Raw genomic sequence first — 40647 nt, forward strand, 5'->3', positions numbered from 1 at the left:
GGCACCCGGCACCGGTTCCGCAACGTCGGCGTCCAGACCGCGCGGCTCCTGTTCATGTTCACGCCCGCCTACCTGGAGAAGTTCTTCATGGAGATCGGCCAGGAGGCACGCGCCGGTGAGGCGCCGCTGCCCCTGACCCCCGAGCAGCAGCGGCAGATCGTGGATCTCGCACCGCGGCACGATCTCCAGTTGTCGCTGTGAGGGAGGCGAACGGCATGGCCGGCCAGGACACCATGCAGGCGGCCGTCATCGACGGCTTCGGCGCACCCGGCGTACTGCACGCCGCAGCTCACCCCGTGCCGGTACCGGGCGAGGGAGAGGTCCTCGTCCGCGTCCATGCAGCGGGCGTCAACGCGATCGACTGGGCGACGCGGGCGGGCCAGGGGGTGGGTGTGTCCGCCTTCCCGGCCGTGCTCGGCTGGGACATCTCCGGGACCGTCGCCGCCGTCGGGCCCGGCACCTCGCGGCTGCGGGTGGGCGACGCCGTGTTCGGCATGCCGCGCTTTCCCGGTCTAGCGGGCGGATACGCGCAGTTCGCGGTCGCCGACGAGAACGAACTGGCGCTCAAGCCCGCCGGGGTCGACGACGTCGTGGCCGCGTCGGCGCCGATGGTGGTGCTCACCGCCTGGCAGACGCTGTACGAGCACGGCGGCCTGGAAAGCGGGCAGCGCGTCCTGGTGCAGGGTGCGTCGGGCGGCGTCGGACACATCGCCGTCCAGCTGGCCGCGGCGGCCGGCGCCGAGGTCATCGGCACCGCGTCCGTCGCGAACCACGGCTTCGTACGTTCCCTCGGCGCGCACGACGTGGTCGAGCACGACGCCGTCGGCCGCTCCGCCAAGGACGTCGACATCGCGGTGGACCCGCGGGGCGGCGCCGACTTCCGGCAGCTCCTCGACGTGCTGCGCCCCGGCGGGATCGTCGTCACCCTCAAGGGAGAGGCGGACGGTCACCGGGCCGCCGCACGGGAACGCGGGGTGCGCGCCGGTTTCACGTACGTACGCCCGAACCGCGCGGTCCTGGAGCAGGCGGCCCCCATGCTCGCCGACGGGCGGCTGCAACCGTACGTGCAGGAGGTGCTGCCCCTGGAGGGGGCGGCCCGCGCGCACGAGATCGGCGAGCAGGGCCATGTACGCGGGCGCCTGGTCCTCGACCTGCGCTGACCCGGTCCCAGGGCCCCAAGGCCGCAAGGACCCCGACCCCCGACCAAAGAAACGAGGAAGCCCGATGATCCTGGTCACCGGCGCCACCGGGCACGTGGGCGGCGAGGTGCTCGCCCACCTGCTGCCCGCGGCGGACGCCCCGCCGCGGGCCCTGGTGCGCGACCCCGCCACGGCCGCGCTGCCACCGACGGTCGAGGCCGTCACCGGCGACCTGAACCGGCCCCAGTCGCTGCGCCCCGCGCTCGACGGCGTGGACGGCGTCTTCCTGCTGCCGGGCTACCCGGACATGCCCGGTCTGCTCACCGAGATCCGGCGGGCCGGGGTCGGTCACGTGGTGCTGCTCTCCAGCATCGCCGCGCCGGACGGCGACCTCGACAACGCGATCTCGGCCATGATGATCCGCTCCGAGGAGGCCGTACGCGCCTCCGGCGTGCCGTGGACGATCCTGCGGCCCAGCGGTTTCATGTCGAACACCTTCCAGTGGACGGAGCAGCTGGCCGCGGGGGACACCGTGCGCGCGGCGTTCCCCGGCGTGGCCGTCGCCATGATCGACCCGGCGGACATCGGCGCGGTCGCCGCCCGGGTCCTGCTCGACGAGGCCCACCACGGTCTGGCCCACGCCCTCAGCGGCCCCGAGCCCCTGCTGCCGGCGGACCGGGTGCGCGTCCTGGGCGAGGTGCTCGGCCGCAAGCTCCGCTTCGAGGGCCAGTCCAACGAAGAGGCCCGCAGCGAAATGGTCGAGCAGGGCGTTCCCGCCCCGTACATCGAGGCCTTCTTCCGCTACTACGCGGACGGCACCCTCGACGACTCCCAAGTGCGCCCGACCGTAAGGGAGTTGCTCGGCCGGGGGCCCCGCACCTTCGAGCAGTGGGCGCGGCAGCACGCGAGCACCTTCCGCTGACCCCGGCCCCGCATACACATCAACCGACCCCTGAAGGAGTGTCCGCCGTGACCACCACAGTGGAGACCGTACGTTTCAAGCTGACCCCCGGTTTCGACGCCGCCGCGTTCGCCGAGCTCGACCGGTCGGTCGAGAACGACTACATGGCCAAGCAGCCGGGCTTCGTCTCGCGGGAGGTGACCCGCAACGACGACGGCGAGTATCTGGTGATCGTGCACTGGGCCACCGTCCAGGACGCCGACGCCACCATGCAGGGCTTCTTCGGGGCCTCGCAGACCCGGGACTTCCTGGCCGCCATCGACAAGACGACGGTGGTGTCGGGCCGGTATGCGCAGCTGAGCAGCAGCAACTGAACAGCAACCGGACGCGGGGCGGAGCCCGTTGCCGTGACGCACGCGTCGCGGCAACGGGCTTCGTCGTTCAGATACCGCTCACCTTGGCCACCGAGAACGGCAGGTCGAGGGTGGCGGAGCCGAACTGGGAGCGGATCACGTGCAGGGATCCGTTCTTGCGGATGAGCGTCGTCGGGTGCTGGAGGGCCGGGTCGGTGGCGTGGGCCACGACGGATGCCGATGTGACGTCGGAGGAGACGGTGAGCCGGTTGATGCTGTCCGAGCCGAACTGGACGACCCACAGCTGGTTCTTCTCCCAGAGCAGCCCGTCGGCCGAGAGCAGGGTCCCGCCGGTCACCTTCAGCTTGTGCACACCGCCGGTGGCGGGTTCGAGCCGGAACAGGTCGCCGGAGGCCATGTCGACGGTGAGCAGGTACTTGCCGGTCGCGTCGGACTCGATGCCGTTGAGGGTGATGGCACCGTCGGGGTGGGGGGCCACGACGCCGTTCAGGTCGAAGCCGGCGGCCAGCGTGTCGGTGCCGCGGGCGGTGACGGTCTTCTCGATGGTGGCGGCGGGCAGCCGGTAGACGACCTGGCGCAGCGAGTCGGTGATGTACGCGCTTCCGTCGGGCGTCAGGTCGAGGTCGTTGAGCACGGACTTGCCGGGCGTGGGGCTGACGAAGCGGGCCAGGCGCTTGCCGTCCGCCGTGCTGTACACGGTCACGCCGTCCGCGTCGTTGACCCACAGCCGGCCGTTCTTGTCGACCTCGGTGCCCATGGCCTGGGTGCGGCCGTCGGTGCCCGCGGGCAGGAATTCGGTGGCCTGGGTCTGGCCGGAGGGCGCGCGGTAGACCGCTCCGGTGGCGAACGAGGTGACGTACAGGTCGCCGGTTCTGGGGTCGGTGGCCATGCCCTCGGGGTAGGCCTGGTTGCCGGGCAGGGCGATGGCGCGGCTTACGGTGACGGCTTCTGCGGCGTCGGGGGCCTCAGGGGCCGAAGTGTCCGCGCGGGCGTCGGTGGCCGGTGCGCTGAGTCCCGCGGCGAGTGCGCAGGACAGGGCGAGAGCGCAGGCGGTGAGCCGTCGGCGGGCGTGCGACAGGTGCATGGGGTCCTCGTTTCGGGAGTGCGGAAACGCCGGGTGTGCCCCGGCCGGCGTTGAGGACCATATGGCTGGATCTGGACGGGAGTTGGGGTGACCGGGAGGGGCTGGATTTCGCGGCCGTAACACGAACACGCAGGTCAACTGCGCCGCAGAGCACGGCACTTGGGGCTGAAATCAACTGCGCGAAGGCAGCGACTTTCGTAGGTGATCGACGAGATTCCGTATGGTGGCGAAGCTTCCGTTTCGCCCCGTGCCGAGAGCCGGGCCCCGACGATCACCTCACTCGGGTGCCGCGGCCGTCCGCTCCGGCACCGGTTCCGTGGCCCGCCCCGCAAGGGTTCCCGCGCCGGGGTACTCCTTGCCGCGCCACAGGATGACGCGCTGCGCGATCGGCTCGGTGAAGCGGGCGGCGAGCGGGCCCATGACGACCAGGAGCAGCACGTACGCGGTGGCCAGCGGGCCGAGTGAAGGCGCGACCGTGCCCGACGAGACCGCGAGCCCCGCGATGACGATGGAGAACTCGCCCCGCGCGACCAGGGCGCCGCCCGCCCGCCACCGGCCGCGCTCGGCGATCCCGGCGCGTTTCGCGGCCCAGTACCCGGTGGCGATCTTCGTCAGGATGGAGAGCGCGGCGAGGGCGAGGGCGGGCAGCAGCATCGAGGGGATGGTGGTGGGGTCGGTGCTCAGGCCGAAGAACACGAAGAACACCGCGGCGAACAGGTCCCGCAGCGGCATCAGCAGATGATGGGTGTTCTCGGCCACCTCGCCGGACAGGGCGATGCCCACGAGGAACGCCCCGACGGCCGCCGACACCTGGAGCTGCTGGGCGACACCGGCCACCAGGAGTGTCATGCCGAGGACGACGAGCAGCAGCTTCTCCGGGTCGTCGCTGGAGATGAAGCGCGAGATGACGCGCCCGTAGCGCACGGCGACCAGCAGCACGGTGCCGACCGCGGTGAGCGCGATGCCCAGCGTCAGGCCGCCCGCGAGCAGGCCCGTTCCGGCGAGCAGCGCGGTCAGGATGGGCAGATAGAGCGCCATCGCGAGGTCTTCGAGCACGAGGATACTGAGGATGACCGGGCTCTCCCGGTTGCCGAGCCGGCCCAGGTCGCCGAGCACCTTGGCGATGACGCCGGAGGACGAGACCCAGGTGACGCCGGCGAGGACCACGGCGGCCACCGGGCCCCAGCCGAGCAGCAGGGCCGCTGCGGCGCCGGGCAGGGCGTTGAGCAGGAAGTCGACGCCGCCCGCTGGGGCGTGGGTCTTGAGGTGGCCCACGAGGTCGCCCGCGGTGTACTCCAGGCCGAGCATCAGGAGCAGCAGGACGACGCCGATCTCGGCGCCGACCTCGATGAACTCCTCGCTGCCGCCGAGCGGGACGACGCCGCCCGCGCCGAACAGGAGGCCCGCGAGGAGGTAGAGCGGGATCGGCGAGAACTTCAGGCGTACGGCGAAGCGGCCGAGCAGCCCGAGGGCCAGGACGACCGCGCCGAACTCGATCAGGAAGACTGCGGAGTGCACGCGATCAGCCCCGCTCAAGGATCTCGTGGGCGCCGTCCACGCCTTCCCGGGTGCCGATGACGATGATGACGTCGCCCCCGTGCAGCCGGAAGTCGGGGCCGGGCGAGGGGATCGCGTGGGACCGGCGCATGACGGCCACGATCGAGGCCCCGGTCTCGGTGCGCATCCGCGTCTCGCCCAGGGTGCGCCCGTTCCAGTACGAGGTGCCGGTGATGGTGACCTGTTCGGCGATGAGGCCGAAGTCGCTGGTGTGCAGCAGGTTCGGGTTGTTGTGGCTGGGCAGCAGGGCGTCGGCGAGGGAGAGGGCCTCGGCGCCGGTGAGGACCAGGGAGAGGCCCGCGGAGTCGGGGTCGTCGTCGTGGTGCACGTTCAGGGTGCGGTTGCGGTCGCGGTGCGCGATGACCGACAGGGTGTCGTGCCGCCGGGTGGTCAGTTCGTACTGCACCCCGATGCCGGGCAACGGGGTGGTCCTCAGGCGGGGTGCAGGCATGATGTCTCTCCTTCGGTCTGCCCTTCGGTGTGTCCCTCGGTCTGCGTCACTGCTTGCGGAACCACACGGCGCCGAGCGGCGGCAGGACCACCGTCGCGCGGGCCGGAAACCCTTGCAGGGGCTCGGGAGCGGCGTGGACGCGGCCGGGGTTGGTGACTCCGGAGCCGCCGTACTGTGCGGCGTCCGTGTTGAGCACCTCGGTCCAGTGGCCCGCCTCGGGCAGCGCCAGGCGGAATCCGTGCCGGACGGTGGGCTGGAAGTGGAAGACGCACACCAGTGCCTCGCCGCCCTCGCCGTACCGCACGAAGGAGTAGACGTTGTCCTCGGCGGCGTCCGCGTCGATCCAGCGAAAGCCCTCGGGGCGGGTGTCCTGGCTCCACAGCGCGGGGTCGCCTAGGTAGCCGCGGTTGAGGTCGCGCACCAGGTCGCGCACGCCCGCGTGCGGGGCGTGCCGGAGCATGGACCAGTCGGGGCCTGCCTCGTGGGACCACTCGGTGTCCTGGGCGAACTCCTGGCCCATGAACAGGAGTTGCTTGCCGGGGAAGGCCCACATGAAGGCGAGGTAGGCGCGCAGGTTGGCCAGCTGCTGCCAGCGGTCGCCCGGCATCTTGGTGAGGAGCGAGCCCTTGCCGTGCACCACTTCGTCGTGGCTGATCGGCAGCGCGTAGTTCTCCGCGTAGGCGTACACCATCGGGAAGGTCATGGCGTGGTGGTGGTGCTGCCGGTGCACGGGGTCCTGCGACATGTACGACAGCGAGTCGTGCATCCAGCCCATGTTCCACTTCAGGGCGAAGCCGAGGCCCGCGTGGTCGGTGCGCCGGGTTACGCCGTCCCAGGCGGTGGACTCCTCGGCGATGGTGAGGACGCCGGGGCACCGGCGGGGCACGGTGGCGTTCATCTCCTGGAGGAACTCCACCGCTTCCAGGTTCTCCCGGCCGCCGTACACGTTCGGCAGCCACGCGCCGTCGGCGCGCGAGTAGTCGAGGTAGAGCATGGAGGCGACGGCGTCCACGCGCAGGCCGTCGACGTGGAACTCCTCGCACCAGTACACGGCGTTGGCGACCAGGAAGTTGCGTACTTCGTTGCGCCCGTAGTCGAAGACGAGGGTGCCCCAGTCGGGGTGTTCGCCGCGGCGCGGGTCGGGGTGTTCGTACAGCGCGGTCCCGTCGAAGCGGGCCAGGGCCCAGTCGTCCTTGGGGAAGTGCGCCGGGACCCAGTCCACGATGACGCCGATGCCCGCCCGGTGCAGCGCGTCGATCAGGGCGCGGAAGTCGTCGGGGCCGCCGAGACCGGCCGCCGGGGCGTAGTACGAGGAGACCTGGTAGCCCCAGGAGCCGCCGAAGGGGTGCTCGGCCACCGGCATGAACTCGACGTGCGTGAAGCCCAGCGCCTTGACGTAGGCGGGCAGTTCGACCGCCAGCTCCCGGTAGCCGAGTCCGGGGCGCCATGAGCCGAGGTGGACTTCGTAGACGCTCATCGCGCTGCGGTCCACGGTGCGTTCGCCGCGCCGTGCCATCCAGGCGTCGTCGCTCCAGCGGTGCCGGGAGCGGAAGACGATCGAGGCGGTGCCGGGGGCCGCTTCCGCGGAGGCGGCGAGGGGGTCCGCCTTCTTGGTCCAGCGGCCGTCGGGGGTGAGGATCTCGTACTTGTAGCGGCAGCCTTCGCCGGCCCCCGGCACGAACAGCTCCCACACCCCGCTGACGCCGAGCGAGCGCATCGCGTGCGCCCGGCCGTCCCAGTGGTTGAAGTCGCCGACCACGCGTACGGCGCGGGCGCCGGGCGCCCACACGGCGAACGCGGTGCCCGCGACCGCGCCCCAGCCGGACTGGTGCTCGCACACCCGGGCCCCGAGCACCCGCCACAGCTGCTCGTGCCTGCCCTCGCGGATCAGGTGCAGGTCGAGCTCGCCGAGGGTGGGCAGGAAGCGGTAGGGGTCGTCGTAGTCGAAGACGTCCGTGCCGTAGCGGACGCGCACCCGGTAGTCGGGCACGACCGTGCCTGGCAGGCGGCCCGCGAACACTCCCTCGCCCAGGTGGTCGAGTTCGAGCAGCGGTTCGCCCGCCGGGGTGGTCAGTGTCACCGCGTCGGCGAGCGGGCGCAGCACCCGTACGGTGACACCCTCCGCGCCCGGATGCGGTCCGAGCAGCGCGTGCGGGTCGCTGACGTCCCCGGTGGTGAGCCGCTTGAGGTGGGTGGCGGCCAGGGCGGGTGGGTGCTGTGCGGTGGTCACGACTGCGGGGTCCCGTCCGTGAGTATGTGGGCCACTTGGTGCCGCGGGTCGAGGCGCACGTAGTTGTCGCGGCCCCAGCGGTAGCTCGCGCCCGACAGGGCGTCGTGGACCTGGAAGGTCTCGGAGCGCTCCAGGCCGAGCGCCGGCAGGTCGAGGGTGATCGTCGCCTCGCGCGCGTCGTGCGGGTCGAGGTTGAGCACGACGATGACCCAGTCGCCGTCGGCGGCCCGCTTGGAGTAGCAGAGCACCGCGTCGCTGTCGGTGCGGTGGAAGCGCAGGTTGCGCAGCTGGTGCAGGGCGGGGTGGGCGCGCCGGATGCCGTTGAGGGAGCGGATCAGGGGGGCCAGGGAGTCGCCCGCCGCCTCCGCGCCCGCCCAGTCGCGGGGGCGCAGCTGGTACTTCTCGGAGTCCAGGTACTCCTCGCTGCCGGGTCCCGTGGGCACGTTCTCGTACAGCTCGTATCCGGCGTAGACGCCCCACGTCGGTCCGGCGGTCGCGGCGAGGACCGCGCGGGCCGCGAAGGCCGCCCTGCCGCCGTACTGGAGATAGGCGTTGAGGATGTCGGGGGTGTTCACGAAGAGATTGGGGCGCAGGTAGGCCGAGCTCTCCTCGCCGTCGAGTCCGGCAAGTTCGGAGAGGTAGGACTCGACCTCCTCCTTGGAGTTGCGCCAGGTGAAGTACGTGTACGACTGGTGGAAGCCGGCCCGTGCCAGGGCGTGCAGCATGGCCGGGCGGGTGAACGCCTCGGCGAGGAAGAGCACGTCGGGGTCGCTCTGGTGGACGGCGTCGATGAGGCGGTCCCAGAACGCGAGGGGCTTGGTGTGCGGGTTGTCGACGCGGAAGATCCGCACCCCGTGGTCCATCCAGTGCCGCAGCACCCGCAGGCATTCGGTGTGCAGGCCCTCGGGGTCGGTGTCGAAGTCGACCGGGTAGATGTCCTGGTACTTCTTCGGCGGGTTCTCGGCGTACGCGATCGAGCCGTCGGCGCGGTGCCTGAACCACTCGGGGTGCTCGGTGACCCAGGGGTGGTCCGGGGAGCACTGGAGGGCGAAGTCGAGTGCCACTTCGAGGCCCAGTTCACCGGCGCGCGCCACGAAGTGGTCGAAGTCGTCGAGGGTGCCGAGCTCCGGGTGGATCGCGTCGTGCCCGCCGTCGGCGGAGCCGATCGCCCAGGGCGAGCCGGGGTCGTGCGGGCCCGCTTCCAGGGTGTTGCCCGCGCCCTTGCGGTGGGTGGTGCCGATGGGGTGGACCGGCGGCAGGTAGACCACGTCGAAGCCCATGTCCGCGACGGCTTCCAGGCGCTTGGCGGCGGTACGCAGGGTGCCCGGTCGTACGGGTTCGGGCACGCCGTCGCGCGCGTCGGGGACGACGGCGCCCTCGGAGCGGGGGAAGAACTCGTACCAGGCTCCGTAGAGGGCGCGTTCGCGGTCCACCCTCAGTGGCAGCTCGGACGAGCGGGTGAGCAACCGCCGCAGCGGGTGGGCGGTGAGGAGTGCGCTGACGCCGGGGTCGTCCACGGCGGCGAGCCGTTCCTCGGGGTCCGGGCGCCGGTCCCGGAGCCGTCCGGCCGCGGCGGTCAGCTGCTCTGCCGCGTCACTGGTGACTGTGCCCGCGACCTCTTCCAGGAGCAACGCCCCTTCTTCCAGGACGAGTTCGGTGTCGATTCCGGCGGGCACCTTGATGTCGGCGTTGTGCCGCCAGGTGGCGTACGGGTCGGTCCAGGCCTCCACGCGGTAGGTCCAGTCGCCCTCCCGCGGGGCGCTGATCCACGCGGTGTAGCGGTCGGTGCCGGGGGCCACCAGGCGCATGGGGGACAGGGGCCGCCGGTCGCCGTCGGGGGCGGTGAGGACGACGCCGGCGCCGACCGCGTCGTGTCCCTCCCTGAAGACCGTGGCAGAGACCTCGAAGTCCTCGCCGGGTACGGCACGGGCGGGGGTCAGGCCGCCGTCCACGCAGGGCAGCACGTTCACGATGGGGATGCGCCCCGCGCGGGGCCCTGGCCCCCTTCGGCCCGTCGGCCCGCAGGGCGGCGGTGCGCCTTGGGCGGTCGGGCGCGTCGTGTCGCGCTGCATGGGCTTGCCCTCCATAGTGCTCGTGCCTCCTCGCACCGGGGTGCGGTCGCTGGACAGGGGTGTTCGGCGGTGCGAGCGGGTCGCGTCGACCGGCGGACGCGGTCAGCGTCGGATCGCCGTGGTGCCGTTGCTGACCTCCGAGATGATCCGGCGGTATCCCGACACCAGGGGGTGGTGCGGGTACGCCGTGGAGAACAGCTGTTCTCCGGCGAGCGAGGCCATCTCGGGCGCGTAGGGCAGCACGGTGGTGATGCGGGTGTCGTAGGCCGTCTCGACCTCGCCGCGCAGCCGGTCGGCCATGGTGCCCTCGGGGGCCATGTTCACGGCGATACTCATGGTGCCCAGGCCGAGCCGTCCGGCGAGCGCCGTCGTCTCCTTGGCGCCGGCGAGGTCGAGCCGGTCGGCGCGGGTCACCACGACCAGGCCGTCCGAGCTGGCCATGGCGGTCACGGTCTCGTTGTTGAACCCGGCGTGTGTGTCGAGCAGCAGCACGTCGAGCGCGAGCGTGTCGATGAGCCGGTCGAAGCCCTCCCTGAGCAGGCCCACGTCGTAGCCGCGGCCCATGATCTCGTTGACGCCGGTGGCCTGGCTCCTGGCCGGGACCAGGAAGAGCCCCTCGTGTCCGGCGTCCCGGTCGACGGCGTAGGCCGCCTCCTCGATCTCGCAGCGGCCGATGAGGTAGTCGGTGAGCGAGCGCCGGGCCGGGGCCGTCGCATCGCCGAACATCACGTCCAGAGCGGGCGTCTGGATGTCGGTGTCCACCAACGCGACCCGCAGACCCGATGCGGCGAGCAGCAACCCGAGATTGGCGGCCGTGCTGGACTTGCCGGTGCCCCCTCGATAGGAGTGCACCGTGATGATCTGCGACATGTTCTCCACCTGACAGTTCTTGCTCGTTCGCGCGTCGGCCGGCGGGCGGCTCCGGTCAGTCGGCGGTCTTGGCCGGCGCCCGCCAGTGCACGGCCATCATCGTGATGTCGTCGGACTGTTCGGCCTGGCCGACGAACTCGCTGAGCGCGCCGTCCATGTGGTCGAGGAGCTCCTCCCCTCGTCCGGCGGCGTCCGTCAGCTGTTCGAGGAGCAGGTCCTCGCCGAAGAACCGGCCCGTCTCCGAGCGGGCCTCGGTGACCCCGTCGGTGTAGATGAAGAGGGTGTCGCCGGGGCTGATCTGCGCGTATCCCAGGGAGAAGGTGCAGTCGGGCATGACGCCCACGGCCGGGCCCGTCGGCTGGAGCAGTACGGGCGGCGCCCCGCTGCCGCTGACCAGGACGGGCGGGTTGTGCCCGCCGTTGATGTAGACGAGGTTGCCGGTGACGGGGTCCAGGACGCCGAAGAACATGGTGGCGAAGTAGCCCTGCTTGATGTGGTTGCGGGTCAGGTAGCTGTTGGTGCCCACGACCGCGTTGAGCAGGGGTGTCGCGCCCACGACGGGGATGGCCCTGGTGTGTTCGGCCCAGCCGGGTTCCTCGCCCATGAGGTCCGCGGCGATGAGGTTTTGCAGGCCGCTCTGTTCGGCCGTGTGCCGCAGGAGCGAGCGGATGAGCGCCATGAACAGGGCCGCGCCGACTCCCTTGTCGCATACGTCGGCGACGACGAGGGCAAGGCGCCTGCGGTTGACCAGTTCGAAGACGTCGTAGAAGTCCCCGGCGACGGTGCGCGCGGGCCTGAAGCGCACCCGTATGTGCCAGTCGTCGGGGCTGGGCAGCGCGTCCGGCAGGAACCCGAGCTGTATCTCCCTGCCTATCTCCAACTCGCGCTCGTAGCTGAGCAGTTCGGCGTGTGCGGCGACTTCCTCCATGTTCCGGTTGAGTTCCGCGTGCTGGTGGCAGTCGCGCAGCCGCGCCTCGACGAGGACGGGGTGGAACGGCGGGATCAAGTAGTCGGAGCCCGCGCGCACATGACCGTCCAGGAGGTGCAGATCGCGGTCCGCGTAGGCCACCACCGTCGGCTGCTGGCCCTCGTCCGCCAGCCGCCGTGCCACGGATCTGACCGTGTGGGGCGACAGTGTGGCGTGTGCGAGCAGCGCGGTCACCGCCGGCATCCGCCCCGGCGACGCCGCAAGGACGTCGCCGGGGGTGCAGGTGTGCGTCTCGGCTCCCACGGCGTCCAGCGCCTTGGCCAGACCCGGGGGCACGTCGCGCCGCTCATCCAGTATCAGCACCTTCGTCTGCGCCATCTCCGCCTCGTCTAGTCCGCTGTCGGCCGGCGCATCACGAGGGTGCTCACATTGCGCCCCGCGACGAGCTCGTACTCAAAGGTGTCCACCGCTGTGAAGGCCAGGAAGACGCCGAGTCCGCCGATGGGCCGCTCCTCCAGGGGCACGTCGAGTTGCGGTGCCCGCATGCCCTGGCGCGGGTCGAACGCCGGGGCGTCGTCCTGGAAGCGGACCCAGACCTCGTCCGGGTCGATCCCGCCGTCCACCGTGATCTCGCCCGGCTCACCGCGGTAGCCGTGCATGACGATGTTGGTCGCCAGCTCGTCGGCGGCCAGGCGCAGCCGGTAGAGCGAGCTCTCCGTAAGGCCGGCCCGGTCGCCGAGACCGAGCACGAAGGCGGACACCGGCTCGAGCGATTCGACCGATGCGGGGATCCGGAGTGCGTTCGTCCTGCCGCACCCGGGCGCCTTTGCGACGCCCGCCGCCTCGGCGGCCCCGGCGGGCCGCGAGGCCTCCGCGGTCCGCAGAGCCTCCGCGGTCGTGAAGTCGAACGTCATCTCGGTCCGTCCCTTCAGGCGTCGACCAGGTCAATGCTGTGGTCGAAGCCGGCGAGGCGGATGGTCCTCGCCACCGGCTCGGACGCTCCGACGACAGCGATACGCACCCCGTCGCCCATCTTCTGGCGGGCGAAGACCAGGGAGCGCAGGCCCGCGCTGGAGAGGTAGCCGAGCTGCTCGGCGCGGATGACCAGTTCGACGGCGCCGGCGCCCGCGGCCTTGCCGACGGTCTCGTGGAACTCGCCCGCCGTCGAGGCGTCGAGTTCGCCCTTCAGCTCGATGGTGGCGACCTTGTCGTTGATCCTGAGCCGCACGTCAAAAGCCACGGTGGTTCTCCTTCTGCGTCTGGTGGTCGTCCCGGTCGGCCGTGCGGCCCACCAGGACGACCGCGGAGTGGGCGCCCAGGTGGTAGCGCCAGGGGTGCTGGAGTCCGGGCTCGGCGCCGACGGGGTGGACGGTGGTGCCGGTGTCGGCGAAGAGGTGCCAGCGCTGGCCCTCGGGCAGTGCGGGCAGCTCCAGGTCATGCGCTTCCCAGTGCGCGTTCACGGCGACGTACACGTGGTCGTCGGCGACGCTGCCGGACTTGGCGTGCCGGCCGCACCGCATCATGGCGAGCACCCGGCAGTGGTCGGCCCAGTCCGGCGCCCAGGCGCGCACGCCGTGCCAGCTCACGTCGGGGTAGCCGCTGCCGACCCGGTCGGTGCCCGTGGGGTGGTCGCTGGTGCGCAGCACGGGGTGGGCGTGCCGGAAGGCGATCATCGAGCGTACGAAGCCGAGGAGTTCGGCGTTGGCGTCGACGAGGCCCCAGTCGAACCAGGACAGTTCGTTGTCCTGGCAGTAGGTGTTGTTGTTGCCGAGCTGGGTGCGGCCGACCTCGTCCCCGGCCAGGATCATCGGAATGCCCTGGCTGGTGAGCAGGATGGTCAGCAGGTTCTTCATCTGCCGCAGCCGCAGTTCCCTGACGTGCGAGGAGGCGCTCGGCCCCTCTTCGCCGCAGTTCCAGCTGTTGTTGTCGTCGGCGCCGTCGTTGTTGTTCTCGCCGTTGGCTTCGTTGTGCTTGTCGTTGTACGAGACCAGGTCGGCCAGGGTGAAGCCGTCGTGGGCCGTGATGAAGTTGACCGAGGCGGACGAGGTGCGGCCCTGGTAGAGGTCGGGCGAGCCCGCCATCCGGGTCGCGAGCTCGCCGACCAGGCCCGGTTCTCCCTTGACGAAGCGGCGTACGGTGTCGCGGTATTTGCCGTTCCACTCCGACCAGCGGCCGTAGTTGGGGAAGTTGCCCACCTGGTAGAGGCCGGCCGCGTCCCACGCCTCGGCGATCAGTTTCGTGTGGCGCAGGATCGGGTCGTGGGCCAGCTGTTCGAGCAGCGGCGGGTTGGGCAGCGGGGTGCCGTCCGGGGCCCGGTCGAGGATGGCGGCGAGGTCGAAGCGGAATCCGTCGATGTGGTACTCCGCGACCCAGTGGCGCAGGCAGGACAGGACGAAGTCCCGTACGACCGGGTGGTTGCAGTTGACGGTGTTGCCGGTGCCGCTGAAGTTGTAGTACTCGCCGCGCGGCGTGAGCATGTAGTACGTGGCGTTGTCCAGGCCGCGGAAGGAGATGGTGGGGCCCTGCTCGTTGCCTTCGGCGGTGTGGTTGAAGACGACGTCGAGCACGACCTCGATGCCGGCCTTGTGCAGCTCCTTGACCAGCGTCTTGAACTCGTCGGCCTGCATGCCGAACGGGCCGGTCGCCGCGTAGCCGGCCTTGGGGGCGAAGAACGAGACGGTGTTGTAGCCCCAGTAGTTGTACAGGCGCTCGCCGCTGACCGGGTCGGTGCGCGGGTTGTCCAGCTCGTCGAACTCGAAGACGGGCAGGAGCTCGACGCAGTTGACGCCGAGGTCCCGCAGGTAGGGGATCTTCTCGCGCAGTCCGGCGTAGGTGCCCGGCGCCGACACGCGTGAGGACGGGTGCCGGGTGAAGCCGCGCACATGGGTCTCGTAGATCACGAGGTCCTCGGCGGGGATGCGCAGCGGCTGGTCGCCGCCCCAGTCGAAGTCGTCGTTCACGACCTGCGAGCGGTAGTGGTAGATGTTGTCCCAGTCGGGCTCCGTGCCCCACACCTCGCGCCCCGAGATCAGGCGCGCGTAGGGGTCGCTGAGCACCTTGCCCGCGTCGAAGCGGTCGCCGCGGGCCGGGTCGAAGGGTCCGTCGGCGCGGAAGCCGTACTCCAGGTTCTCCAGGTCGAGCCCGAAGACCGTCATGGCGTACACGCTGCCGATGCAGAACTCGGGCGGGAACTCCAGCTCGGCGCTGGGTTGTGCCGCGCCGCGCTCGAAGAGCACCAGGCTCATGGTGGTCGCGCCGTCGGAGTAGACGGAGAAGTTGACGCCGCCGGGCACCGGGGTCGCGCCGTAGGGGAAGGGCCGGCCCGCCCTGACCCGGTAAGGACCGATGCGGTGGGTCGGGAAGCCGTCGATGCGCTCGCGCATGTCGGGGGTGGTCATCGGCCCGTACGTTCCAGCTCGGTGTCCAGGTCGTCGGCGATCCTGAAGAAGTCCAGGAAGCCGGTCGCGGACATGACGAACGAGACTTCTTCGGAGAGGCCGACGAGGGTGATCTCGGCGTCCAGCTGCTGGGCGTGGCGGTGCACGATGAGCAGGGTGCGCAGGCCGGCGCTGGAGACGTACGAGATGCCGGTGAGGTCGATGAGGACCGTGGAGCCGTGGCCGATGAACGGAAGGAGCTGGGACTGGAGTCCCCCGGACGTGGTGGAGTTGATCTCGCCTTCCAGGGCGACGACGGTGACGCCTGCGAGCACCTGTGAGCTGACCTTGACGGTCATCCCGTCACCTCCTTGCGGGCGTTGGGTTCGAGGCGGACCTTGACCTTGACGCGGCCGGAGGTCTCGGGCAGCCGGACGGTCAGGGCCTGGGCGTTGAAGTCGGTGTGCTCCTCGCCGTCGATCTCGACGGCGGCGATGCGCACGGCTCCTGCGGGCAGCAGGTCGGGAGAGACGCGCAGGACGCGGTCCTCGATCAGGGCGGGGTCGGGCTTGAACCAGAAGTCCATCGGCTTGCCGTTGATCAGCAGGTTGTTGTAGACGGCCGCGAGGTAGCACAGCTCGGCCGAGTGGTACATCGACATCGAGTGGCTGCCCTTGAGGCGCTCGACGCCCAGCAGGTACGGCAGGCCGCTGGCCATGGTGTTGAAGTAGACGGCGCCCTCGTCGTGGTCGAGGAAGAAGGCGTTGTAGAACGACTGGGCGTCGCGCGCCTCGGTGCGGAAGTCGGCGCGCCCGGTGACGCCGTGCAGGATGAGGTAGGCGAGGATCGCCTGCTCCTGCTGCCACCAGGCCTTGCGGTCGTGCCAGGCGAAGCGGAACCGGTCCTCGCCCTCGGCCTTGACGCGTTCCACCACGTCGTACCAGCCGCCCCGCTGGCGGTCGCTGCCGACCTCGGGCATGGTCTCGCCCAGGGAGACGGCGGTCTCCAGGTAGGCGTCCTTCTGCCGCAGCGAGTTCATCCGGATGAGGTTCCAGGCGATCTTCAGGTTGTGTCCGACGACCGCGCGGTTCTGCTGCCATCCGTGGGTGGTGTCGTGCGACCAGTCCGTATGGAAACGTTCCTGCACGAACGGGCTGTTCTTGAGGTCGGGGAAGCGCTCGACGATCGTGTCGAAGGTGTACTCCAGCATGTCGGCGTACTTCTGCTCGCCGGTCGCCAGGTACAGGTTGATCAGGTACGCCGGCGCGTGGTCGCCGACCGAGTTCCAGTTCTTGCGGCCCTGGTTGGGGCCGAGCGAGGCGTGGTGGGGGCTGAGCAGGATCGGGTCGATGTGCGAGAAGTAGCCGCCCGCCTCGGGGTCCAGGTAGAACCGGTCGAAGAGGCGGATGGTGGCGTCCGCGTCCGCCTTGATCCGCGGGTCGCCGGTGACCCGGTAGGTCTGCACAGGACCGGCCAGCGCGTAGATCTGCTCGTAGGCGGGCAGCGCGTCGTAGTCGTCGGAGAACTCGGACGTGAACAGCTTCTTCTCGACGTCGCCGTCGACCTTGAGGCCGTGGTACCAGTACACGACGTTCTCGTCGGTGTCGACGAACCGCATGTGCTCGCGCAGGTACTCGGTGCCGCGCTCGGCGACCTCCAGGTACTCGTCCTCGCCGGTGAGCAGGAAGGCGGAGGCCATGCCGTAGACGAGCCGGGAGATGGTGTCGGTCTCCTGGACGTGGCTCGCGGTCTTGTCGCCGCCGAGCCTGATCTCGGTGCGGTAGTCGCGGAAGTCGATGGGCCCGTCGCCGAACTGGGCCTTGCGGTAGAAGCCGGCGATCTCCTTGATCTGCCGGACCCACCAGCCCGCTTCCTCGAAGCGGTAGTCCTCGGGGTCGCGGCCCAGGAAGATCAGCCGCTTGGCCTCGAAGCGCAGCCCCTGACCGTGGGGGTAGAAGATGCCGTACGCGATGACGAAGGCGTCCTGCGTGAGCAGCTCGTCCACGTGCCCCGACGCGTCCTGGTAGGGCTCGCCCAGGTTGTGCAGGAGCTCGGCGCTCGGGCCGCCGTCGAGTCCGACGTCGAAGAACCGGCCGTCGGCGGTGACCAGGGTGAAGACCCGGGCCTGGCCGTCGAACGCGGTCACCCGTCCGGCGACGGTGTCCGAGAAGGTGAAGTCGACGTTCCTTGAGATCTCTGACATTGCTGTCACACCCCTCGCAGCACGAGTTCGTCGATGATGGTCCTGGCGAACAGATGGCAGTGGTCGCCGGTGCGGGCGGTCACCAGGTCTCCGTCGACGACGACGTCCTGGTCGACGTAGTTGGCGCCCATGTTGCGTACGTCGCCGAGCAGGTTGTTGTGGCAGACCACCTTGCGTCCGCGCACCACGTAGGGGATCGAGGAGGCCAGCCACATGCCGTGGCAGATGATGCCCTTGACCACTCCGGAGCGGGCGAAGGCCCGGCGCAGCAGGTCCGTGGCCGGCGCGAGCCGCTCGATGTCCTCGGTGTAGCGCAGCCGGTCGGCGACCATGCCGGAGGGCACGATCAGCGCCTTGTACTCGCGCAGCCGGCGGTCGTCCAGGTCCTCCAGGCTGCGCGTCACCGTCAGGGGCGCCCGGTGCTCGTGGCCGGTGAAGGTGATGGACTTGTTGCCCCACATCCGGGTGACGAAGTCGACGCGGGCGCCTTCCTCGGCGAACCGGCGCTGGTAGTAGGCGATTTCGGGCTCGTAGAAGTCGCTCTCCGCCAGGATCGCGATCTTCTGTCCGCTGAGCACCCCGTCACGGGACGGTACGTCAGCCATGGTCTCCCCCTTCGGTGGTCCGCAGGTCGATGAGGAACGGCTTGTCGTCCGCGAGCATCCGCTTGACCGCGTAGCCGACCTGGTCGTGGTCGTCGACCCGCAGGGCGTCGACGCCGAATCCCTCGGCGATCTGCGCGAAGCCCAGGTCGGGGCGGGAGAGGTCGAACGGCGTGGGGTACCCGTGGGGGGCGACGTCCCGTTCCCGCCAGTACTGCTCGATGTTGAGGTCGAGCAGCTTGTAGCTGCGGTTGTTGCAGATGACGAACTTGGCGCCGATGTCGTGCCGTACGGCGGTGTAGAGCGCCTGGAAGGTGTACATGGAGCCGCCGTCGCCGGTGAAGCCGATCACGGTCTTGTCCGGGTGGGCCAGCTTGATGCCCATCGCGCCGGGGATGCCCACGCCGAGCGAGCCGCCGCGGGTGGAGAACCAGTGGCCCGGCCTGCGGCCCGGCAGATGGGCGTTGAGTGCGCCGGCGGCGGTCAGCGCCTCGTCGAAGACCATCACGTCGTCGGGGACCTGGGCCGCCAGTTCCCGCAGGAAGGCGTGGAGCAGCGAACCGTCGTCCGTGACCGGCGCGGGCCGCTGTGCCCGGCGCGTGGCCAGGCGCTCGGCCGCCGCCGCCCGGTCGGAGTCGGACAGCTCGCGCTCAAGCTGCGCGGAGAGCGCGGAGAGGGTCTCCTTGGGGTCGGCGACCAGACCGAGGGTGACCGGGTGGTTCTTGGCTATCTCGTAGTCGTCCAGGTCGATGTGGACGATCCGGGCGTCCGCGCGGAAGGGGTCGCCGGTGTCCGGGAAGACCTCGGGGAAGGTGTACGTGCCGACGACCAGGACTGCGTCGGCGTCCTTGACCGCGGCCGTGCTGACCGCGCCGAACATGTGGCCCAGGTCCCCGCGGTAGAGGGGGTGGGTGACGTCGAGGTTCACCTCGGAGTAGTTGACGCCGTGCACGTCGGCGCCCAACTGCTCGGCCACCCGCACCAGTTCCCGCTGCGCGCCGGACGCCGCCACGCCGTCCCCGACCAGGACGAGCGGATGCCGGGCGCCGGTCAGGAGGCGTGCCGCCTGCTCCACGAGCGGGGCTGCCGGCACGCTCCTGGTGCTGGGCGCCGAACTCGGCACGATCTGCTCGGTGTTGAGCGCGTCGAGGACGTCGAGAGGCAGCGCCACGAAGACGGGTCCCATCGGCGGCGTCATCGCGATCTTCATCGCGCGGCGCAGGACCCGCAGGACAGAACGCGGGTCGGTGACGCGGGTCGCGTACTTGGTCACGGGCTTGGCCATGGCGACCAGGTCGGCGGCCATCTGCGCGTCCATGGACTCGTACCGCACGCCCGATTCGCCGGCGATCGTGAGGATCGGCGAGTGACCGCGCTTGGCCTGGTAGAGCATGCCGATGGCGTTGCCGAGTCCGACGCCGCTGTGCAGCTGGAGGAGTGCGGGCCGGCCCGTGGCGCGGGCGTAGCCGTCCGCGATGCCGACCGCGACGGTCTCCTGCAGGGTCAGGATGTACTGAAGGTCGCCATAGTCCTCCAGCGCGTCCAGAAAGCCCTGCTCGACCGTCCCCGGGTTGCCGAACATAAAGGGAATTCCGTCGGCAATGAACTGCTCGATGATGGCCGCATTGCCCTGCCTGGCCCCTCGCCCCATGTCTGCCTTCTCTCGATTCCTCAGTCGTTGCCGCGCATTACCAGCCGAAGCGGCGCAGGCCGTCTTCGAGCACCTCGACGACCTTTTCTCCGGTCAGATAGGAATCCGGCGTCGAACGCCCGGTGATGAACGGATAGTCCACGATCACCGAGGTCTCTTTTCCGAAGTTCCCGTGATAGCGGCCGTCGGGGCCCGTGGCGTCACGCAGGATGTATTCGAGCGGATACGGCGGCGGGCCGATCACGAAGTCGGTGCCGAGGAATCCGGTGCCGTCCTTGTAGTCGTACTCCTTGCAGTGGCCCGTGACGTGCTTGCCCCAGATGATCGACTTGCGGTCCTCCCAGTCGCGGGCGAAGGCCAGCGGCGCGACGCCGTAGCACTCGGCCGCGATCGGCTTGCCGGCGCGCAGGAAGGACAGGATGATCTGATGCACCCGCTCGTTGTTGGCGAGGTCCACGACCGGACCCGAACCGCCGACGATGAGCAGCGCGTCGTACTCCTCCAGCTCCTGCGCCACCACGTCGACGGCCCGGTGGTAGGCCTCCAGCTTGCGCAGGTAGTCGTCGTCGGCCGTGTAGGGGCGCTCGGGGATCCAGCTGGAGATGTCCGTCGGGTCGTCGAGCCGCTCGGAGGCGTCGATCTCGCGCGTGAGCTTGGCGACGGCCTCGGAGGTGACCGAGCGGCCGAGCGGCGGGTCGATGTACTCCGGGTCCATCGACGGCGGCAGCGCGTGGGCGCGCTTGCCGGTCGGGGTGGCGAACTCCACCTCGTAACCGCGCTGGTCGAAGTGGTGCAGGGGTCCGACGAGCTCCTCGCCCCAGTAGCCGTACTCCGACAGAATGACGAGGATCTTCTTGGCGTTCTTCCTGGCCACGCCGGCTCCTTCGGTAATCGGTTCGGGATGGGTGGCCGGGCGCCGCGACGGAAGGGGGCGGCGCCACAGCCACCTGATCAGGGGGATCAGCGGGCCTGCGGGCCGATGATCCAGTTCTCCTTCGACGCGAGGGAGAAGACGTACTTCTCGTCGACGATCTCGTCGCGCGCCGCCTTCACCTGCTCGGTGAAGTAGGGCGAACGCAGCGCTTCCTCCAGGGCCCGCGCGTCGTCGAACCACAACTGCTCGACGCTGTCGAAGGACGCCTCGCCGAAGACATAGGCGCCGTCCACCGTGTGGGCGTGCAGATAGCGGCGCAGGCCGGGCGTGCCCTTGACCACCGAGGCGTACGAGTCGAGGGTCTGCTTGCGGTAGTCCTCCAGGGCGAGGCCCGGACGGCGCTTCTGCAGGACGGTGAGCTTGACCCAGTCCTGGCCCTTGGCGAGCGGCGGTCCCGCGACGATCTCGTGCGCGGTGGTGTCGACGACGATCGTCTGCCAGAACGCGGCCCAGTTCGGCTCGTCGAGCCGGGCGCCCTGCAAGAACTCCTCGGTCTGCAGCGAGGCCAGCTGCTCCTCGCCGTTGGCCAGGAAGATCTCCGCGATGCCCTGGTGCGGCAGCGCGGGGCTGCCGAGATTGCCCTCGATCTCCACCACCGTGTCGACCATGTACTTGCGGATCTGCGGAATCTTCGACGCGTACCGCACCGCGTGGACATTTACCCAGTAGTCCTGGAATTCCTGTGCCGTCATACCCGGCTTGGGCGCAGCCAGAATGAACTGGTGGATCATCGGATTCTCCTTTGGATGGGCTCACTCATGATGTCCAGCGGGCATCAAGAGGGGCAAAGAAGGAAAACCTACTTCCTGAACTTTCCCCCGCCGACGACTTCCGCCGGCAATCCGTCAGGGCGCCTTCAACTCCGGGGGATAAAGGAAGTAGTTGGCCGCCGACGCGGCCTGTGCGCCTTCGTGCACCGCCGCCGATACCTGGTGGGAATGCGGCGCCGTGATGTCTCCCGCGGCGTACACACCGGCGACGGACGTGCACTGCTCGGTGTCGACCTCGACATAGCCGTGCCGGTTGAGCCGGACGCCCAGATCGCGGGCGACGGCTGTCTCCGGGGTCGCGCCCTGGATGGAGAACAGGGCGTCGAGTTCCAGGCGTTCGCCGCCCCGGGTCACGATGGCCGCCAGCCGGCCGTCCGTACCCTCGGCGCCCTCGGCACCCTTGATGCGGTCGTGCACGACAGGGACGCCCGCCGCGGCGAGTCGCCCCGCGAAGCGCGAACTGATCTCGTTCGTGCGGCTGTTGGTGAGCAGTACGATCCGGTCGGTGAGACTGTGCAGCTGCATGGCCTCGCCCGCGGCCGCGTCGGTGTGCCCCACGACCAGGATGCGGCGCCCCCGGTTCTCGTATCCGTCGCAGGCGATGCACCAGAACATCGAACGGCCCACGTAGGTCTGCCAGTCGGGGAAGTGCGGGAAGTGGTCGAGCACGCCGGTGGCGAGGACCACGGTCCTGGCGCGCCACGCGTGGCCCTGCGCCCGGACGGTGAAGCCCTGCGTCGCGTCGCCGGTCACGCCGATGACGTGGTGCCGGGCGAAGCGGACGTGCGGGTAGCGGGCCAGCTGGCGTACGCCGAGGTCGCGCAGCTGTGTGGTGGCGATGCCGTCGGGGAATCCCAGGTAGTTGCGGTTGGTCTGGTGGTGGGTCGAGCGTCCGTGCCCGGTGTCGAAGACCAGCACCCGGCGTCCGTAGCGGGCCAGTTGCAGCGCCGCGGACAGCCCTGCGGGGCCGCCGCCGATCACTGCCGCGTCCGTGCCGCCGGGCTCACTGCCTTCGGGGTCACTCGCTGCTGCCACGTCCATTGCGTCCTCCCTCGGCGATCTCAGCCCGCGGACTGGCCGGCCTGCGCGAGCCTGCGCACCGCGGCCAGCGGGATGGGCAGCCACTCGGGGCGGTTGCGTGCCTCGTAGAGCACCTCGTACACGGCCTTGTCGGCCTCGAACGCGCGCAGGAGTACGGGGCTCGTGCGGGGATCCTGGCCGCCTGCCGCGGTGTAGCCGGCGCAGAAGGCGCGGCGGCTGTGCACCGCCCAGGCCGCGGCCCGGCGGGCCAGGCGCGCGGCGCGCAGGTCGCGCGAGGCGCGGGCCAGCGGCGGGCCGCCGAGGATCTCGCCGAGTGCGTGGTGTGCCGCGTAGTCGAAGGAGCGCAGCATGGCGGCGACGTCACGCACCGCGGGTTGCAGGTGCCGCCGTTCGGCCAGAGGGTGTCCCGGTTCGCCCTCGAAGTCGATGAGGATCCAGCCGTCCTCGGCCCGCAGCACCTGCCCGAGGTGGAGGTCGCCGTGGACGCGCTGGATCGGCAGCGGGTTGCCGCGCCGGGCCACCTCGCGCAGGTCCTGGTAGGCGGTGCGCAGCCCGCGCGCGTAGGGGGTGATGTCGGGAACCTGTGCGTTGGCGTCCTCGAGGCGCTCGATGAGCGTGTCGGTCAGCTCCGCCACCTCCGAGAAGCTCAGGGGGCGGGTCTCCAGCTGCTGGGCGAGCGCGATGTGGACCTGTGCGGTGGCCTGGCCGAGGCCGAACGCCTCGTCGGAGAACCCGCCCAGCGGGGCGACCGATTCGCAGGTGCCGCGGATGCAGTCCTCCGCCTGCTTGGTGGCGATGCTCCAGCCGTCGCCGCGCGAGGGCACGAACTCCTGGAGGATGCACAGCGTGGTCGGTTCCGCGCCGGGCCGGGCCGCGATCTGCGCCCAGGCCAGCGGCGCGGCGCTCGGTACGTCGCCCGCTCGCTCCAGGGCGGCGAGCATCTCCAGTTCGGGGTTGGCTCCGGGCACGATACGGCGCAGCACCTTGAGCATCATCCGGTCGCCGAACGCCACGGAGGTGTTGGACTGTTCCGCGGTGAGCGGCCTGGCCCGCAGCCCGGCCGGGATCGTCGCTCCGGGGATGTGGTGGTATTCGAGTGCTCCGCACGGCTCGGCCGACACGAAGCGGTCGAGCAGCCGGCCCAGGAGGTCGGGGTCGCCGCCCGCTTCGTACAGCGTCAGCCACCGTCCGTCCGCGTCGGGTCCGTGGCTGGTGCCGATGACGGCGTGCGCGGGCACGCCGGGGCCGGGTCCTGTGCCTGCCGGGCCGGTGACGGCGCCGACGAGCAGCTGGTAGCTCTGGCCCTCGTCGGTACGGACCACCGCCTGGAGCAGGGCGGGCGTGCCGGGGGCGACGACCTCCACCAGGACCGGCCGGACCACGGGCGGGCCGTGGCCCTTGTCGGCGTACCAGCGCTGTGCGGGCAGCCAGGCGGGCAGCAGGCGGCACAGTTCGTCGGTGACGCGGTCCACGTCCTCGACGCGCAGTCCGTCCAAGCACCCTGGCGGCAGGGTGCGTTGCGTGGTCTCGGTCATGCGGCAGTCACCTTCGTGTCTCGTGCCGGAACCCCGGAGTCCCTGGCCGGAACAGCCGGAACCTTCGTGTCCTCCAGTGACGGGGCCTTCGTGTCCCGTGGCGGCACCCTCGTGTCCCGCGCCACGGCCTGCGAGCCGCGTACGGAAACCTTCGTGGCGCGTGACGGAACGCGCGGGCCGCCCGCCACGGGCAGGGCGGGGTCCTGCGTGCGGGAGGGCGAGAGCACGGTGACGGCGTGCGCGAGCGACACCATCGTCATGTGGTGGTGCCAGCCGCGGTAGGAGCGGCCCTCGAAGTCGCGGATGCCCAGCCTGTCGCTCTCCTCCCGCAGATCGCGCTCCACGCGCCGCGAGAGCATCGCCGTGCGGTACACGGTGCCCAGTTGTGACTGCGCGAGGTTGGAGAGCCAGAACTCGGCGGGGGTGCGCCGCCCGGGGTCCGTCCAGGCACCCAGCAGAACGAGGTCGAGGCGCTCGGGCTGTCCCGGAGGAGCGGCGGGGTCACGGCGCAGCGTGACACGTGCCGCGCCGACGGAGGTGGCCCGCACGGTTCCCGTGGCGTGGTCGAACCACTCCACCGGCATGCGCTGTTTGTTCAGCGCGGTGTACAGATCGGCCGAGCTGCCGCGCCCCGCCGCGCCGTCGGCCGCCGCGCGCGGCGCGGGCGCCGGATCGGGCGGACCACCGGCGGGCAGGACGGCGGAGGGGTCGACCCGTACGACGAAGGGGATCTGACGGGCCGCCAGGTCCGCGCAGACCGGGCGCGGGGCCGTCTCGCGCAGGTCCATCACCACGGGCCTGCCGCGCAGGCCCCACTCCCGCGCCATCTTGCTCACGGAGTCGACGGCGCACCGCTCGGGCGGAGTGGATCCGACGTGGGTGGGGATGGACGCCCGGCGGCGCATCTCCTCCTTGCCCGTCCAGCACTCGGGCAGCGCGAGCTCCCAGTCCACCGGGCAGCTGCCGTGGTCGGTGGCGAGCCACACGCTCATCGCCTGCTGGCAGTTGACGACCCGGCCGATCTGCGAGACCCACTGGCGTTCCACCCCGACCGAGTGCCGGCCCACCTTGGTGATGACCAGGGGCTGCACGACCCAGGCGCGGGGCTGCGCACGCCGGATGAGCAGCCGTGCCAGGTCCCCGCGGACCAGATCGGCGTCCCACGGCGACTTGCTGATGAACTGGTACAGGCTCTGCTCCGCGCCGCCGCCCGCGCCATTGGCGAGAGCGCGCATCGTCTTTTTGCCCCGGACCGAAAGAAGCCCGCGTACATAAAGCTCTCCCCAGCGCCGCTGGTCGCTTCGCGGAATGGAGCGCAGGGCAGCGGCGAGAACCTCGGTGAATTCTTTCCGCGAAATGTCGTCGGGAAGCGTCTGCTGAACTTCTGCGGACACCATTCCACCCTCTCCAAGAAATTCGTGAGCCGCGTTCCGGTGAGCCGCGCCCCCATGACGCGGGGACCGGAACGGCCGAATCCGGGCAGGCCGCATGGCCGCGTGCCGGTTTCCGGACGCGACGGCGCGTTATTCGGTGACGGCTAAAGCCGGGGAACGGGGAAAGCGGACACGGGGCCGGCACAGCGGTGCGGCAGCACCCCGCGGGCCGCGCACCGGCCCCGTGTCCTTGCCTGCCGGCGACGGGGGAATGAACCGGCAGGTCGCGGGCGGGACGGGCCCCTCACGGGCGCCGCCTCGCCGTCCGGGAGGCACACGGCACCTCCGCCCGGGAGGCGCCGGGCACCTGTCAGTGAACGGGGCCCTGGTAGGCGGGGACCCGGTCGGGGATGAGCCGGTCGAACAGCGGGGCCCAGTCGGTGGGCGCCGAGCCCGGTTCGTTGTAGAGCTCGAAGGTCGTGCCGCCGGCCGCCGGCAGGCGCAGTGCCTGCACGCAGGCCTCCGCCACCGACTTCCTGGAGACCCAGCCGTCGCCGCGGTCATGCTGCTCCAGGCGCACCCGGGCGCCCGCGACCTCGTCGTCCGTCAGCCAGCTCGGCCGTACGACGGTGTAGGGCAGGCCCGAGGCACGGACCTCGTCCTCGCCCCGCAACCGCCAGTCGAGCAGGCGTCCGTAGGCGTTCATCGGGTGCTCACGCCGCGTCACGAAGATCTGGCTGACCAGCACCACGTGCGGGCGCTGCGCGCCGTCGGCCGCCGCGGCGAGCATGTTGCGCACTCCGTCGTAGACGGTGGACTCGGGGCTGTGCGGCCCCGAGTCTGCGGTGCCGGGCTCGACGGTGAACACGATGCCGGAGCAACCGCTCACCGCAGGGCCGAGCGAGTCCGTGTACCGCACGTCGGCTCGCCGTGTCTCCACTCCGAGCGGCAGCACCGCACGCTGCGGATCACGGCTGATCACTCGTACTTGATGGCCTTCTTCGAGCAGGCGGCGCGTGATGAGCACGCCTGTCCTGCCCGCCCCTCCGATAACGGCAATGGGGCTCTGCATGGTCCCCTCCAGGGATGAGCGCCGTCACACCCAGCGCAGGATGTCGTCGGCGCGCCTGAGCTCTGTCTGCGCGGGAACACCGGTCAGCGCCGGCACCCGCAGTCGCGGGTACACGGTGACCCCGCAGAATCGCGACCCCGGCCAGAGCACGGCGCCGTCGCCGATGGCCGAGAACTGTTCAAGGCGCAGTGGCCTGGCGCGCTCGGAGAGCACTTGGGCCATGGGGCCTATGTAGGCGTCGGTGATGTCGGCCCAGCTGCCGACCACCGCCGACTCCCCCACCGCGGAACGGGCCAGGACGGCGCCCTCGCGGACCTCGGCCCCGTCGCCGATGTCCGTGTGCTCCAGGCGCACCCCGCGGCCGATCTCGACGTCACGGCCGATCCGGGTGCCGGGCCCGATGACGACCGAGCCCTCCTCGATCTTCTGGGCCAGCGTGGTGCCCGTGACGTCGTCCTTGGTGCGCAGGCTGGTCTCGTGGATCCAGCAGCGCGGGTCGGTCCGGTCGGGTGCCTCCATGAGGCGGTTCATCTGCCCGTACGCGCCGTCGAGCACGAGCCGGACCGTCTGGAGGTAGTCGGGGACATTGCCCATGTCGCCCAGGCGTCCGATGGTGTGGGTGGCCACCGGTACCCCCCGTTCGACGAGGTGGGGCAGCAGATCGCCGCCCCAATCCAGGCGCTGGTGGGACTGCCGGAACAGCTCCGGCTCCCTGGCGAGCAGCCGCAGGCGCCCGCAGTCGACCAGGTACATCCCGGCGTTGGTCGCCAGGGTCGCCGCCGGGTCCTCGTTCGTGCGCGGGAAGAGCGAGCGCAGTTCGCCGATGCCGGGTTTCTCCACGAAGCCCTGCACGAGGCCGCGTTCGTCGGTGCGCATGACGCCGTACTTGCCGGCGATCTCGGCGGCCGTTCGTGCCACGGACGCGACCGTGACCACCGCCCCCTGCTCGCGGTGGGTCGCCTCCATCGCCGCCAGGTCGAAGTCGAAGAGCGAGTCGACGGGCAGTACGAGCGCGCGACCCTGCAGGTCCCACTGCTCCAGGTTGTGCAGCGTGGCCCCTGCCGACCCCACGTTGTAGCGGTCGAACCGGGAGCGCGAGTACGTGATGTCGACCCCGAAGCGCTCGCCGTGGCCGAGGAGCAGTTTGATCTGGTTGCGGTTCTCCAGGCCGTGGGTCACGACGTAGAACCGGCGCACGCCCTGCTCCCGGCAGGCGTCGATCATCCACTCGACCAGACGTCGTCCGACGAAGGGGATGAGCGCCTTGCTGCGGATGTAGTCCGCAGACTTGAGGGTGATCGGTTTGGCCCGTTCCCCCCTGCCTCCGGCCAGAATGATGCCGACAGTTCCCTCGTCACGGATCACGCTCGCTGCACCCCCGCGAATGCGAATTGTTGTCGTATTCGTATTCCGATGCCGACTACTCGTCCGCCCGGCGGACGCAACCGGCGGACGCCTTCCAGTTCTCGTCGTCATCCTCCGCAACATGTGCGGGCATCCAGCCGAGCGATATGACCGGAAACAACTCCAGTCGCATTTCCTTCCCCTCCCGTATGACGGAATTCGCGTTTCGCCCTCCCGCCGCAAACAGCATGGCTCACAAACGGCTGGAATCCATGGACGGGTAGGCTCGGGATCGCGCATTGCAGGAAGCAGCAAGGGGGAAAAGTGTGCAGAGATGCGGACATAAGTCCACAACCCAATGTCATACAGCTGTGCGAACGCGGGCTTGATTGCTACCGGCGTACGCTGGCCGAAGGGCCCACGTCCGGCGAAGTACCCGACTGTCTGGTCGAGTTGGGCCTGATGCGGCGCCAGGCCGAGGCGGGCGACCGCTGGGTGGCCGTACCTCCGGACATCGCGTCGCACGAGCTCACCCGTCCCCTTGAGCGCGCGATCCTGGCGCAGCAGCACACCGTCGCGGGCATCTACGACGCACTGGCCCCCGCCGAGGACGCCTACCGCACCCAACAGCGCGCCTCCGCCGCCTCCGTACGCCTGCTGCACGGCTCGGACGTCATCTACGCGGCCCTTGAGCGGGCCTCGGAGGCCTGCCGGGAAGAGCTGCTGACCGCCCACCCGGGCGGGGCGCGCGATCCCGACGCGCTGGGCAAGACCCTGCCCCGCACGCTGCGCCTGAACAGCCGGGGCGTGCGGCAGCGCACGCTCTACCAGCACTCCGTGCGCGCGCACGGCCCGACGCTCGCCTACATCGAGCAGGTGACCGCGGCCGGGGCGCAGGTGCGCACGCTGGACGAAGTCGTCGACCGCCTCATCGTGTACGACCGCTCCATCGCGTTCATCCCCGACCGGCGCTACGACCTGCAGACCACCGCGCTCGCCGTGGAGCACCCGGCGCTCATCCACTACCTCGTCAAGGTCTTCGACCACGCCTGGCAGCGCGCCGAGCCCGTCACCGTCGCCTCCGACCACGGCCGGCCCCCGCTCCTGACGGACGAGACCCGCCGTGCCGTGCTCCAGCTGATGGTGGAGGGCCATACGGACGCGGGGATGGGCAAGCGCCTCGGCATCAGCGCCAGGACCGTCTCCGCCCACATCAAGAAGGCCTCGGAGTTGATGGGCAGCCGCAGCCGGGCCCATCTCGCCTATCTGCTGGCCCGTTCCGAACTCCTGGAGACTCCGCGGCAGGACTGACGCGACGCTCGTCTCCCCCGCCCCCGCCCCTGCCCCCGGCGCCTGGCTCGACGCGCTCATCCCCCGAGCTCCTCGACCGCCGAGAGAACCCGCTCCACGTCGGCGGCGGGTGCCGCGCCGGGCGTCAGGCCCAGGACCGTGCATCCGGGCAGCAGCCGACTCAGGCCCTCCGCCGCTCCGCCGGGCCCCGCGGAGCCGCCGAGGACCACTAATCGGCCGTGCCGGCGCGCCAGTTCACCCGCTGCCGCCGATAAGTGGCTGTCGTCGACGTACACGAGGTGTGCGTGCGCGAGGCCCTTCGAGCGCTCGCGCACGGCGAGGGCGAGCCGCGTACCCTTCTCGCCGATCGAGACGAGGCAGGTGTCGGTGTCCGCGGGGCCGCCCGGGTCCGCGGGGCCGCCCGAGTCCGCGGGCACGTCCCAGATGACCGGGGGGACGTCGCCGTCGCCGTCGGCGGCGCCGGGCCAGGGCGTCGTCACCGCGTCGGACGTCTCCGTGCCGATGCGGATATGGCAGGGCCGTCCGGAGCGGGCGGCGCCGCGCAGCACCGCCCGGATCTCGGGCGCGCCGCTCGGCACGGCGATCTGGACGCGCGGCATGCTCCGCAGCTCCGTCAGATCCGTCTGCCCGTACGGCACCATGACCGACGCCCCCGCCCGCAGATAGGCGGCGGCCAGGCGGGGAAGCCGCGAGACCCTGGTGTCCGCGCCGAGGCCGAGGCCGCACACGAACACCCGGAACCCGGCGGTGACGAGCCCCTCGACCATGGTCACCATGGCGCTCTCCACGCCGCCCAGCGGGAAGAACCGGTCCGGGTGGGCCGACTCGAAGGGATGGTGTGCGCCGCCGGGCAGGGCCTCGACGCACACCACCCGGCCGTCGTCCGCACCGATCTTCGCCAGTTCCTCGCGGTAGATGTCCTCCGCCCGGACCGTTGTAGCCCCCACAGCGCACTCCTCCCAGAGGCAGGTACTTAACATATAGAACGTTCTCTTTGTTTTTGGAGCAAGGGAACCCCCTGCTTGGTACGCATCAGGTAAAAACAGGTAGGGGTTCTGGGTTCTGCAACCTCAGCCGGTCGCGGCCGTGACGCCCCGCCACACAAACGGCCACAGCCGCTCCAGGGCGGCCTGCGCGCCGAGCCCCTCGCCCACCGGCGAGCAGCGGTACGCCTCGACCGCCGTCAGGACGTACACCACCAGGGCCGCCACCGCGTCGGGACGGGCGTCCTGACGCAGCTCGCCCGCCTTGTCCGCCTCGCGCAGCAGCCGGCCGAGCTCGGGCACCCACGCCTCGTGCCAGCCCGGCACCGGCTTCGGGCGCTCGCGCGCGAGCAGGGCCGCAGCCCTCACGACGACATCCTCGTCGAGCAGGCCCGCCACGCACCGCACCAGGGCGAACACGGCGGACAGCGGGGACGTGTACCCGGCCACCGCCGTCCCGGTCCGTGCGCGGGTGAGGGCCGCCGCCTCCTCGACCACCGTCTGCGCCAGGGCGCGCTTGCTGGCGAAATGGAACGTCAGGGCGCCCATGGAGACCCGGGCCGCGGCGCTGACGGAGGCCATGGTGGCCCCGTGGTAGCCGTTCGCGTCCAACTCGGCCGCCGCCGCGCGGATGAGGGCCTCACGCGTACGAGCGGCTCTGCTCTGCGTCACCATGCGCCCTCCAGGGACCGCGGCGGTCCGTCCGCCCCCTCCGGAGCAGAGGGTACCGAGCGTCCACCGGCAAAGCAAAGTGACTGTTCTATTTATTTCTGGATGGCCGTTCTGTTTTGCGCCGTGAGGCGCCCTCCTGACGGACGGGCGCCTCACGGGTCGTCAGTCACACAGCGCCGTGGCGCCCCCGTCGACCGGCACGGCCGCTCCGGTGACGAACGAGGACAGGTCGCTGCACAGCCACGCCGCCGCCCGCGCCACCTCGACCGGGTCGGCCATCCGCTTCTGCACCGCGGCGGCCATGAACACCTGCTCCAACTGCGGCGTCTCGGCCAGGACTTGTTCCATCATCTCGGTACGCGTGCTGCCCACGACCAACGCGTTGACGCGCACCCCGCGGGAGCCGTAGTCGGCGGCGGCCGCCTTCGTCATGCCGATCACGGCGTGCTTGGCGGCCACGTACGCGGCGGAGGCCCCGGTGGCGGCCACGCCGGCCACGCTGGAGGTGTTGACCACGGCTCCGCCCCGTCCGGACCTGAGCATGACGGGGATCTGGTGGGCCAGGCAGTTCCATACGCCCCGGACGTTGACGTCCATGGTGCGCGCGTAGGTCTCCTCGTCGATCTCGTGGAGGGCCTGGCCCGCGGTGGCGTAGCCGGCGTTGTTGAACGCCGCGTCCAGACCGCCGAACGTATCGGCGGTTCTGGCCACGGCGTCGGCCACGTCCTGCCCGCGCGTCACGTCGCCGCCGACCGCCAGGGCCCTGCCGCCCTCGGCGGTGATGTCGTCCACCAGGCGGTCGAGGAGTTCGGTGCGTCTGGCCATGACGCTGACCGCGGCGCCCTGCCGGGCGAAGAGGCGGGCCGCGGCCGCCCCGATGCCGCTCGACGCGCCCGTGATCATGACGGTCTTGCCCGCCAGCATGCTCATCGCTCCCAGCTCCGGCCCGCCGCCGCCTCGGCGTCGACCCGCCGGAGCAGCTCGGCGTCGATCTGCCCGAGCCGGTCCACCAGGTGCCGTACGCCGGCCTCCACCATCAACTGCCGCTGGAAGCTGTGCTCGTAGGTGCTGGGGTGGCCGATGAACGCGACGTTCAGGGAGCGGGCCTCCTCGGCCACGCGGGCGACGTCGTCGACGAAGACCGCCTCGTCGTGCTTGAGGCCGAAGGTCTGCGTGATGATCTCGTGTATGCCGGGCCGGAAGCCGTCCGTACAGACATACCCCGGGCCGTCGAACAGGTCCCCGTACGCTCCCAGATGCGTGTCGAAGTGCGCCTTGGCGAGACCGCCGTAGCACACCACCTGTAACCCCATGTCCCGCACGCGGTGCAGCAGTTCCGCCGTGCCGGGCGCCACCGTGACCGGGTGCCGGCCGAGGTATTCGTCCCGCTCGGCGAAGTAGGCCCGCAGCGCCTCCTCGCCGGTGAGGGGCACGGGGACCGCTTCGGCCATGCGCTCTCCCGCGACGTGCTGCGGCTGGGAGAAGATGCTCCGTTCGGTTTCTGCGGTGTACTGCCCGCCACGCCTGACGACGAAGTCGTGGATGACGGGACTGAAGGTGTCGCTGAGAAGGACCCCGTCGATATTGACCGCGACAAGCCGCAGCTGTCCGGCATTCCGTCCCATGAACTCTCCCCGGATTCGGCCCCGGCTCCCCGCCGGGGCGCGGTGCGCAGACGCACACCAGCGGACCGGTCCGCAGCGTGCGCCATTGCTCCGCGCGGCACCGTGCGCGCACAGTAGATCGCCGCCGTACAGCCGCACTTGACCGCGCGTCACTCCGGTGTCACACCGGGCGAGGAGCAAGAGTTCAGACGAGCCCGGCCTCCTCCAGGCGGTTCGGGTCGAGGTCCATGCGCACCACGGTGGCCGGAACGGCGATGCCGGGGAGCAGGATCTGCCACATACGCCGCACGCGCTGGGGCAGATCCGCGCGTCCGACGGCAGCGGCGGAGAAGAGCTGCATGCCGGTGCACGTCTCGACGACCTGCTCTGCCACCTGCGCGGGGTCCACGCCCGCCTGCAACTCCCCGCGCTCGCGGGCCTCGACCAGGCACTCCTCCATCACCTTGGCCCAGGCGACGTACGGTCCGGCCGCCTCGCCCATGCCCAGAGTGCTCTGTTCGGTGGTGAGCCGGACACCGGCGCGCAGAAGGACGTTGGTCTGCAACTGGCGCGACCACACGATGGTGATGTCGATCAACCGCTGCAGTCCCTCGGATCGCAGCAGCGGCAGGATCGTGTCCGCCTGCTGGTCCATCACCGCATGCGCGAGCCCTTCCTTGGACTGGAAGTGAAAGTAAAGAGACCCGGCGGTGGCGCCGGCGCGCTCGAGGATCCGGTTGATGCCGGCGCCCGCGTAGCCCATCTCGTCGAAGACCTCGGCCGCGGCGCGCAAGATCCCGTCGCGTGTCTCCACGGCCCGCTGCTGTTTCGGCTGCCGCATCGCCCCTCCAAAGTAAACAGAACGATCTCTAATCTAGAGGATGGTTCACTTTAGGACCACCCTCCCCGTCAGCGCTGATTTCTGGACCCAGAGTCCGATTTACCCCTTATGCCATCAGGACTTGAGGCTTCCGTGGGTGTTTCTTTGCGGTTGATTGGTCTTAAAAAAAGAGAGCATTCTCTAAATTCGAGGTGCTCTCATGCATGCCTCGAGCCACAGCACTCCGCTCCGCCAGGTACCACGAGCCTCGAGGTGCTCATACGTTCTAGGGGGATTTCCGTATGTACAGCACCATGTTGCCCATTCCGGCCCGTCCTGCCGGATGGGCGCCGGCCACCAGCAAGCAGGTCCACAAGAACACCGCCTCCGAGATGCTCCTCACCGAGTGGCGCCAAAGCGGGGCCGATGACTTCGTGGTCCGTGCGCAGTGGCCGCAGGACCACGGCTTTTACCGTACGCGGCACAACCTGCTCGACCCGCTCCTGTTGGCCGAGTCGGTGCGCCAGTGCGTGCCGCTCCTCAGCCACGCGGCCTACGACGTGCCCTTCGGCCACCAACAGTCCTGGAGCCACTTCAGTTACTCGCTCACCCCCGCGGCCCTCGCCGTCGGCAGCACGCCTCCGGAGTTAGAACTCCAGGTCGCCTGCCGGGACATCGTCCGCAGATCACAGCGGCTCGCCTCGCTGAACATGGAGGTCGACGTGGTGCGCGACGGGATGCACGTCGGCACCTGCCTGACCCGCTTCGCCAATCACGCGCCGGCGCTCTACAAGCGCCTGCGCGGACCGTACGGGGACCTCGCCGAGGCCACCGCGCGCGCTCTGCCGCTGCCTCCGCCGACCGCTCCCACCCAAGTGGCCCGCGAATCCTTCGACGACGTCGTGCTCTCGCCGACCGCATCCCCGCGCCGCAGCCAGCTGCGGATCGACCTCAAGCACCCCGTGCTCTTCGACCACCCGGTCGACCACGCCCCCGGCATGCTGCTCCTCGAAGCCGCACGCCAGTCCGCGCACGCCGCGGTCCACCCCGCGCCCGTCTGCGTCACCGGCATGGACGTCGTCTTCGCCCGCTACGCCGAACTCGACGTGCCCTGCTGGATCCACACCGACCTGCTGCCGATGGCCGGACCCGACCGGCACAGGGTGCTCGTCACCGCCGTCCAGAACGACATCTGCGTCTTCTCCGGCGTCATCACGCTCCAGCGGCTCAACCTGAACTGAGCTGCTCCGCGCGGCTGCCACCCCCCACGGCACGTCCCCGCCGACGGTTCGCTTCACGTGCTCCGCACACCAGAACTGCTCGCCGCACCAGAACTGCTGCTCGCACCAAGGCAGTTCGCCGCACCAGGACAGTTCGACCGCGCGCGGCACGCGCGGGCGGCCGGGGTGCTGTACCGCGCCAACGACGCCGCGGCGCAGCCTGCCCCGCCTCAGCAGGTCGTACGACACAGCGCAAAGCGCTCTCCCGCCGGGCACTTCGGCCCCGCTGCCGCGCGCCCCGATGCGCGCAGCGCACACCGCAGCGCGCCGATCCCCGCGCACCGTCATGGGCCAGACCGTACCGGCACGCCCCAGGCTGTCGGATCCTCACCACACAGAACTGGCTGGATTCGCTGGTTCCGGATACCGCTCCACCGGAGGATCTCCCTCCGAAAACACGTGCCACCACAGGCACGTACCACCCCTGGCAGCCCCCGGCCCGACGGCACCTCGTCCGGTGCCCCTGGCCAGAACCCGTCCACCCCCCTACCGCACCCGCAGTTCCGCCCGCCGCACATCGCGGGAGAGCAGCCCGACGACCGCGGCGCTCGCGCTGATCGCCGCGCCGACGAGGAACATCGGCACGATCCCGACCGCTCCGGCGGCCAGGCCGAAGAGCGGGAAGACCAGCGGGGCGAGGCCCACATGGGAGAGTGCGAGGACCGCGGCGACGCGGCCCTGGTAGGCGGCGGCCGTGTTGCGCTGGATCAGGGCGACGGACAGGCCGCCGCACACCCCGGCCACCAGGCCCGCGAAGCCCGCCACGGCGGCCGCGCCGGCCACGCTCGGCAGCAGCCCGATGGCGCCGATCGCGAGGGACGCCACGACCATCGCGCAGCCCTGGACCATCCCGGCGCGCCGGATGCGCCCCGCGAGGGACAGGCCGATGGCTCCGAGGCCCGCCCCGACCGCGAACGCGCCGAGTATCCAGCCGATCCCGGTGGCGCCGAAGCCCCGCTCCTCGGTCAGCAGGAACACGCCCATCTGGAGCGGCGGCATGAATCCGATCTCGCTCAGTGCCGTGCCGAGCACGAGGGGGCCGACGACGCGGTGCCGGCGGATGTAGCGCAGGCCGTCGGTCAGGTCGTGCCAGGGGGTGCCCGCTTCACCGGCCGGCCGCGCCCGCGGGAGCGGTGCGACGCGTACGGAGACCAGGAGGATCAGGGAGAGCGCGAACAGCGCCCCCGCGAGGGCGAAGGCAAGCGCGCCGTGGTGGGCGAGCGCGAACCCGGCCATGGGCGGCCCCACGGCCTTCCCGAGCCGGATCGCGAGCTGCCGCATGCCGACGAGGCGGACGATCTCGTCGGGGCCGGTGAGCCGCGGGGGCAGCGCGCCCACGGCGGGCATGAACAGCGCGTCGACCACTCCGAAGACCAGCGCCACCACGACAAGGAGCCACAGCTCCGGGGTGCTGAGCCACAGCGCGACCGCGACGGCGAGGATCACCGCGGCCCGCAGGGCGTCGGAGCCGATGACGACCTTGCGCGGGTCGAACCGGTCGGCGATCACGCCGCCGAGGAGCATAAGCAGCGCCCGGGGCACGGCGCCGAGCGCCAGTACGATGCCGACCTGCGCGGGGCCCGCGAGCTGGGCGGCGGCCCAGCCCAGGGCGAGGAAGTAGACGCTGTCGCCGACGATCGACGCGAAGTACGCGGCGAGCCAGCGCAGCACGTTCGTGTCGCGGTGCGCGGGCCGCGACGACACGGGCTCCGTGTGCGCGGAGCTGCCGGATTCGATCGGTCCGGCTATGTCGGCGTCAGTCACAATCCCGGATCTTCACGTCAAAGGTGCGCGGCGGCAAGGGCTTTCGTGATGTACACCCTGCGGGACCTGTGGTGCGGAGGGGTGTGGGGTGTCCCGCAGGGTGCAGTCCGACGTGCCGGACGTGCCGGACGAGCCCGTTGTGCCGGCCGGTCCGGCCCCCGGCTCAGCGGATCAGTTCGTGCTCACGCTGCTCGCTCCGGCGCTGGGCGGGCACGTCGGCCGTTGCGCCGCCGCCCAGTTTCGCGCCCTCGACGTCGAGGTTCGGCAGCAGCTTGTCGAGCCACTTGGGCAGCCACCACGCCTTGGTGCCCAGGAGGGCGAACAGGGCGGGGACGATGGCCATGCGGACCACGAAGGCGTCGAAGAGCACGGCGGAGGCGAGGGCGAAGCCCATCATCTTGATGAGGTCGTTGTCCTCCGCGATGAACCCGGAGAAGACGCTGATCATGATGATGGCGGCCGCGGAGACCACCCGGCCGCCGTAGTGGAAGCCCGCGACGACCGCCTCGCCGGCGGTGGCGCCGTGCACGTACGCCTCGCGCATGCGGCTGACCAGGAACACCTCGTAGTCCATGGCGAGTCCGAAGACCACGCCGATCATGAGGATGGGCAGGGTGCTCATGACGGGGTTGGGCTGTTCGACGCCGAAGACGTCCGCGAGCCAGCCCTTCTGGAAGACCGCGACGACCGCGCCGAGTGCCGCGCCGACCGAGAGCAGGAAGCCCAGTGCGGCCTTGAACGGGACCAGGAGCGAGCGGAAGACCAGCATCAGGAGCAGGAAGGCCAGGCCCACGACCAGAGCGAGGTAGGGCAGGAGCGCCTCGTCCAGGGTGCGGGAGAAGTCGATGAACAGAGCCGTCTGACCGGTGATCAGGATTTCCGAGCCGGTGTCGGCCTCCATGCCGCGGGCCAGTGCGCGCAGCGAGCGGACCAGCTCCTCGGTCGCCTCCTCGTTCGGACCGCTGGTCGGTACGACGTTGAAGATCGCGGTGTCGCCGGCCTTGTTGGCGGCGGCCGGTGCGACGGAGGCCACGCCGTCCTGGTCGGCGAACCGCTCGCCGACGGTCTTGGCGGCTGCCGCCGCCTTGTCGGACTCGACGGTGACCATCAGCGGGCCGTTGAAGCCGTCGCCGAAGGACGCCGAGAGCATGTCGTACGCCTTGCGCTGGGTGGTGTCGGTGGCCATGGTGCCCTCGCCCGGCAGCCCGAGTTCCAGGTCGGCGGCGGGCAGGGCGACGGCGCCGAGTCCGACCACGCCGACCAGCAGGACGGCCACCGGGTGGCGCAGGACGTAACGGGCCCAGCGGGTACCGAGGTTGGTGCGCTGCTCGTCCGGCCCGGCCTGCTTGCGGGCCCGCTTGGCGGCTCGCTTGGCCGCCTTGCGCTCCTGGCGGGCCGACAGGGGCTTGGTCCGGAAGGCGGCGCGGTCGCGGCGGCGCAGGACGCGCACCGGGGCGAAGCCGAGCAGGGCGGGCACCAGGGTGATCGCGATGAGGACCGCGATGGCGACGGTCCCGGCGGCGGCCAGGCCCATCTTGGTGAGCACGGGGATGTTCACCACGCTCAGACCGGCGAGCGCGACGATGACGGTGAGTCCGGCGAAGACGACGGCGGAGCCCGCGGTGCCGACCGCGCGGCCCGCGGCCTCCCGGCGGTCGTGGCCCTCCAGCATTTCCGAGCGGTAGCGGGAGACGATGAAGAGGGCGTAGTCGATGCCGACGGCGAGGCCGAGCATCATGGCCAGATTCGAGGTGGTCGCGGAGAGACCGAGGGTGCTGCCGAGGGCGGTGATGGCGCTGATGCCCGCACCGACGCCGACGAGAGCGGTGAGCAGCGGCATGCCCGCGGCGATCAGGGAGCCGAAGGTCATCAGCAGGACGACCGCGGAGATCAGCACGCCGATCTGCTCGCCGGTGCCGCCCATGGCGACGTCGACCTTCACGGCGTCGCCGCCGGCCTCCACGGTCAGGCCCGAATCCCGGCCGGATTCCAGGGTTTTGTCCAGCGCGTCGTGCTGTTTGTCGGTGAGCTCGGTGGCGGCGAGCTCGTAGGTGGCCACGGCGTAGGCGGTGGTGCCGTCCTTGCTGACCGCGTCACTGGTGAACGGGTCGGTGACCCGGGTGACCTTCGGGTCCTTGCCCAGATCGGCGACGAGGTCGGCGACGGCCGCCTTGTGCCCGGGCGTGGTGATCTTCTCTCCGTCGGGGGCGCGGACGACGACCCTGGCGCTGGCTCCTTCGGCGCCTGCGGCCGGGAACTTCTCCTCGAGAAGGTCGAAGGCCTTCTGCGACTCGGTGCCCGGCATGGAGAAGGTGTCGGCGGGTGGAGTGGGGGCCGAGGAGGCCGCGAACGCGGCTCCGAAGAGGACGAGCAGCCACAGCAGTGCTGTCAGGCCTCGCCTTCGGAAGGTGAAACGGCCCAGTTTGTAGAGCAACGTCGCCATGGTGGGGGGACTCCCGTCGGGATCGAATGACACCAAGACCCGGGCAGATTAACAAACCGCGCACGCGGTTTGGTTATGAGAGAGCACTTATCCGCCACCCCGCAGGCGCACCCGCGCGCTCCAAAGCAGCGGAAACCAGCACATCAGAAGCCTGACGGAGGGCGCTTGAGCCGCGGTCGAACGCCGATCGACGCGCAGGTCCCGAGAGTTCCGGGCAGGCCGCAAGGGTTGACTTCAAAACCGCCAGGGTGGTTTCTTTAGTACGCCGACGTCAGCCCGACGTCGGCCCGACGTCCGGCGCAGCGGCCGGACGCCGGGCGTGACTCAGCTGGTGCCGTCCGAGGGCGCGTCGGGTTTCGTGTAGAGGACCTCGCGGGCCTGGTCCGCGGCGCGGGCGAGGCTTTCGCTGACGAAGTCGAGGAAGCGGGCGATGTTCTCCAGGCGGGTGGCTGCCGGGGTGCCGGGGCCGAGGATGCCGACGCCCTGCCGCGCGGTCTCGACGACGTGAGCGGTGGAGCGGGCGCTGGCCATCATCGACCGGTACCAGATGTCGTCGTCGACGATGTAGCGATCACGGCGGCGTTCGTCGCGCTCGCGGCGGACGAAGCCCTGGCTCTCCAGGAACGCGATGGCCTTGGAGATCGAGGGCGGGCTGACCTGGAGGCGTTCGACGAGCTCGGAGGCGGTGAGGCTCCCGGAGTCGGTGATGGTGAGGCAGACCATCACGCGCGACATCATCTTCGGCATACCCGAGGCCATCATGACCGTGGTCAGCAACTCCTCGTACTCGCGCACGGATTCGGCGTCGCGGCCGTGGGTCTCCGGTGCCTCCTTGGGGCCCCTGGGCGCGGCCTGCCGGCGGCGGTGGGCGCGGTGTTCGGTGGCGCGGTGGGCGAGGTCGGCGCGGTAGGCGGTGGGGCCGCCGTTGCGCATCACCTCGCGCGTGATCGTCGAGGTCGGGCGGTCCAGGCGTCGGGCGATCTCCGCGTAGGCGAGCCCGTCGGCGAGGCCGAGGGCGATCTCCTGACGCTCCTGCTGGGTGAGTCTGCCTCCCGGCATCGGGGTCTCCTTCGTGGTCCGTGGAGCCCCCACCCTAGCGTTTACGGTCAATCCATTGCAACGGAACTGGCATGTGTCGTTGCGTTATGCGCCAACCCACTGCAACGATTAAACGCCTCTGACCTGGAGGAATGCCCATTGCACGCAACATCGCTGTTGCCAGAACTATGAATGCAACTTAGCGTTTCCATCATCAGAAACAGCGAGCCGCAGGGCACGCGACAGAGAAGAAGGAGCGCATCATGCAGAAGTTCGACACCCCCGCCCCGGTCACCGCCGTCGTCGACATCGCCGCGGGAAGCCTCCGGATCATCGCCGCCGACCGCGCCGACACCACGGTCGAGGTCCTGCCCGCCAACGCCAACAAGAGCCGCGACGTGAAGGCGGCCGAGGAGGCCACGGTCGAGTACGGCACCGACGGCGTCCTGCGGATCAACGCCGCACCGGCGAAGAACCAGATCCTCGGCGCCTCCGGAACCATCGAGGTGACCGTCCAACTGCCCGCGGGCTCCGACATCGTGGCCAAGGCGGCCAGCGGCGAGATCCGGGGCGTCGGACGGCTGGGTGACGTGACCTTCGAAGGTGCGGAGGGCTCGGTCAAGCTCGACGAGACCGCGAGCGCCAACCTCACCCTCCAGGCCGGTGACATCTCGGTCGGCCACCTGGGCGGCCCCGCGGAGATCAGCACCCAGAAGGGCAACCTGCAGATCAGCGAGGCGGTCAAGGGCAAGGTCACACTGCGCACCGAGCACGGCGAGATCTCGGTCGGCACCGCCCCCGGCGTCTCCGCCCACCTGGACGCCGGCACCAGCTACGGCCGGGTCGACAACTCCCTCCGCAACACCGACGGCGCCGCCGCCGGCCTGCAGATCCACGCGACCACCGCTTACGGCGACATCACCGCCCGCAGCCTCTGACCCCACAGCTTCTGAACCGAAGCCTCCGAGGAGCAGCAACATGACGAATCTGGCCATCGCGGCGAACGGGCTGCGCAAGTCCTACGGCGACAAGGTCGTGCTCGACGGCGTCGACGTGACCGTCCCCGAAGGAACGATCTTCGCTCTGCTCGGCCCGAACGGCGCCGGCAAGACGACCGCCGTGAAGATCCTGACGACGCTCGTCACCGCCGACGCCGGCACCATCCGCGTCGGCGGTCACGACCTGGCCGCCGACCCGCAGGCCGTACGGTCCGCGATCGGTGTC

At 70.6% G+C, this 40647-nt stretch carries 36 protein-coding genes and 1 pseudogene (1 of these 37 cut by a window edge); 8 read left to right on the plus strand and 29 right to left on the minus strand.

Annotated features, from left to right (window positions below):
• The 4 genes from IE226_RS35655 to IE226_RS35670 all read left to right on the plus strand — a co-directional run.
• Nucleotides 1–201: the end of a cupin domain-containing protein gene (locus IE226_RS35655; RefSeq protein ID WP_190085629.1), read on the plus strand. The gene continues 315 nt to the left of window position 1, outside the view; the window shows 201 of its 516 coding nt (coding positions 316–516); the start codon falls outside the window, past its left edge; it ends in the stop codon at nt 199–201.
• A 14-nt stretch (nt 202–215) separates the two neighbouring features.
• On the plus strand, nt 216–1160 hold the full coding sequence (locus tag IE226_RS35660; RefSeq protein ID WP_190085630.1) for an NADP-dependent oxidoreductase: 945 nt from the start codon (nt 216–218) through the stop codon (nt 1158–1160).
• A gap of 64 nt (nt 1161–1224) precedes the next feature.
• Nucleotides 1225–2061, plus strand: coding sequence for an NAD(P)H-binding protein (locus IE226_RS35665; RefSeq protein ID WP_190085631.1), 837 nt, complete (start codon nt 1225–1227; stop codon nt 2059–2061).
• Nucleotides 2062–2108: 47 nt separating this feature from the next.
• Complete coding sequence (locus IE226_RS35670) at nt 2109–2414, plus strand: antibiotic biosynthesis monooxygenase family protein (RefSeq protein WP_190085632.1); 306 nt, start codon at nt 2109–2111, stop codon at nt 2412–2414.
• Nucleotides 2415–2481: 67 nt separating this feature from the next.
• Here IE226_RS35670 and IE226_RS35675 read toward each other — a convergent pair whose 3' ends face one another.
• The 21 genes and pseudogenes from IE226_RS35675 to IE226_RS35770 form a co-directional block, all read right to left on the minus strand.
• Nucleotides 2482–3498 carry an NHL repeat-containing protein gene (locus IE226_RS35675; RefSeq protein WP_190085633.1) on the minus strand — a complete coding sequence of 339 codons (1017 nt, stop codon included), beginning with the start codon at nt 3496–3498 and terminating at the stop codon, nt 2482–2484.
• 276 nt (nt 3499–3774) lie between these two features.
• Entirely contained in the window at nt 3775–5016 is a 1242-nt protein-coding gene (locus IE226_RS35680; RefSeq protein ID WP_190085634.1) for a cation:proton antiporter, read from the minus strand.
• Between the two features lie 4 nt (nt 5017–5020).
• Entirely contained in the window at nt 5021–5506 is a 486-nt protein-coding gene (locus tag IE226_RS35685) for a cation:proton antiporter regulatory subunit (RefSeq protein ID WP_190085635.1), read from the minus strand.
• A gap of 46 nt (nt 5507–5552) precedes the next feature.
• Complete coding sequence (glgB, locus tag IE226_RS35690) at nt 5553–7736, minus strand: 1,4-alpha-glucan branching protein GlgB (protein ID WP_308429582.1); 2184 nt, start codon at nt 7734–7736, stop codon at nt 5553–5555.
• Complete coding sequence (locus tag IE226_RS44355) at nt 7733–9823, minus strand: maltotransferase domain-containing protein (RefSeq protein WP_373307091.1); 2091 nt, start codon at nt 9821–9823, stop codon at nt 7733–7735. The genes glgB and IE226_RS44355 overlap by 4 nt, the downstream gene beginning before the upstream one ends.
• Before the next feature lie 87 nt (nt 9824–9910).
• Nucleotides 9911–10678: a MinD/ParA family ATP-binding protein gene (locus IE226_RS35695; RefSeq protein ID WP_190085637.1), complete on the minus strand. Its 768-nt coding sequence runs from the start codon at nt 10676–10678 to the stop codon at nt 9911–9913.
• Nucleotides 10679–10733: 55 nt separating this feature from the next.
• The gene (locus IE226_RS35700; protein ID WP_190085638.1) at nt 10734–11984 is read right to left on the minus strand and encodes a PP2C family protein-serine/threonine phosphatase; all 1251 of its coding nucleotides are present in this window, start codon (nt 11982–11984) and stop codon (nt 10734–10736) included.
• An 11-nt stretch (nt 11985–11995) separates the two neighbouring features.
• Entirely contained in the window at nt 11996–12520 is a 525-nt protein-coding gene (locus tag IE226_RS35705) for an ATP-binding protein (protein ID WP_190085639.1), read from the minus strand.
• Between the two features lie 14 nt (nt 12521–12534).
• Complete coding sequence (locus IE226_RS35710) at nt 12535–12846, minus strand: anti-sigma factor antagonist (RefSeq protein ID WP_190085640.1); 312 nt, start codon at nt 12844–12846, stop codon at nt 12535–12537.
• Nucleotides 12836–15004 (minus strand): glycogen debranching protein GlgX, encoded by a 2169-nt coding sequence (glgX, locus tag IE226_RS35715; protein WP_229871745.1) that lies wholly within the window; start codon nt 15002–15004, stop codon nt 12836–12838. Before glgX ends, IE226_RS35710 begins: the two co-directional genes overlap by 11 nt.
• Entirely contained in the window at nt 15001–15342 is a 342-nt protein-coding gene (locus IE226_RS35720) for an STAS domain-containing protein (RefSeq protein ID WP_190085641.1), read from the minus strand. The genes glgX and IE226_RS35720 overlap by 4 nt, the downstream gene beginning before the upstream one ends.
• Nucleotides 15339–17186, minus strand: a complete 1848-nt coding sequence (locus tag IE226_RS35725; RefSeq protein WP_190085642.1) for an AGE family epimerase/isomerase — start codon at nt 17184–17186, stop codon at nt 15339–15341. The genes IE226_RS35720 and IE226_RS35725 overlap by 4 nt, the downstream gene beginning before the upstream one ends.
• A 5-nt stretch (nt 17187–17191) precedes the next feature.
• Nucleotides 17192–17791, minus strand: coding sequence for a DJ-1/PfpI family protein (locus IE226_RS35730; RefSeq protein WP_190085643.1), 600 nt, complete (start codon nt 17789–17791; stop codon nt 17192–17194).
• Nucleotides 17784–19439, minus strand: a complete 1656-nt coding sequence (locus tag IE226_RS35735) for a thiamine pyrophosphate-binding protein (RefSeq protein WP_190085644.1) — start codon at nt 19437–19439, stop codon at nt 17784–17786. The genes IE226_RS35730 and IE226_RS35735 overlap by 8 nt, the downstream gene beginning before the upstream one ends.
• Before the next feature lie 37 nt (nt 19440–19476).
• Nucleotides 19477–20313, minus strand: coding sequence for a type 1 glutamine amidotransferase domain-containing protein (locus IE226_RS35740; RefSeq protein WP_190085645.1), 837 nt, complete (start codon nt 20311–20313; stop codon nt 19477–19479).
• Nucleotides 20314–20399: 86 nt separating this feature from the next.
• On the minus strand, nt 20400–21104 hold the full coding sequence (locus IE226_RS35745; RefSeq protein WP_190085646.1) for an EthD domain-containing protein: 705 nt from the start codon (nt 21102–21104) through the stop codon (nt 20400–20402).
• A 114-nt stretch (nt 21105–21218) separates the two neighbouring features.
• Nucleotides 21219–22184, minus strand: coding sequence for an NAD(P)/FAD-dependent oxidoreductase (locus tag IE226_RS35750; RefSeq protein ID WP_190085647.1), 966 nt, complete (start codon nt 22182–22184; stop codon nt 21219–21221).
• Between the two features lie 20 nt (nt 22185–22204).
• A complete protein-coding gene (locus IE226_RS35755; protein WP_190085648.1) occupies nt 22205–23719 on the minus strand; it encodes a maltokinase N-terminal cap-like domain-containing protein in 1515 nt (504 codons plus the stop codon).
• Between the two features lie 197 nt (nt 23720–23916).
• Nucleotides 23917–25116: pseudogene (locus IE226_RS35760) on the minus strand (IS701 family transposase); the annotation flags it as partial.
• 346 nt (nt 25117–25462) lie between these two features.
• Nucleotides 25463–26164, minus strand: coding sequence for an SDR family oxidoreductase (locus tag IE226_RS35765; protein WP_190085650.1), 702 nt, complete (start codon nt 26162–26164; stop codon nt 25463–25465).
• A 24-nt stretch (nt 26165–26188) separates the two neighbouring features.
• A complete protein-coding gene (locus IE226_RS35770) occupies nt 26189–27529 on the minus strand; it encodes a nucleotidyltransferase family protein (RefSeq protein ID WP_229871746.1) in 1341 nt (446 codons plus the stop codon).
• A gap of 303 nt (nt 27530–27832) precedes the next feature.
• On the opposite strand from IE226_RS35770, the gene IE226_RS35775 reads away from it, so the two are divergent.
• Nucleotides 27833–28819 (plus strand): LuxR C-terminal-related transcriptional regulator, encoded by a 987-nt coding sequence (locus IE226_RS35775; protein WP_190085651.1) that lies wholly within the window; start codon nt 27833–27835, stop codon nt 28817–28819.
• 56 nt (nt 28820–28875) lie between these two features.
• Here the strand turns inward: IE226_RS35775 and IE226_RS35780 are convergent, their stop codons facing one another.
• The 5 genes from IE226_RS35780 to IE226_RS35800 all read right to left on the minus strand — a co-directional run bounded on the left by IE226_RS35780 (nt 28876) and on the right by IE226_RS35800 (nt 32919).
• Entirely contained in the window at nt 28876–29766 is an 891-nt protein-coding gene (locus IE226_RS35780) for a transketolase family protein (protein WP_190085652.1), read from the minus strand.
• A gap of 123 nt (nt 29767–29889) precedes the next feature.
• The gene (locus tag IE226_RS35785) at nt 29890–30477 is read right to left on the minus strand and encodes a TetR family transcriptional regulator (protein ID WP_190085653.1); all 588 of its coding nucleotides are present in this window, start codon (nt 30475–30477) and stop codon (nt 29890–29892) included.
• A gap of 159 nt (nt 30478–30636) precedes the next feature.
• Complete coding sequence (locus IE226_RS35790; RefSeq protein ID WP_190085664.1) at nt 30637–31398, minus strand: SDR family NAD(P)-dependent oxidoreductase; 762 nt, start codon at nt 31396–31398, stop codon at nt 30637–30639.
• A 2-nt stretch (nt 31399–31400) separates the two neighbouring features.
• Nucleotides 31401–32099, minus strand: a complete 699-nt coding sequence (locus IE226_RS35795; protein ID WP_190085654.1) for an HAD family hydrolase — start codon at nt 32097–32099, stop codon at nt 31401–31403.
• Nucleotides 32100–32283: 184 nt separating this feature from the next.
• Nucleotides 32284–32919: a ScbR family autoregulator-binding transcription factor gene (locus tag IE226_RS35800; protein ID WP_190085655.1), complete on the minus strand. Its 636-nt coding sequence runs from the start codon at nt 32917–32919 to the stop codon at nt 32284–32286.
• Between the two features lie 281 nt (nt 32920–33200).
• Here IE226_RS35800 and IE226_RS35805 point away from each other — a divergent pair, with 281 nt between their 5' ends.
• Nucleotides 33201–34139, plus strand: coding sequence for a ScbA/BarX family gamma-butyrolactone biosynthesis protein (locus IE226_RS35805; protein ID WP_229871747.1), 939 nt, complete (start codon nt 33201–33203; stop codon nt 34137–34139).
• A 525-nt stretch (nt 34140–34664) separates the two neighbouring features.
• Here the strand turns inward: IE226_RS35805 and IE226_RS35810 are convergent.
• The 3 genes from IE226_RS35810 to IE226_RS35820 form a co-directional block, all read right to left on the minus strand.
• Nucleotides 34665–35942, minus strand: a complete 1278-nt coding sequence (locus tag IE226_RS35810) for an MFS transporter (protein WP_229871748.1) — start codon at nt 35940–35942, stop codon at nt 34665–34667.
• Nucleotides 35943–36105: 163 nt separating this feature from the next.
• Nucleotides 36106–38385 (minus strand): MMPL family transporter, encoded by a 2280-nt coding sequence (locus tag IE226_RS35815; RefSeq protein ID WP_190085656.1) that lies wholly within the window; start codon nt 38383–38385, stop codon nt 36106–36108.
• Between the two features lie 324 nt (nt 38386–38709).
• The gene (locus IE226_RS35820; RefSeq protein WP_190085657.1) at nt 38710–39444 is read right to left on the minus strand and encodes a helix-turn-helix domain-containing protein; all 735 of its coding nucleotides are present in this window, start codon (nt 39442–39444) and stop codon (nt 38710–38712) included.
• A 242-nt stretch (nt 39445–39686) separates the two neighbouring features.
• Here IE226_RS35820 and IE226_RS35825 point away from each other — a divergent pair, with 242 nt between their 5' ends.
• A complete protein-coding gene (locus IE226_RS35825) occupies nt 39687–40361 on the plus strand; it encodes a DUF4097 family beta strand repeat-containing protein (RefSeq protein ID WP_190085658.1) in 675 nt (224 codons plus the stop codon).
• A 40-nt stretch (nt 40362–40401) separates the two neighbouring features.
• Nucleotides 40402–40647: ATP-binding cassette domain-containing protein (locus IE226_RS35830; protein WP_190085659.1), on the plus strand; the 246-nt coding region annotated here is incomplete at its 3' end.

It is taken from the genome of Streptomyces longisporoflavus, from assembly GCF_014649775.1.
In the GTDB taxonomy this organism is placed as follows: Bacteria; Actinomycetota; Actinomycetes; order Streptomycetales; family Streptomycetaceae; genus Streptomyces; species Streptomyces longisporoflavus.

Bases quoted from the DNA above. Each gene is read 5' to 3' on its own strand.
- IE226_RS35660 (WP_190085630.1), top strand. From the start codon at position 216: ATGGCCGGCCAGGACACCATGCAGGCGGCCGTCATCGACGGCTTCGGC.
- IE226_RS35665 (WP_190085631.1), top strand. From the start codon at position 1,225: ATGATCCTGGTCACCGGCGCCACCGGGCACGTGGGCGGCGAGGTGCTC.
- IE226_RS35675 (WP_190085633.1), bottom strand. From the start codon at position 3,498: ATGCACCTGTCGCACGCCCGCCGACGGCTCACCGCCTGCGCTCTCGCC.
- IE226_RS35685 (WP_190085635.1), bottom strand. From the start codon at position 5,506: ATGCCTGCACCCCGCCTGAGGACCACCCCGTTGCCCGGCATCGGGGTG.
- IE226_RS44355 (WP_373307091.1), bottom strand. From the start codon at position 9,823: ATGGAGGGCAAGCCCATGCAGCGCGACACGACGCGCCCGACCGCCCAA.
- IE226_RS35695 (WP_190085637.1), bottom strand. From the start codon at position 10,678: ATGTCGCAGATCATCACGGTGCACTCCTATCGAGGGGGCACCGGCAAG.
- IE226_RS35700 (WP_190085638.1), bottom strand. From the start codon at position 11,984: ATGGCGCAGACGAAGGTGCTGATACTGGATGAGCGGCGCGACGTGCCC.
- IE226_RS35705 (WP_190085639.1), bottom strand. From the start codon at position 12,520: ATGACGTTCGACTTCACGACCGCGGAGGCTCTGCGGACCGCGGAGGCC.
- glgX (WP_229871745.1), bottom strand. From the start codon at position 15,004: ATGACCACCCCCGACATGCGCGAGCGCATCGACGGCTTCCCGACCCAC.
- IE226_RS35720 (WP_190085641.1), bottom strand. From the start codon at position 15,342: ATGACCGTCAAGGTCAGCTCACAGGTGCTCGCAGGCGTCACCGTCGTC.
- IE226_RS35725 (WP_190085642.1), bottom strand. From the start codon at position 17,186: ATGTCAGAGATCTCAAGGAACGTCGACTTCACCTTCTCGGACACCGTC.
- IE226_RS35730 (WP_190085643.1), bottom strand. From the start codon at position 17,791: ATGGCTGACGTACCGTCCCGTGACGGGGTGCTCAGCGGACAGAAGATC.
- IE226_RS35735 (WP_190085644.1), bottom strand. From the start codon at position 19,439: ATGGGGCGAGGGGCCAGGCAGGGCAATGCGGCCATCATCGAGCAGTTC.
- IE226_RS35745 (WP_190085646.1), bottom strand. From the start codon at position 21,104: ATGATCCACCAGTTCATTCTGGCTGCGCCCAAGCCGGGTATGACGGCA.
- IE226_RS35750 (WP_190085647.1), bottom strand. From the start codon at position 22,184: ATGGACGTGGCAGCAGCGAGTGACCCCGAAGGCAGTGAGCCCGGCGGC.
- IE226_RS35755 (WP_190085648.1), bottom strand. From the start codon at position 23,719: ATGACCGAGACCACGCAACGCACCCTGCCGCCAGGGTGCTTGGACGGA.
- IE226_RS35765 (WP_190085650.1), bottom strand. From the start codon at position 26,164: ATGCAGAGCCCCATTGCCGTTATCGGAGGGGCGGGCAGGACAGGCGTG.
- IE226_RS35785 (WP_190085653.1), bottom strand. From the start codon at position 30,477: ATGGTGACGCAGAGCAGAGCCGCTCGTACGCGTGAGGCCCTCATCCGC.
- IE226_RS35790 (WP_190085664.1), bottom strand. From the start codon at position 31,398: ATGCTGGCGGGCAAGACCGTCATGATCACGGGCGCGTCGAGCGGCATC.
- IE226_RS35795 (WP_190085654.1), bottom strand. From the start codon at position 32,099: ATGGGACGGAATGCCGGACAGCTGCGGCTTGTCGCGGTCAATATCGAC.
- IE226_RS35800 (WP_190085655.1), bottom strand. From the start codon at position 32,919: ATGCGGCAGCCGAAACAGCAGCGGGCCGTGGAGACACGCGACGGGATC.
- IE226_RS35805 (WP_229871747.1), top strand. From the start codon at position 33,201: ATGTACAGCACCATGTTGCCCATTCCGGCCCGTCCTGCCGGATGGGCG.
- IE226_RS35815 (WP_190085656.1), bottom strand. From the start codon at position 38,385: ATGGCGACGTTGCTCTACAAACTGGGCCGTTTCACCTTCCGAAGGCGA.
- IE226_RS35820 (WP_190085657.1), bottom strand. From the start codon at position 39,444: ATGCCGGGAGGCAGACTCACCCAGCAGGAGCGTCAGGAGATCGCCCTC.
- IE226_RS35825 (WP_190085658.1), top strand. From the start codon at position 39,687: ATGCAGAAGTTCGACACCCCCGCCCCGGTCACCGCCGTCGTCGACATC.